Annotated in this window: 48 protein-coding genes and 9 pseudogenes; 36 read left to right on the forward strand and 21 right to left on the reverse strand. The window is 69.7% G+C overall.

What is annotated here, in order from left to right:
• Positions 1–207 precede the first annotated feature (207 nt).
• The gene (locus tag ACJ6WD_RS30240) at positions 208–519 is read right to left on the reverse strand and encodes an SDR family NAD(P)-dependent oxidoreductase (RefSeq protein ID WP_407616965.1); all 312 of its coding nucleotides are present in this window, start codon (positions 517–519) and stop codon (positions 208–210) included.
• Positions 516–704, reverse strand: a pseudogene (locus tag ACJ6WD_RS30245) (LysR family transcriptional regulator); the annotation flags it as partial. The gene ACJ6WD_RS30240 and the pseudogene ACJ6WD_RS30245, both read right to left, overlap by 4 nt.
• Positions 705–773: 69 nt before the next feature.
• Here ACJ6WD_RS30245 and ACJ6WD_RS30250 point away from each other — a divergent pair.
• The 7 genes from ACJ6WD_RS30250 (at position 774) to ACJ6WD_RS30280 (ending at position 8,229) form a co-directional block, all read left to right on the forward strand.
• Positions 774–857, forward strand: a complete 84-nt coding sequence (locus tag ACJ6WD_RS30250; RefSeq protein WP_374206831.1) for a putative leader peptide — start codon at positions 774–776, stop codon at positions 855–857.
• 264 nt (positions 858–1,121) lie between these two features.
• The gene (sfnG, locus tag ACJ6WD_RS30255; RefSeq protein ID WP_407616941.1) at positions 1,122–2,240 is read left to right on the forward strand and encodes a dimethylsulfone monooxygenase SfnG; all 1,119 of its coding nucleotides are present in this window, start codon (positions 1,122–1,124) and stop codon (positions 2,238–2,240) included.
• Between the two features lie 128 nt (positions 2,241–2,368).
• Complete coding sequence (locus tag ACJ6WD_RS30260; protein WP_331248071.1) at positions 2,369–3,586, forward strand: acyl-CoA dehydrogenase family protein; 1,218 nt, start codon at positions 2,369–2,371, stop codon at positions 3,584–3,586.
• A 57-nt stretch (positions 3,587–3,643) separates the two neighbouring features.
• A complete protein-coding gene (ssuE, locus tag ACJ6WD_RS30265; protein ID WP_016577174.1) occupies positions 3,644–4,198 on the forward strand; it encodes an NADPH-dependent FMN reductase in 555 nt (184 codons plus the stop codon).
• Positions 4,199–4,201: 3 nt separating this feature from the next.
• Positions 4,202–5,386, forward strand: a complete 1,185-nt coding sequence (locus ACJ6WD_RS30270; RefSeq protein WP_376440600.1) for an SfnB family sulfur acquisition oxidoreductase — start codon at positions 4,202–4,204, stop codon at positions 5,384–5,386.
• Between the two features lie 62 nt (positions 5,387–5,448).
• Positions 5,449–6,591 (forward strand): LLM class flavin-dependent oxidoreductase, encoded by a 1,143-nt coding sequence (locus ACJ6WD_RS30275; protein ID WP_331248069.1) that lies wholly within the window; start codon positions 5,449–5,451, stop codon positions 6,589–6,591.
• Positions 6,592–6,882: 291 nt separating this feature from the next.
• The gene (locus ACJ6WD_RS30280; RefSeq protein WP_407616942.1) at positions 6,883–8,229 is read left to right on the forward strand and encodes a phospholipase D-like domain-containing protein; all 1,347 of its coding nucleotides are present in this window, start codon (positions 6,883–6,885) and stop codon (positions 8,227–8,229) included.
• A gap of 401 nt (positions 8,230–8,630) precedes the next feature.
• Here the strand turns inward: ACJ6WD_RS30280 and ACJ6WD_RS30285 are convergent, their stop codons facing one another.
• From ACJ6WD_RS30285 to ACJ6WD_RS30300, 4 genes are all read right to left on the reverse strand, one after another.
• Positions 8,631–9,596 carry an alpha/beta hydrolase gene (locus tag ACJ6WD_RS30285; protein WP_407616966.1) on the reverse strand — a complete coding sequence of 322 codons (966 nt, stop codon included), beginning with the start codon at positions 9,594–9,596 and terminating at the stop codon, positions 8,631–8,633.
• A 335-nt stretch (positions 9,597–9,931) separates the two neighbouring features.
• Positions 9,932–11,149: a cytochrome P450 gene (locus tag ACJ6WD_RS30290; protein WP_376554264.1), complete on the reverse strand. Its 1,218-nt coding sequence runs from the start codon at positions 11,147–11,149 to the stop codon at positions 9,932–9,934.
• Between the two features lie 672 nt (positions 11,150–11,821).
• Positions 11,822–13,231: a hypothetical protein gene (locus ACJ6WD_RS30295; protein ID WP_407616943.1), complete on the reverse strand. Its 1,410-nt coding sequence runs from the start codon at positions 13,229–13,231 to the stop codon at positions 11,822–11,824.
• Positions 13,232–13,237: 6 nt separating this feature from the next.
• Positions 13,238–13,540, reverse strand: a complete 303-nt coding sequence (locus tag ACJ6WD_RS30300; RefSeq protein ID WP_407616944.1) for a hypothetical protein — start codon at positions 13,538–13,540, stop codon at positions 13,238–13,240.
• A 38-nt stretch (positions 13,541–13,578) separates the two neighbouring features.
• Between ACJ6WD_RS30300 and ACJ6WD_RS30305 the strand changes: the two genes are divergently transcribed.
• Positions 13,579–14,076, forward strand: coding sequence for a GNAT family N-acetyltransferase (locus tag ACJ6WD_RS30305; RefSeq protein ID WP_233659204.1), 498 nt, complete (start codon positions 13,579–13,581; stop codon positions 14,074–14,076).
• A 362-nt stretch (positions 14,077–14,438) separates the two neighbouring features.
• Here ACJ6WD_RS30305 and ACJ6WD_RS30310 read toward each other — a convergent pair whose 3' ends face one another.
• The gene (locus tag ACJ6WD_RS30310) at positions 14,439–15,893 is read right to left on the reverse strand and encodes an FAD-dependent oxidoreductase (RefSeq protein WP_407616945.1); all 1,455 of its coding nucleotides are present in this window, start codon (positions 15,891–15,893) and stop codon (positions 14,439–14,441) included.
• Between the two features lie 257 nt (positions 15,894–16,150).
• Between ACJ6WD_RS30310 and ACJ6WD_RS30315 the strand changes: the two genes are divergently transcribed.
• The gene (locus tag ACJ6WD_RS30315) at positions 16,151–16,300 is read left to right on the forward strand and encodes a hypothetical protein (protein ID WP_331248062.1); all 150 of its coding nucleotides are present in this window, start codon (positions 16,151–16,153) and stop codon (positions 16,298–16,300) included.
• Positions 16,301–16,373: 73 nt separating this feature from the next.
• Here the strand turns inward: ACJ6WD_RS30315 and ACJ6WD_RS30320 are convergent, their stop codons facing one another.
• Complete coding sequence (locus ACJ6WD_RS30320; RefSeq protein WP_407616946.1) at positions 16,374–16,679, reverse strand: TetR family transcriptional regulator C-terminal domain-containing protein; 306 nt, start codon at positions 16,677–16,679, stop codon at positions 16,374–16,376.
• 125 nt (positions 16,680–16,804) lie between these two features.
• Between ACJ6WD_RS30320 and ACJ6WD_RS30325 the strand changes: the two genes are divergently transcribed.
• Entirely contained in the window at positions 16,805–17,317 is a 513-nt protein-coding gene (locus tag ACJ6WD_RS30325; protein WP_376554250.1) for an NUDIX domain-containing protein, read from the forward strand.
• On the opposite strand, the gene ACJ6WD_RS30330 is transcribed toward ACJ6WD_RS30325, so the two are convergent.
• Positions 17,290–17,667 carry a hypothetical protein gene (locus tag ACJ6WD_RS30330; protein WP_407616947.1) on the reverse strand — a complete coding sequence of 126 codons (378 nt, stop codon included), beginning with the start codon at positions 17,665–17,667 and terminating at the stop codon, positions 17,290–17,292. The two genes, ACJ6WD_RS30325 and ACJ6WD_RS30330, sit on opposite strands and share 28 nt — an antisense overlap.
• Before the next feature lie 155 nt (positions 17,668–17,822).
• Here ACJ6WD_RS30330 and ACJ6WD_RS30335 point away from each other — a divergent pair, with 155 nt between their 5' ends.
• Both ACJ6WD_RS30335 and ACJ6WD_RS30340 read left to right on the forward strand, forming a co-directional pair.
• Entirely contained in the window at positions 17,823–19,916 is a 2,094-nt protein-coding gene (locus ACJ6WD_RS30335) for a WD40 repeat domain-containing protein (protein WP_407616948.1), read from the forward strand.
• Positions 19,917–20,003: 87 nt separating this feature from the next.
• Positions 20,004–20,639 (forward strand): hypothetical protein, encoded by a 636-nt coding sequence (locus ACJ6WD_RS30340; protein ID WP_331248057.1) that lies wholly within the window; start codon positions 20,004–20,006, stop codon positions 20,637–20,639.
• Between the two features lie 250 nt (positions 20,640–20,889).
• Here ACJ6WD_RS30340 and ACJ6WD_RS30345 read toward each other — a convergent pair whose 3' ends face one another.
• Positions 20,890–21,300: a RidA family protein gene (locus tag ACJ6WD_RS30345; RefSeq protein WP_407616967.1), complete on the reverse strand. Its 411-nt coding sequence runs from the start codon at positions 21,298–21,300 to the stop codon at positions 20,890–20,892.
• A gap of 612 nt (positions 21,301–21,912) precedes the next feature.
• Between ACJ6WD_RS30345 and ACJ6WD_RS30350 the strand changes: the two are divergent.
• A pseudogene (locus tag ACJ6WD_RS30350) lies at positions 21,913–22,839 on the forward strand (IS481 family transposase); the annotation flags it as partial.
• A gap of 21 nt (positions 22,840–22,860) precedes the next feature.
• Positions 22,861–23,190, forward strand: a pseudogene (locus tag ACJ6WD_RS30355) (site-specific integrase); the annotation flags it as partial.
• 98 nt (positions 23,191–23,288) lie between these two features.
• On the opposite strand, the gene ACJ6WD_RS30360 reads toward ACJ6WD_RS30355, so the two are convergent.
• Positions 23,289–23,849, reverse strand: coding sequence for a TetR/AcrR family transcriptional regulator (locus ACJ6WD_RS30360; RefSeq protein ID WP_331248056.1), 561 nt, complete (start codon positions 23,847–23,849; stop codon positions 23,289–23,291).
• 243 nt (positions 23,850–24,092) lie between these two features.
• On the opposite strand from ACJ6WD_RS30360, the gene ACJ6WD_RS30365 reads away from it, so the two are divergent.
• The 3 genes from ACJ6WD_RS30365 (at position 24,093) to ACJ6WD_RS30375 (ending at position 27,323) form a co-directional block, all read left to right on the forward strand.
• Entirely contained in the window at positions 24,093–24,791 is a 699-nt protein-coding gene (locus tag ACJ6WD_RS30365; protein ID WP_374206827.1) for a CatB-related O-acetyltransferase, read from the forward strand.
• On the forward strand, positions 24,788–25,687 hold the full coding sequence (locus ACJ6WD_RS30370; RefSeq protein WP_407616949.1) for a virginiamycin B lyase: 900 nt from the start codon (positions 24,788–24,790) through the stop codon (positions 25,685–25,687). The genes ACJ6WD_RS30365 and ACJ6WD_RS30370 overlap by 4 nt, the downstream gene beginning before the upstream one ends.
• Before the next feature lie 79 nt (positions 25,688–25,766).
• Positions 25,767–27,323, forward strand: a complete 1,557-nt coding sequence (locus ACJ6WD_RS30375; protein ID WP_407616950.1) for an FAD-dependent oxidoreductase — start codon at positions 25,767–25,769, stop codon at positions 27,321–27,323.
• 267 nt (positions 27,324–27,590) lie between these two features.
• Here the strand turns inward: ACJ6WD_RS30375 and ACJ6WD_RS30380 are convergent.
• Both ACJ6WD_RS30380 and ACJ6WD_RS30385 read right to left on the reverse strand, forming a co-directional pair.
• Positions 27,591–28,130: pseudogene (locus tag ACJ6WD_RS30380) on the reverse strand (Tn3 family transposase); the annotation flags it as partial.
• A 54-nt stretch (positions 28,131–28,184) separates the two neighbouring features.
• Positions 28,185–28,388: pseudogene (locus tag ACJ6WD_RS30385) on the reverse strand (DUF4158 domain-containing protein); the annotation flags it as partial.
• On the opposite strand from ACJ6WD_RS30385, the gene ACJ6WD_RS30390 reads away from it, so the two are divergent.
• Positions 28,387–28,806: a DUF6262 family protein gene (locus ACJ6WD_RS30390; protein ID WP_407616951.1), complete on the forward strand. Its 420-nt coding sequence runs from the start codon at positions 28,387–28,389 to the stop codon at positions 28,804–28,806. The pseudogene ACJ6WD_RS30385 and the gene ACJ6WD_RS30390 overlap by 2 nt on opposite strands.
• Positions 28,807–29,053: 247 nt before the next feature.
• On the opposite strand, the gene ACJ6WD_RS30395 is transcribed toward ACJ6WD_RS30390, so the two are convergent.
• Positions 29,054–30,544: a carboxylesterase/lipase family protein gene (locus ACJ6WD_RS30395; RefSeq protein ID WP_407616952.1), complete on the reverse strand. Its 1,491-nt coding sequence runs from the start codon at positions 30,542–30,544 to the stop codon at positions 29,054–29,056.
• Positions 30,545–30,966: 422 nt separating this feature from the next.
• On the opposite strand from ACJ6WD_RS30395, the gene ACJ6WD_RS30400 reads away from it, so the two are divergent.
• The 5 genes and pseudogenes from ACJ6WD_RS30400 (at position 30,967) to ACJ6WD_RS30420 (ending at position 33,683) form a co-directional block, all read left to right on the forward strand.
• Positions 30,967–31,242: a hypothetical protein gene (locus tag ACJ6WD_RS30400; protein WP_407616953.1), complete on the forward strand. Its 276-nt coding sequence runs from the start codon at positions 30,967–30,969 to the stop codon at positions 31,240–31,242.
• 36 nt (positions 31,243–31,278) lie between these two features.
• A pseudogene (locus tag ACJ6WD_RS30405) lies at positions 31,279–31,494 on the forward strand (ATP-binding protein); the annotation flags it as partial.
• Between the two features lie 691 nt (positions 31,495–32,185).
• Positions 32,186–32,932: a hypothetical protein gene (locus tag ACJ6WD_RS30410; protein WP_233659224.1), complete on the forward strand. Its 747-nt coding sequence runs from the start codon at positions 32,186–32,188 to the stop codon at positions 32,930–32,932.
• Positions 32,929–33,369 (forward strand): hypothetical protein, encoded by a 441-nt coding sequence (locus ACJ6WD_RS30415; protein WP_407616954.1) that lies wholly within the window; start codon positions 32,929–32,931, stop codon positions 33,367–33,369. The genes ACJ6WD_RS30410 and ACJ6WD_RS30415 overlap by 4 nt, the downstream gene beginning before the upstream one ends.
• Before the next feature lie 8 nt (positions 33,370–33,377).
• Complete coding sequence (locus tag ACJ6WD_RS30420) at positions 33,378–33,683, forward strand: hypothetical protein (protein ID WP_233659226.1); 306 nt, start codon at positions 33,378–33,380, stop codon at positions 33,681–33,683.
• Positions 33,684–33,937: 254 nt separating this feature from the next.
• On the opposite strand, the pseudogene ACJ6WD_RS30425 reads toward ACJ6WD_RS30420, so the two are convergent.
• From ACJ6WD_RS30425 to ACJ6WD_RS30435, 3 genes and pseudogenes are all read right to left on the reverse strand, one after another.
• Positions 33,938–34,153, reverse strand: a pseudogene (locus ACJ6WD_RS30425) (IS481 family transposase); the annotation flags it as partial.
• A gap of 61 nt (positions 34,154–34,214) precedes the next feature.
• Positions 34,215–34,682: a hypothetical protein gene (locus tag ACJ6WD_RS30430; RefSeq protein ID WP_407616955.1), complete on the reverse strand. Its 468-nt coding sequence runs from the start codon at positions 34,680–34,682 to the stop codon at positions 34,215–34,217.
• 76 nt (positions 34,683–34,758) lie between these two features.
• Entirely contained in the window at positions 34,759–34,956 is a 198-nt protein-coding gene (locus ACJ6WD_RS30435; protein ID WP_407616956.1) for a hypothetical protein, read from the reverse strand.
• 173 nt (positions 34,957–35,129) lie between these two features.
• Here ACJ6WD_RS30435 and ACJ6WD_RS30440 point away from each other — a divergent pair.
• Positions 35,130–35,363 (forward strand): annotated as a pseudogene (locus ACJ6WD_RS30440) (Rid family hydrolase); the annotation flags it as partial.
• Between the two features lie 1,197 nt (positions 35,364–36,560).
• Here the strand turns inward: ACJ6WD_RS30440 and ACJ6WD_RS30445 are convergent.
• Positions 36,561–37,541: a GlxA family transcriptional regulator gene (locus ACJ6WD_RS30445; protein WP_407616957.1), complete on the reverse strand. Its 981-nt coding sequence runs from the start codon at positions 37,539–37,541 to the stop codon at positions 36,561–36,563.
• Positions 37,542–37,612: 71 nt separating this feature from the next.
• On the opposite strand from ACJ6WD_RS30445, the gene ACJ6WD_RS30450 reads away from it, so the two are divergent.
• From ACJ6WD_RS30450 to ACJ6WD_RS30460, 3 genes are all read left to right on the forward strand, one after another.
• Positions 37,613–38,287 (forward strand): HD domain-containing protein, encoded by a 675-nt coding sequence (locus ACJ6WD_RS30450; protein ID WP_233659233.1) that lies wholly within the window; start codon positions 37,613–37,615, stop codon positions 38,285–38,287.
• Between the two features lie 72 nt (positions 38,288–38,359).
• The gene (locus ACJ6WD_RS30455) at positions 38,360–38,782 is read left to right on the forward strand and encodes a Rid family hydrolase (protein WP_331248040.1); all 423 of its coding nucleotides are present in this window, start codon (positions 38,360–38,362) and stop codon (positions 38,780–38,782) included.
• Positions 38,783–38,901: 119 nt separating this feature from the next.
• Positions 38,902–39,150: a hypothetical protein gene (locus ACJ6WD_RS30460; RefSeq protein ID WP_407616958.1), complete on the forward strand. Its 249-nt coding sequence runs from the start codon at positions 38,902–38,904 to the stop codon at positions 39,148–39,150.
• Positions 39,151–39,967: 817 nt separating this feature from the next.
• Here ACJ6WD_RS30460 and ACJ6WD_RS30465 read toward each other — a convergent pair.
• Both ACJ6WD_RS30465 and ACJ6WD_RS30470 read right to left on the reverse strand, forming a co-directional pair.
• Positions 39,968–40,342 (reverse strand): hypothetical protein, encoded by a 375-nt coding sequence (locus ACJ6WD_RS30465; protein ID WP_233659238.1) that lies wholly within the window; start codon positions 40,340–40,342, stop codon positions 39,968–39,970.
• A 102-nt stretch (positions 40,343–40,444) separates the two neighbouring features.
• A complete protein-coding gene (locus ACJ6WD_RS30470; protein ID WP_407616959.1) occupies positions 40,445–41,272 on the reverse strand; it encodes an SPASM domain-containing protein in 828 nt (275 codons plus the stop codon).
• Between the two features lie 323 nt (positions 41,273–41,595).
• On the opposite strand from ACJ6WD_RS30470, the gene ACJ6WD_RS30475 reads away from it, so the two are divergent.
• From ACJ6WD_RS30475 to ACJ6WD_RS30500, 6 genes are all read left to right on the forward strand, one after another.
• On the forward strand, positions 41,596–42,084 hold the full coding sequence (locus ACJ6WD_RS30475) for a hypothetical protein (protein ID WP_407616960.1): 489 nt from the start codon (positions 41,596–41,598) through the stop codon (positions 42,082–42,084).
• A gap of 138 nt (positions 42,085–42,222) precedes the next feature.
• A complete protein-coding gene (locus ACJ6WD_RS30480; protein ID WP_233659241.1) occupies positions 42,223–42,441 on the forward strand; it encodes a ferredoxin in 219 nt (72 codons plus the stop codon).
• On the forward strand, positions 42,438–43,841 hold the full coding sequence (locus ACJ6WD_RS30485; protein ID WP_376554205.1) for an NAD(P)/FAD-dependent oxidoreductase: 1,404 nt from the start codon (positions 42,438–42,440) through the stop codon (positions 43,839–43,841). The genes ACJ6WD_RS30480 and ACJ6WD_RS30485 overlap by 4 nt, the downstream gene beginning before the upstream one ends.
• A gap of 61 nt (positions 43,842–43,902) precedes the next feature.
• Positions 43,903–45,171, forward strand: a complete 1,269-nt coding sequence (locus ACJ6WD_RS30490; RefSeq protein WP_407616961.1) for a cytochrome P450 — start codon at positions 43,903–43,905, stop codon at positions 45,169–45,171.
• Positions 45,172–45,194: 23 nt separating this feature from the next.
• On the forward strand, positions 45,195–45,413 hold the full coding sequence (locus tag ACJ6WD_RS30495; protein WP_331248036.1) for an alcohol dehydrogenase catalytic domain-containing protein: 219 nt from the start codon (positions 45,195–45,197) through the stop codon (positions 45,411–45,413).
• 167 nt (positions 45,414–45,580) lie between these two features.
• Positions 45,581–46,573 carry a diacylglycerol kinase family protein gene (locus ACJ6WD_RS30500; RefSeq protein ID WP_331248035.1) on the forward strand — a complete coding sequence of 331 codons (993 nt, stop codon included), beginning with the start codon at positions 45,581–45,583 and terminating at the stop codon, positions 46,571–46,573.
• Positions 46,574–46,757: 184 nt separating this feature from the next.
• Here ACJ6WD_RS30500 and ACJ6WD_RS30505 read toward each other — a convergent pair.
• Positions 46,758–47,424 (reverse strand): annotated as a pseudogene (locus ACJ6WD_RS30505) (IS3 family transposase); the annotation flags it as partial.
• A gap of 390 nt (positions 47,425–47,814) precedes the next feature.
• On the opposite strand from ACJ6WD_RS30505, the gene ACJ6WD_RS30510 reads away from it, so the two are divergent.
• The 3 genes from ACJ6WD_RS30510 to ACJ6WD_RS30520 all read left to right on the forward strand — a co-directional run bounded on the left by ACJ6WD_RS30510 (position 47,815) and on the right by ACJ6WD_RS30520 (position 49,924).
• Positions 47,815–48,147 carry a PadR family transcriptional regulator gene (locus ACJ6WD_RS30510; protein WP_331248034.1) on the forward strand — a complete coding sequence of 111 codons (333 nt, stop codon included), beginning with the start codon at positions 47,815–47,817 and terminating at the stop codon, positions 48,145–48,147.
• 2 nt (positions 48,148–48,149) lie between these two features.
• Entirely contained in the window at positions 48,150–48,539 is a 390-nt protein-coding gene (locus ACJ6WD_RS30515) for a DUF1048 domain-containing protein (protein ID WP_331248033.1), read from the forward strand.
• 149 nt (positions 48,540–48,688) lie between these two features.
• Positions 48,689–49,924 carry a serine hydrolase domain-containing protein gene (locus tag ACJ6WD_RS30520; protein WP_407616968.1) on the forward strand — a complete coding sequence of 412 codons (1,236 nt, stop codon included), beginning with the start codon at positions 48,689–48,691 and terminating at the stop codon, positions 49,922–49,924.
• The last annotated feature ends 1,185 nt before the right edge of the window (positions 49,925–51,109 follow it).

Genomic DNA, 51,109 nt, shown 5'->3' on the forward strand with positions numbered 1-51,109 from the left:
GGCGCGTGCCGGATCGCCGGGCTGGTGGCCGTAGGTGGCCAGGGTGCTGGCGCGTCGGGTTCCCGCGGTGGGGGCGTAGTCGTCGATGGTTGTGGCGGACTGGCGCATGGAGGGTCCGGACCGGTTGGTGCGGAATGCGGCGGGTTCGACGATCGTCACGTTGATGCCCAGCGGGGCGACCTCGGCGGCGAGGGACTCGGAGAGGCCCTACACGGCGAATCTGGTGGCGTGGTAGTAGCCGGTGGCGCCGAAACCGACGAGGCCGCCGAGGGAGGAGATGTTCACGATGTGGCCGGAGCGACGGGCTCGCATGCCGGGCAGGACTGCCTTGGTGGTGTTGACCAGACCGAAGACGTTGGCGTCGAACAAGGCGCGAACCTCGCCGTCCTCGCCCTCTTCGACGGCCGCGAGATACCCGTAGCCGGCGTTGTTGACCAGTACGTCGATCCGTCCGAAGACTGCCCGTGCCCGGGCGACCGCCTTCGCGATCTGCTCGGCGTCGGTGACGTCCAGCGTCAGGCGGCGCCGTTCAGTTCCCGGGCCCGGCGGACGAACACCTCGTGCAGGTCCTGCGCGGCCTGCGGCACGGAGTCCGCCTTGCGGCGCTGGAGCATGAGCAGGACCCGGGGGACGTCACCGGCGAGCGGTCGGTACGTGAGGGCGCCGAGCCGCTGCAAGGGGTCGCCGACGACGCTGAAGTCCGGTGGTCAGCGCGCTGGAATGAGTTGGGTTTCCCTTGACGGCCCGCGCGGCGGACTGCCACCATCGACGACATGAAGACGGGACCGGAACTCACGCGGCGACGCCACGTCGACCTCGCACGCGTCTCCAGCGCCTCCTGTCGCGCCGCGGCCTGATCTGCGATCCGCCGCCTTCTTTCCCGCGTCCGCACCGTCTGACCGGCTCACACCCCTCTGAGTGGACGGGCCCGCGCACCTCTGAACGACCGGCCCGGCGCACGGTGCGGCGCGTCGGCACAGGCTGCCCGGGTTCCTGCTCCTCGCCGTTGCCGTCCCGCCCGTGAGTAACAGCGGTAAGTGCGCCGAACCCGTGCCATAAACCTGCCCCGCACCCCACGCACAGCACCCGTGCATTCTCATGTTCCGCAACAGGAGTTCCGCATGCCCGCGCCCGTCAAATTCGCCTACTGGGTCCCCAATGTCAGCGGCGGTCTGGTCACCAGCACCATTGAACAGCGCACCGACTGGGGATACGCATACAACCGCGAACTCGCCGTGCTCGCCGAGAACAACGGCTTCGAGTACGCCCTCAGCCAGGTCCGGTACATGGCCAGCTACGGTGCCGAGTACCAGCACGAGTCGACCAGCTTCAGCCTGGCGCTGCTGCTCGCCACCGAGCGGCTGAAGGTCATCGCCGCCGTGCACCCCGGTCTGTGGCACCCCGGCGTCCTCGCCAAGCTCGGCGCCACCGCCGACCACCTCTCTCAGGGCCGCTTCGCCGTGAACGTCGTGAGCGGCTGGTTCAAGGGGGAGTTCACGGCGCTCGGCGAGCCGTGGCTGGAGCACGACGAGCGCTACCGGCGCGCCGAGGAGTTCATCCGCGCCCTGCGCCAGATCTGGACGGAGGACCACATCGAGCTGGCCGGCGACTTCTACCGGCTGCGCGACTTCTCCCTCAAACCCAAGCCGCTCAACACCCCCGAGCGTCCCCACCCCGAGATCTTCCAGGGCGGCAACTCCACCGCGGCACGCGCCATGGCCGGACGGGTCTCCGACTGGTACTTCTCCAACGGCAGGGACTTCGACGGTGTCGTCGAGCAGCTCGCCGACGTCCGTGCCGCCGCCCGCCAAGCCGGGCGCAGCGCACCGAGGTTCGGCCTCAACGGCTTCCTCATCGCCCGGGACACCGAGGCCGAGGCCCGCGACACGCTGCGCGAGATCGTCGCCAAAGCCGACCGGGAGGCCGTGGAGGGCTTCGGGGCCGCGGTCAAGCAGGCCGGGCGGTCCACCGCGGACGGCAAGGGCATGTGGGAGAACTCCACCTTCGAGGACCTCGTCCAGTACAACGACGGTTTCCGCACCGGCCTGATCGGCACCCCCGAGCAGATCGCCGAGCGGATCGTCGCCTACCGCAAGCTCGGCGTCGACCTGCTGCTACTCGGCTTCCTCCACTACCACGAGGAGGTCGCCTACTTCGGGAAGCGGGTCCTGCCGCTGGTGCGCGAGCTGGAGGCGCAGCTCGGCGACGACGAACCGGCGTCCGCGGCCGTCCCCACCTGACCACCCCTTGCCGGTACCGCAGTCCCGCCCACCCACGGGCCGTACCAACGAGCCATACCAACGCGTCACGTCGATCAGTCACGTCGATCGGTCACGTCCATGAGAGCACCACGAAAGGGGTCACCCACATGAGTACCTCCGCCCTCCCCGACTGGCAGACCCGTCCGGACCCGCGGACCGCCGAGGAATGGATCGCCCGCGGCGCAGAGGTCGCCTCGGTCCTCGCCACCGACGCCGCCGCCCGCGACCGGGCCGGTGCCACCCCGTACGCCGAAGTCCAGTTGCTGAAGGACTCCGGCCTGGTCACCCTGCTGGGCCCGGTCGAACACGGAGGGGCGGGAGAGAACTGGGTCACCGCCTACCGGGTGGTCCGCGAGGTCGCCAAGGCCGACGGCTCCATCGGCCAGCTCCTGGGCTACCACTACCTGTGGAACTGGGCGGCACGGCTGGTCGGCACGCGTGAGCAGTGGGAGCACGTCGAGGCCGAGGCCGCCCGCAACCGCTGGTTCTTCGGTGGAGCCGTCAACCCGCGCGACACGGACGTCGTCGTGACCGAGGACGGCGACGAGCTGGTGTTCACCGGCCGCAAGTCGTTCTCCACGGGCAGCAAGGTGTCCGACGTCACCGTCCTGGAAGGCGTCTTCGAAGGCACCGACCGGCACGTCTTCGCGATCGTGCCCTCCGACAGCGCGGGCCTGACCTTCCACGACGACTGGGACAACATCGGCCAGCGGCTCACCGAGAGCGGCGGCGTCACCCTCGACGGGGTCCGCGCCCCCTGGTCGTCGGCGGCCGGCTACGTCAACCGCGAGTTCAGCCCCCGCGTCTACAACACCCTCAACGTCCCCACCATCCAACTGGTCTTCGTCAGCTTCTACCTCGGCATCGCGGGCGGCGCCCTGCAGACCGCGGCCACCTACACCCGCGAGAAGTCCCGGTCCTGGCTGCACGGCGGCCACGACCGCGCCGTCGACGAGCCGCACGTCATCGACACCTACGGCGACCTCACCGCGAAACTGTGGGCCGTGGAGGCCCTCGCCGACGCCGTTGCCGTCGAGGGACAGCGCCTGCACGACGACCCCGACGCGGTCACCGAGCAGGCACGCGGCGCATTCGAGGTCCGGGTGGCCGCGGTCAAGGCCCGTGCCACCGACGTCGCCCTGGAGATCTCCAGCCGGATATTCGAGGTCACCGGCGCCCGCGCCACGACCACCGCCGAGGGCCTGGACCGGTTCTGGCGCAACGTCCGCACGCACACCCTGCACGACCCCGTCGCCTACAAGCGGCACGAGGTCGGCCGCTGGGTCCTCGAAGGCACGCTGCCCGAACCCACCTGGTACTCCTGACCGCCGCGGGGCGCCGTCACCGGATGGCGGCGCCCCGCCCCCCCGAATCGAGAGCCCATGGCCACCGTCCTGTCCGTCTCCGGCAGCCCCTCCGCCACCTCCCGCACCAACCGCCTGCTGCGCCATCTCGACCTACGGCTGACCGCCCAGGGCCACGAGGTGATCCCGCTCGACGTCCGTACGATCCCCGGTGAGGCCCTGCTCGGCACGGACTTCGGCCATCCCGCGATCGTCGAGGCCACCCGGCTGTTCGCGGCGGCGGACGGGGTCGTGGTCGGCACCCCCGTCTACAAGGCTTCCTACTCCGGCGTGCTGAAGGCGCTCCTGGACCTGCTCCCGCAGTACGCGCTGGCCGACAAGACCGTGCTGCCGCTGGCGACCGGCGGGTCCACGGCGCACGTCCTCGCCGTCGACTACGCGCTGCGGCCGGTGCTCAGCTCCATGGGCGCCGCGCACATCGTGCAGGGCTGGTTCACCCTCGACACGGACATCACCGTGGACGGGGACGGCTCCGTGACCGTTGCCCCCGCCGGCGCGGCGGCGCTGAATCGGGTCGTCGACCAGTTCTCCGCGGCCCTGCACCGCACGCCCCTGCTGGCTTCGGTGGGCTGAGCGATGACCGCACACGTCATCGCGGACGACGCCGAAGCCCTCAAGGTCGCCGCGGCACTGGCCGAAGAGTTCCGGGCCGGTGCCGCCGAGCGCGACGCCGCGCGCCGGCTGCCGCGCGCCGAACTCGACCAGCTCTCCCGGTCCGGTCTGCTCGCCGTCACCGTCCCCGCCGAGCACGGCGGCGCCGACGTCTCCACCGCCACCCTCGCCGAGGTCTTCCGGCTGCTGGCCACCGCCGACGCCAGCATCGCGCAGATCCCGCAGAGCCACTTCGCCTACGTCAACGTCATCCGCCGTCAGGGCACCGCCGAGCAGCAGGCGTTCTTCTCCGCCGAACTGCTCGCCGGACGGCGGCTGGGCAACGCCCAGTCGGAGGCGGGCACCCGGCACGTCCAGGACCTCCGTACCCGCCTGACCCCGCGACCGGACGGCTCCTTCCTCCTGAACGGCGTCAAGAACTACTGCACCGGCGCTCTCTTCGCCGACTGGATACCCGTCCTGGCCCGCGCCGAGGACGACCGGCTGCACGTGGCCTACGTGCCGAGCGGCGCGCCGGGCGTCACGGTCGTGGACGACTGGGACGGTCTGGGCCAGCGGACGACCGCCAGCGGCACCGTCCGACTGGTGGACGTGGTCGTGCCGACCGACCGGATTCTGCCCCACCACCTCACCTTCGAGGGACCGCAACTGCACGGCGCCGTCGCCCAGTTGCTGCACGCCGCGATCGACACCGGCATCGCCGAGGGGGCACTCGCCGAGGCGGCCGGCTTCGTCCGCACGAAGAGCCGCCCCTGGTTCGAGAGCGGCCTGGAGACGGCCGCCGAGGACCCGCTGCTGATCCAGCGCTTCGGCGAACTCGCCGTGCAGGCGAAGGCGGCACAGGCGCTGCTGCGGGAGGCCGCGCGGACCGTGGACACCGCCCGCGCCGACCTGACCGACGACACGGCGGCAGCGGCGTCGATCGCCGTGGCCGCCGCCAAGGTCCAGGCCGCGCAGTCCGCGGTGGAGGTCGCGAACGCCCTCTTCGAGGTCTCCGGCACCCGCTCCGCGCTCGCCTCCCTCAACCTGCACCGCCACTGGCGCGACGCCCGAACCCACACCCTGCACGACCCGGTGCGCTGGAAGATCCAGCACATCGGACGTCACGTCCTCAGCGGCACCCGGCCGCCCCGCCACGGCCTGCTGTGACCCCTCCGCCCGACGCGTGCCTGCAACGACACGCCCCGCACCCCCCCGCACGGAGACCCAACGTGTCCCTGACCTTCCACTGGTTCCTGCCCACCAACGGCGACAGCCGCGACGTCGTCGGCGGCGGCCACGGCACACCGGCCAGGTCCCTGGGCCGGAGCCGGCCGCCGACGGTCGCCTATCTCAGCCAGATCGCCCGCGCCGCCGAGGACCTGGGCTTCGAGGGCGCGCTCACCCCGACCGGCGCCTGGTGCGAGGACGCGTGGCTGACCACCGCGATGGTCGCCCAGCACAGCGAGCGGCTCAAGTTCCTGGTCGCCTTCCGCCCCGGCCTCACCGCCCCCACGCTCGCCGCGCAGATGGCCGCCACCTTCCAGCAGCAGACGGGCGGCCGGCTCCTGCTCAACGTCGTCACCGGCGGCGAAAGCCACGAACAGCGCGCCTACGGCGACTTCCTCGGCAAGGACGACCGCTACCGCCGCACCGGGGAGTTCCTGGAGATCGTCCGGGCACTGTGGGAGGGCAAGACCGTCGACAGACACGGCGAACACCTGCGGGTCCAGGACGCGAAGTTGGCCAGACTGCCCGACCCGGTGCCCGAGGTGTACTTCGGCGGTTCCTCACCGATCGCGGGCGACATCGCGGCCCGACACAGCGACGTGTACCTCACCTGGGGCGAGCCGCCGGCCCAGGTCGCCGAGAAGATCGCCTGGGTGCGCGGACTCGCGGCGGCCCAGGGACGCACCGTACGTTTCGGCATCCGCCTGCACGTCATCACCAGGGACACCTCCGAACAGGCGTGGACCGAGGCCCGCCGCCTGCTGGCCGGATTCGACGAGGCCACCGTACGGGCCGTGCAGACGGGACTGGCCCGCAGCGAGTCCGAGGGCCAGAAGCGCATGCTGGCCCTGCACGGCGGCAGCCCCGACCGGCTGGAGATCCACCCCAACCTGTGGGCCGGGATCGGCCTGGTGCGGGGCGGAGCGGGCACGTCCCTGGTCGGCAGCCACGAGGAGGTCACCGAGCGGATCAAGGAGTACGCCGACCTGGGCATCGAGGAGTTCGTGCTCTCCGGCTACCCGCACCTGGAAGAGGCGTACTGGTTCGGCGAGGGCGTCCTGCCCCGACTGGCGACGGCGGGCCTGTGGACGCCCCCGCACGGCACGCCCACCACCGACGCCGCACGCGTGCCGTTCGCCGGCTGACCAACCCGAACACAGCCGCGCCCGCAGGATGCCACCCTTCCCCGAGCGCCGCCGCCCACCCGTGCCACCGGCTGCCCGGCCCCTGCCTGTGCCAGGCCCGGGCAGCCCGCGGAGAACGCCTTGGAAAGCCCTGCACCACATCGGGAGCCCCGGGAGGCCAGTCATGGCGCCCGGGGCTCCGGCCGTAGTGGCCGCCATTGACGTGCCTGTAGGAAGACACCTCGGTCAAGTCCGCCCACCCATAGGGCCGTTGTCGATACTGTCTGAACTTTGGATTCAGGGAGGGACCCCATGCCACTGCCCATATCCCCGGCCCCGCGTCTGCGCCGCATGCCGGTCCGCGCGGCTGGCGCGCTCACGTGGTGCGTCGCGGCGGCGCTCCTGCCACCGGCCTCCGGAGCGCGGGCCGCCGCGGCCCCGGATCCCGCGCAGACCGCCGCGGCCGGTGCGTCGGCCGTGTTCAGCAGTCCGGCCGCGCCGGCCGGGATCAAGAACCGCCTGCTCGACCTCATCGGCCGCGCCGCGCCCGGCGCCGACATCCGGGTGGCGATGTACATCTTCAACGACACCGACATCTCCACCGCCCTGAACGCCGCCGCCGACCGCGGGGCGCACGTCAAGGTGGTCGTCGACTCGATCTCGGGGCAGAGCTCCACGCACTACGCAACTTTCGCCGCTCTCAAGTCCCGTCTGGGCAGCTCGACTTCGGCCAGCTCCTATGCCGTCTCCTGCCCCGCCAAGCGTGGTTGCATCGGGAACGCCACGAACGGCGCCTCGATCAACCACAACAAGTTCTTCCTCTTCTCCAAGCTCACCGACGGCACCACCGACGTCGTCCTCCAGTCCTCGGAGAACCTCGACGCCCGGCCGTCCGTCGGCGGGTACGGCGCGTGGAACAGCGCGACCCAGATCAACGCGAACTCCGGTCTGTACGACGGCTATGCGTCGTACCACTCCGACCTCGCCGCGATGAAAGCGAACAACAACTACTACCGCACGGCCGAGTCGGCGAACGCCAAGGCGTACTTCTTCCCCGAGGCATCGCAGAATCCGGACTGGCCGTCCGAGCCGACCACCGATGCCGTGATCAACCGCCTCAACGGCGTGGTCTGCACGGGCAACACGCCCGGCTGGGGCACGGAGGACGGCCGGACCGTCGTACGCGTCGGCATGAACCTCTTCAGCCGCTACGAGATCGCCAAGAAGCTCCAGTCCCTCGACCAAGAGGGCTGCTGGGTCGAGGTGCTCCACCAACTCCCCAAGGGATACGCCTCCGAGGGCCCCACCGGCTCGACCCGCAAGACCCAGGCGGCCCTCACCGCCCCGTTCAACGCGTACAACGGCCCGGTCGTCCACACCTTCCCCGAGTCGGCGAACGATGCCACGCCCTTCCATTCCAAGTTCCTCCTGGTCAAGGGAGGTTACGACGACGGCTCGGCGAAGGTGAAGGACCGCAAGATCCTCTGGACCGGCAGCCACAACTACACCTTCAACTCCCTGCGCTACAGCGACGAGGCATTCGTGAAGCTGGAGGACAGCACGGTGTACGACGCGTACGAGACCTTCTTCAAGTCGGCACTCCCGAACGCCACCTGCACCTGGGTCCAAGGCACCTGGACCCCGAGCAACTGCTCCTGAGGAATCGTCCCGGGGCGCCGGCTACCGGGCCTGCAAGCGGCGCAACCCCGACGCCGGCCCGGGATCGCCGGAACGGAACCTGCGAGCCGACGTCGTGGGCCGGGCCATGAGTCTGATCGCCGACGGCGTCTGCGACCGCGACGGTGTGGCCGGACTGGCCGCCCAATTCGGCTACACCACACGGCACTTGCACCGTACGCAACGCGGCTCGCAGCCCGCTGTGGAAGCACGGCCTCAAGCCAATGATCGCCCGGCGCGATCTGAACCAGGGCAGCCTGTCGACCTGTACCTTCACCTGCCTCCGCCGACTGCGAACCTCGTTCCGAAATGCTCGATTGTTCGGCGAGCACCAGACCTCACGGGGCCGGTCGGGGAGCGGGTCGTGGGGGAGCGGTGTCGGTTCACCGGTTGAGGATGCGGCGTAGCCAGCGGACGCGGGCCTGGCGGGCGTCGCGGGCGACGGCGGTGTCGGGTGCGATCTGGTCGAAGCCATGGAATCCGCCCGACCAGACGTGGAGTTCGGCATCGCCTCCGGCCTGCCAGATGCGGGTGGCGTAGGCGATGCCCTCGTCGCGGTAGGTCTCGGCGGCGCCGGCGTCGATGTAGGCCGGCGGCAGGCCGGACAGGTCGGTGGCGCGGGCGGGTGCCGCATAGGGCGGGACCCGGTCGGTGCCGCGGGCCTCGCCGAGCAGCGACGTCCAGCCGGCTTCGTTGGCGCGCCGGTCCCACACGCCGTGGCCGGCCATCTGCCGGGCGGAGGGGGTGTTGTTGCGGTCGTCGAGCATGGGGCACATGGCCAGCTGGCCGGCGAGGCGTGGTCCGCCCCGGTCGCGCGCCATGAGCGCGACGGCCGCGGTCAGCCCGCCGCCCGCGCTGCCGCCCGCCATCACGATCCGTTCCGGGGTGCCGCCGATCCCCGCGGCATGTCGTGCCACCCACACCAGTCCTGCGTAGCAGTCCTCGACGCCCGCCGGGTACGGGTGCTCGGGAGCCAGGCGGTAGTCGGCGGAGACCACGACGAGCCCGAGGGGTGCGGCCCACTCGCGCAGGATGCCGGCCACGCCGGTGCGACTGGTCCCGCCGATCATGCCGCCGCCGTGCAGGTGGTAGATGACGGGTGCGCCGTCGGACAGGCCCGCCGGGCGAGCGATCAGCAGCGGGACGTCCGGCGCTCCGTCGGGTCCCGGTACCGCACGCTCCACCACCTCGAAGCTCCCGCCGTCGCGAAGTTCCTCCAGTGTGGGATCGGGAGCGGTCCCGGTGAGGTGCGCGCGCCACCGCGGCACGTCCGCGGGCGACGACGGCTCGGCGCCGCGCAGGTCGCCCAGCCCGTCCAGGACGATTGCTGCTTCCGGGTCGAACGGCACGGGAGCGAGCCGGCCTTCCTGATCCGCCTGATCCGCCTGATTCACCGGAGCCGCGGATGCCTCGGGAGCCGCGGGGGTCTCGGGAGCGGTGGCGGCAGCCGGATCGGTCGGGGGTGTTGGGCCGTCGATCCGTGGGGGAGTTGTGGGGTTCTGTTGTGGGTCGTTGTCCGGCAGGCGACGGGTGTTCATGGATTCCTCTCTCTGGACGGGGGACGGGCTGTGCGTCGGAACGTTCCGAGTGCGCGGGCAGCCGAGCCGAGCGGAGCCGGCGAGGAGCACGCAGGCGGCCAGGGGCGCGCAGGTTGCAGGAACACTCCGGCGGCGGGGCGTTCCAGTCACCAGGTGACGGGCAGCTCGTGCACGCCGTAGGCGATCATGTCGTGTTTGAAGCGGATGTCCTCGTCCGGGAGCGTGGTGCGCAGTCCGGGGAAGCGGCGCAACAGGGCCGGGTAGGCGAGTTGGAGTTCCTTGCGGGCCAGGTTCTGTCCCAGGCACTGGTGGGTGCCGTAGCCGAACGCGAGGTGTCCGCGTACGTCCGGCCTGCCGACGTCGAACCGGTCGGGGTCGCGGAAGGCGGCAGCGTCGCGGTTGCCTGAGGCGTTCGGCACGATCACACCCTCGCCCGCGCGGACGAGCTGGCCTGCGATCTCGACGTCTTCCGTGGCGACCCGGGACAGCCCGTTCTGGGTGATGGACAGGTAGCGCAGCAGTTCTTCGACGGCCGACGCCACCCGGGCGGGATCGTCGCTGTCCCGGACGACGGCGAGCTGGTCGGGGTTGCGCAGCAGCACCAGTGTCCCGAGGGCGAGCTGGTTGGTGGTGGTCTCGTGCCCCGCGACCAGCAGCGTCATCGCGGTCTCGACGAGGAGCGCGGGTGTGAGTTCGCCGGTGCGCATGCGGGTGACGACCAGGGAGCTGAGCAGGTCGTCACCCGGATCGTCGTCCTTGCGCCGGATCAGGTCGCCGAGGAAGTCGGCGAGTTCGGTGCGGGCGGCGGTGAACTCCTGCACGGTGCTCTCCCGGGAGATCAGCGTGCCGGCCGTGCGTTGGAAGAGGGCATGGTCCTGTCGGGGGACGCCGAGCAGTTCGCTGATGACCAGGGAGGGCATGGGCAGCGCGAAGGCTGCGACCAGGTCGGTCGGCGGCCCGGCGGCCTCCATCCGGTCCAACAGGTCGTCGATGATCTGTACCAGTCGCGGAGTCATCGCGGTGACCTGTCTGACCGTGAAGCGTCCGATGAGCATGCGGCGTTGACGCGCATGCTCCGGATCGTCCTGCATGCTCAGGGCCTGCACCTCCTCGCGGCCCTGGGCTTTGAAGCCCTCGGTCGGTGCGGGAAATCCGGGCCTGCTCGGGTCTGCGCTGAAGCGCGGATCGGCCAGCACGGCGCGCTGGTCCTCGTGACGGGTGACGAGCCAGGGCGTCTGCCCGTCCCAGATCCGAACCCGGACGAGCGGGGCCTGCGCGCGTAACGCGGCGAAGTGCGGCGGCGGGTCGAAAGGGCAACCGGGCGCGCGGTCGAGGGGGAAGTCGGGAATCGTGGTGTGCGGCACTGGTGTCTCTCCTCATGATCAAAGCGTGATGGGGGAAGCGGCCGGCTGCGGGGCCAGCGCCGGTCCCCTTGGGACTCGTGGTGGACCGCAGCAGGCGGGCAGGCACGATCACCTCCGGCAGCCGAAGCCGACCGGGGCTGGCCCGCACGGAGAACAACAGGTTCGAAGGCCGACGACGACGCCCCACGGCACCACGCGACGTGACAGCCCGTCATATTCCATGAGGAGACCGATATCGCGCGGCGCGCCGGTGACCCGGTCCCGCCCGGCGCGATGCCGCCGCTACCCGCGCGCGCCCTTCGTTGCTCCTCACCGGGCACGAAGAGGATCAGTGCACACGGTCCGGAAGGAAAGGAAGGGAACGGCTTCCACGAGAGGACCGGTGACCACACTCACGGCCCAGAGGGAGGACGACAGCACACACGCAAGCGGCCCCGCGTCAAGACGCGCGGTACAACACGCTCACCACACATGGTGAACATGCACCCGGGAACGCCGCCTTCGAAGCGGCTACAGTCTGTCGACCTCGATGATCACGCGGGCATGCTAGCACTGCCCGCACGGCACCGTCCTGGTGCCGGCGATGAAGGCCGAGGCCGGCACAGCAAGGGGGATCTCAGAAATGGATCACCGCTCGCGGCCTCACCCTGGCGGTTCGGCGGCTTGGTGGTATCAGCTGGGGATGCCCAGTCCTCGGCGCAGGAGCAGTGCCGCCTGGTGGCCGAGCGCGGGTTCATGGCGGTCGATGAGGGCGGCCAGTTCCCGGTCGCCGAGCGCTGTGGTCGGTGACGGCGTCCAGCGACGTACGACTTGTTCGGCACGGAAGCGCAGCTTCGGGTTGCGGTCGGTCAACAGCATGAGCGCGGACCGTAGTTCGACTGTTCCGCCCTGGGCACACAGCAGTCGAAAGGCCGCGGTGCGAGTGTGTGCGGGCCGCTCCGGTGCCAGTCTCGTCTCCAACCATTGCGGGGCCAGCTTGTCGGCGTCCGGTATCAGGGCGCCAGTCACCTCGCGGGCGACGGCCGGTGCGGGGTCGTCCACCAGCGGACGCAACCGCGCCGCATCGGTCAGATCCAGCACCCGCAGGCCCGCGACGGCACGGGCACGCACCGCGGCGACGGGATGGCCGACCAGCGGCCACAGCAGCTCCGCGTCCGCGCGGCTGCCGCACTCGGCCAGGCCCAGCGCGGCACCGGGCGGGAGGTCTTCGTCCGTCGGATCCGCGCACAGGGCACGGTAGAGCGGCAGCGGATCGGTGCCGTTCTGCCGCAGGACCCAGCGTGCGCAGGCCCGTACGACGCCGGCCCGGTCGGAGAGGAACGGCTCGGCCTGTGCGAAGCGCCCCGTCCGCCGCAGCGCGGTGACGCCTGCGGCACGTACCTGCGGCTGCCGCGATCCGAGCAGGGGTTCCAGCACCTCGCCATGTACGCCCTCCCGCACCGCCGCCAACGCGGCCTCGGCGCACAGGCCCTGGATGACCACATCGTCATCGGATGCGGCGATCCGGGCCAGCTGGAGGGGAGTGAGCAGACGCCTTTCGACGGCGATCCGATGGCCGAAACGACGCGCGGCACGGTCGCCACCGGTGAGCAGCGCAGTGATGGCTTCGGGTGGCCCTTCCATGAGGCTCTGCTTCAACAGTGCCGGTGCGAAGTCACCGTGCTGACGACGGGCCATGCGCAACACGAGAGCGGCGAACGGCGCCATCGCCTGGCGTGCCACGCCGGGCAGCAGATCCGCCAGCAGCTCTCGCGCCTCCTCACGCACCGCGGCCACCCAGTCCGCAGAACGGATCACCACCAGCGGCAGCAGGGCCGGGACGGCCGGGGCCCACTCCAGAGCGGCCTCGCGGACCCGGCCGTCGGGATGACACAGGGCGACGGCCAGCTGCGACTCGCTGAGCGCCCCACGAGCATGAGCGCGCAGCCCGGCCAGCGAGCGCAGCGCCTCCCGTCGCACATACGGCAGTGACCGCACCGCGAGATCGAAATCCACCCATGCCTGGGGATCCGCCGCGTCCAGGGACTTCCGGAGCGGTGCGCCGCTCAGCAGGCGGAAGACGGATTCGTGCGACGTACTCATCGTCCCTCAGACATCGGTGCCGATCGCGCGTGGTGCCGATCGTATGGACGATCGATCGTAGGCGTTACCGGCCGGCACTGACGAACGACTTGTGGCGGCGACGTCGCACCCCCGCCGGCTGCGGAGCAGATGGAGATCGAGGACGTCGACGACGACCAGCAGCTGTTCCGCAGGAACCTGACCCGCGAGCAGGTCCTGGACTGGCGCAAACGCGCCGCCGCCGACAACCAGAACGTCCACGACCACATCGAACACCACAGGCAGCCGGCACAACACCTTTTCACCCGGGCGTTCCTCGCCGCCATGCACGTCTATCCGGCCTCGCGCACTGCGGATAGATTGATGGGATGTTCACGATTCGTCGCGCCTGCCAGTACGACGGGGACATCCTCGGCGAGATCCACGCCACGGCCTGGGAGGCGGCCTATGCACCCTTCTTCGCTACGGAGTTCGCCGCACGTGAGGTCCAGAGCAGACGAACACGGTGGCACGAAAGGCTCGCACAGGGACCACGGACGATCCTGCTGGCCGAACACGACAGCCAGCCGCTGGCAATGTCCGTCTCCGGCCCCTCCACGACCCGGCCGGGACTTGCCGAGATTTTCACCTTCTTCAGTCACCCCGACAGCTGGGGCAGCGGCATCGCCACCGCGCTGATGACCGGGACACTGGACCACCTGCGCAACGTCGGTTTCGCCCAGGTACACCTGTGGACACTGCGCGACACCCCACAATCCCGTCGCTTCTACACCAAGTGCGGCTTCACCGAGTGCGGCACCGCACGCACCCACGACTTTGGCGATGGCAACCCCCTCGACCAAGTCGAATACGAGCGCCCGTGCTGACACGCGCAGCGGGCCCCTCGACCTACGCAGCAGGCGGGCGGCGCGACGCCAACGTCCGGACGCAACGGCAGGCGGAGCAGCCTCGCCAATCCGGTCGGTGCGAGCTGGCCGGCCAGGCGCCGCCGCCTGGCCGGCGCGCGGAACTGGACGCTGCTGCTGTTCGGTTGTCTGGGTGCCGGCGGCCGGTCCGTGGTTGCGGAGGTTGTCGTCCGGGGCCCGTCCGGGGCCCGGCTTGAGGTCATGGACGAGCGCGCCGCACACGTCGCGGAGCAGCGAACGGCCGTGTGGCTGCGACCTGTCCGGCAACGGAAGCCCGCGGTGTGGGTGGGCCGTGACCCGTTGTGGCCCACCCACACCCACGGTCAGCGGTTCAGCGCCGCACGCCGGCCCGCCCTGCGGCCGAAGAAGCTGCCGTCACCGAGCGACGCGCCGCTCGCATACCCCCAGGCGGCGATACCGGCCGTCGCCCGGCCCGCCGCGAACAGTCCGGGGATCGGCTCGCCGTCCACATGCAGCACTTCGGCGTCCGCGCCGGTGGTCAGTCCGCCGAGGGCGAAGCCCGACGTCATGCCCCGCAGGTCCACGGCGCCCAGCGGGCCGCGCAGGGGCCGCAGCCAGCGGGCGGTCTTGTGCAGCAGAGGGTCGCGGCCCTCCGCGGCGTGCCGGTTGTACACCTCCAGCGTCGCCTCCAGGGCGCCGGCTGGCAGCCCCATCTCGGCGGCCAGTTCGGCCGCTGTCTCGCACACCCACGACGGTCGCAGCTGAAGCATCTCCGGCGCGGAGGAGACCCGGCGGGCCTCCTCGAAACCCTCCTCGTCGAGGACGAGGAACGTCTGGTTGGCCTGTTGGAAGAGGGCGGCCTGGCCGATCCGTCCGGGATAGGTGTCCTCGTTGATGAACCGCTGCCCCCGACCGTTGACCATGATCCCGCGGATCAGGTACTGCGGGTCCATGTGCAGAGCGACCTCGCAGGCGTCCATGTGCGCGATCCCCGCGCCCAGCGCCTGGGCCAGCCGCACGGCGAGACCGTCGTGCTCCTCGACCGCCGAGCCCGGACGGTCCAGGAGCAGCGGGGCGTGAGCCGCCAGCATCTCCTCGTTGTAGGTGAAGCTGCCGGTCGCGAGCACGACCCCGCGCCGGGCCCGTACGGTGACCCGTTCCCCGTAACTGCGGGCGACCACGCCGCACACGGTGCCGTCCCGCTCGGTCACCAACCCCTCGATCCGCATGCCGTAATGGGCCTTGGCGCCGAGTCGCCCGGCGGTCTCCACCAGCGGCTTCATGAGCATGTAGCCGCCGCCGCGCTCACCGGTGCGCTTGTTCTCCATCTGCGGCAGGTGGCCGCGCGGGGCGGGCCGGACGAGTTCGGCGAACGGGTGGGCGTTCTCGCCGCCGGAATACATCAGGCCCTCGTCGCCGGCCGGTTCCCAGGCGGGCTCGCCGTAGAAGACGGGCTTGAAGGGCACACCGCACTCGACCAACCAGTCGAAGTGCGCGACGCTGCCCTCGCTGTACGCGGAGATCTTCGCGGCGTCGGCCCCCGGTCCCATCGCTGCCGTGAGAAACGTGGCCATCTCCTCCGGCGAGTCGTCGAACCCGCAGGCGCGCTGGAGTCCGGTGCCTCCGCCGAGGTAGATGAAGCCGCCGGCCAGGGCCGCGGCCCCGCCCCAGCCGCCGGCCCGTTCCAGTACCAGGACATCGGCGCCGGCCCGCGCGGCCTCCACGGCGGCCGCGGCGCCGGCCACTCCGTACCCGGCGATCACCACGTCCGCAGTGTGGTCCCAGGTGCCGATCTCCGCTGCTGCGTACGGTCTCATGTCGTTCTCCCCTCGCCTCGCGGAATGAGGCAGGAGCGTAGGGGGCCGCAGCGAGCGGCACACGGCCCAGCTCCCAGTGACCGGGAAAGGGCCCGCGGGCAAGACCGAATCGTGCGGCCGCGGCCCCGCCCGGCGACTGGCTCCCACTCAACGGGAGCAGCGGATGGCGCTCGGGAACGGCACGTCGTACGTTCCACCCACTGCCGCGACCACGATCGGAACGTCCGCGACCACGATCCGAACTGCACCTCGGTTGCATGCTGCGCGACCTGTATCTCGGCGCGTTCTACCGCTGGTGCCAGCCGCAGGGTGCGAACGCCGCCATCGACTCCCTCGCTGAGGACTTGCAGGCCAGTCTTCGCGTCCTGGCGCGAGGCATCGAGGCGCAGCCGCGGACGCTGTCCTGACCGCGTCCGGCAACACCGCCGTCTCCGGCCGGCATCGGAGACCTGCTACGGACCTTCGGCCGTAGGCTCAGGCTCAGTCGGCCAGGGACGCCGGTGCTGCCTGTGCGGAGTCCTCGCGCGGCGAGGCGAGCGCGAGCAGTTGGGCTATGCCGCGTCCGGCCTGCCGAAAGGGCTCCTGCGAGCCTCTGAGGCGTGCGAGCACGTGCGTACCCTGACGGATCGCGAGGATGGAGACGGCCAGGCTGTCGATGCCGACGTCCGGGGAGAGTTCGCCGCAGGCGACGCCCTCGGTGAGCACCCGGACGATTTCCGCCTGGATCCGCCCGGGCCGCCGGCTGCGGCGCCGTTCGTCGAGGTCCGGTCGTCCTGCGTCCGCCACCGGCGCTCGTCCGCCGCTCGCGGCCGTCGCGTTCGACGCCGGGGCCTGTTGCGAAAGTCGATCTGCGGGTGGGGGAGAGCTAGAGTCCTCGCCAGGTGGCTTTGATCTGGGGAGGGACGAGCACCATGGACGCTCACGTGCAGACGCGTGTATCGGCATACGCCATCGCGGTGGAGGACGAGCGGTTGCTTTTGGCCCGGTTGTCGGACGCATCGCCAACCTTTGCCCCTGGGCTGTGGCACCTGCCGGGCGGCGGAATCGACCCAGGCGAGCAGCCTGTGGAGGCTCTGACGCGTGAGCTTCTGGAGGAGACCGGTCTCGAACTGGCCGCTGCCCAACTGCTCGACGCGCGGACATACGCGGTTCGGCGAGGCGGAGTCAATTGGAGCGTCACCGCACTGTTCTACGCCGTTGACCTCAAGCCCGGGACACCGGCGGTGGTCGAGATCGACGGTTCCACCGATGCTGTCGTGTGGACCCCCCTGGCGGACCTGCGCGACTCCGTGCTGTCGCCGGCGGCTTCCGATGCGCTTCGGATGGTGCAGGGCAGGGGGCAGAGTGTGGAAGGGGGTACGCGGACGCCGCCACGCCCCAGCACCGCCGGTGCGTCTCATGGGCGGAAGGCGCGGGAGGGATAGACGGTGGTGGGCCGCTCGTACTCGGGGTCGTAGGCGTCCGAGTCGATCGGCAGTGCAGCGTTGCGCTGCGCGCGGCGATCGAGGACGTGCCGCAGCGCGGCCGCGGCCATCCAGGCAGGGAGGGTGCCGAGGTCGTCAGGACCCCGCCCCGTCGCGGCCTCCAACCTGCGGTCCGGGCCGTTCGCCTCATCGAAGGCCTCGCGGATGGCCGCCATCCCCATGTACGTGCGGACCTCGTCGATGACGCTGCGGACCGAGACGAATCCGCGGCCCGTGGGAGACGACTGCGCCTCGTACAGGCCGGGAATGAGGGCGCGGCGTGCGCCGATCAGCAGGACCGGCTCCACCATGTCCACGTACCTGTGCCAGGCCCGGCGGCGGCGCCACTCGCGGTACGCCCGTCCCAAGAATCCCAACACAGCCTGCCCTCCGGGACGTTGATGCCAACCAGGGTCGAATCCGGTCAGGGTAGCCTCGCCCGTGCGAGATCGTGAAGGGAGCTTTGATGCCGTACCGGAAGCTCTGGGAGGCGGGCCCGCGCCGCGACGAGGTGACCGTGTTCGACAGCGGGGCGGAGGCGGTGGGGGCGGTGTGCGCGCTGCCGTCGGCCGAGGGGTTGCGGGTGGCCGCCGCGTCGAGCGACGGCCGGGTCCAGGTCTGGGATCCGCTCACCGGCGAGCGGTGTCTCGTCCTCGGAGGGGAGCGCGCCGCGGTCTTCGCGCTGTGTGCGGTCTCCGTCGGCGGCGAGACGTTCCTCGCGAGCGGCGGCGCGGACGCGACCGTGCATCTGTGGGACCCCCGCACCGGGGCGTCGGTGCGCACCCTGGCCGGTCACGAAGGCCGACTGGTCCACGGGCTGTGCGCGGTGCCGTTCGGCGGTCGCGTGCTGGTGGCGAGCGGCGGGGACGACGGCACGGTCCGACTGTGGGATCCCGCGACGGGCCGGCCGCACCTGGTCCTCGACGCCGGCACCGAACCATATGACGGCACCCACCCGCGGCGCGGACTGTGCGCGTTCGAGCTCGACGGCCGGGACGTCCTCGCCACCGGCGGGGACGACGGGACGGTACGTCTGTGGGACGTGGCCAGCGGCGGACTGATCCGGCAGTTCAACGGCGAGCCCGATCGCAACCGCGGGACGACCTGCGTGCGGTACCGCTCCGACTATGTCCACGTCGAACCGATGGGCCACACGGGGCCGGTGTACTCCCTGTGCGCGTTCCGGTTGGGGGAACGCACCGTGGTGGCCAGCGGTGCGGCGGACCGCAAGGTCCGGCTGTGGGATGCCGCCACCGGCGAGCTGCTGCACAAGCTGGACTGCGCCAGTCAGAGCTTCGGGGTGTGCGCCGTGCAGGTGGCCGGACGGGCGCTGGTGGCCACCGTCGGCGGCGGCAACGACGACCTGCGACTGTGGGACGCGGTGAGCGGTGAGCTCCTGCACACCTTGCAGGGGCACAGTGGTCCGGTCTGGGGCGGAGTGTGCGCACTGCCCCGGCCCGAGGGCCCGCTGCTCGCCAGCGGAGGCGGCAAGTTCGACGGGACGGTGCGCCTGTGGGACCCGGCCGCGCGGCCGGGCTCGGACCCGGGACTGCGCGAGCTGAGCGACACGCTGTGCACTGTTCCGGCGCGGGACCGGATGCTGGTGGCGAGCGGGAGTCACAACGGGGCGGTGCGACTGTGGGACGCCGAGGACGGTACCCGTACGGACGTGATCGACTGCAAGGACGGGAAGTTCAACGGCAATTGGGTGGGCGACGTGTGTGCGCTGCCCGCCGAGGGCCGCACCCTCCTCGCGGTCGCGAGCCACAACCGCACGATCCGCCTTCACGACCCCGCCGCGGGCGAGGAGGTCCGCCTCATCGGCTACTACTGGGATCCCGCCGACCCTGATCGGCCCGGGGTGGGCACCAGCCCCCGCACCGCCGAAGGGAGGCCGGCCACCGGCGAGTTCACCGCGGCGTGCACCGTACCGGCGGACGGGCGGTACCTGCTGGCGACCTGCGGGCAGCAGTCCAGCGGGGCGACCACGTGGGAGTTGCTGGCATCACGCCCGGTCACGTACGTACGGCTCTGGGACCCGGACAGCGGTGAGCACGTGCGGACCGTCGGCGAGCACGAAGGACGCCTCGACACGATGTGTGCGCTCCCGCTGCCGGACCGCACCCTGTTGGCCTGCGCCGGCCAGAATTCCACGATCCGTCTGTGGGACGTCGCGGCCCCCTCCCGCCCCCGTGAACTGCACACCACCCACGGCCGGGTCAACGCGCTGTGTGCCGTGCCGGTCGAAGGGCGGACCGTGCTGGCGAGCGCCGGGCACGACGGCACGGTGGGGCTCCTGGACCCCGAGAGCGACGTGCCCGTGCGAACGCTGCGAGGCCACCGGGAGTGGGTCCAGGCCCTGTGCGTGCTGCCGGTCGGCGATCGCACTCTGCTGGCCAGCGGCAGTAAGGACCGTACGGTGCGGTTGTGGGACGTGGATGCGTTCGCGTGCGTGGCGGAGATTCCCGTGCATGCGCCGGTGACCGCGCTCGCCGCATCGCGGGAGCGGCTCTACGTCGCCACGTACGCCGGGATGATCGGCCTGGCCGTCGAAGGCTGACGACCAGGCGGCAAACGCCTTCGCTCCGGGCTCAGTTGTGTGGTGCCATGGACGATGCGGTGAGGTGAGCGAAGGAGGCGCGGGCCGATGGTGACACCTGAGCGGGAGGACACAGGCAGTGAGTGGCCAGGCGCGTCGGACGTCCTGGCCGTGCTGGAGTCGATGCCCGGTGGCCCCGTCCTGCCCGGGAGGATCCTCCAACGACTGGTCACCGAACGTTTCGAAGAGCCGCCCTCCCAGAAGGAGATGGCACGTCTCGCGGCACACATTCTCGACAGGCTGCGGGACTTGGCACGCGACGAGCGTGTCATGGGGCTCGACCGGCACCACTGGCGGCGCATGGACGTGTGGACCGAGCGGGTCGACTACCTGGTCCTCGACCGGCTCAACGACGAGCAGCGCACACGCAAGGCCCGCAGGCACAGCAAGCGCTGGGCCGCTCTGGGCCTCGACGCGACGCTACCGGCCGACGTGACCAAGTTGTGGTGGCCGATCGACAAGTGGCGCGCGGCACAGACCGCCCTGCAGAGGGGGCGGGCCTCCGCGGAGCGGGATCGCAGGAACCAGGCATTCAGGGCCCGATACCCGTCGCCGCAGAAGGACTCCGCTCGGGACGAGCCCGTGGGCAACCCCAACCCGACACGCGAGGCGGTGGACCGGGTTCTGGCGGAGCGGGAGCGGTACTACAAGGACCGCTTCCGCCGAGGCGAGTTCTGGTGGTGACGCAGGGCAGCGCACCGGGCTCCGACCGCCGGCCTGCCACCGAGAGCCGTGAAGCCACGACATCGGCAGATCGGTGACCTGGAGCGTTGTGGACAGGCGGAGGGGCAGCCCTCCGTCGTCCACGTGATCAACCGCGCCTCACCCAGCACCTGCCCGTCCTGGCCATCACCTGGATCGGTGACCCCGCACCGGCTGCGGCGCCCTCGGCGTTGCGGCGGCAGGCTCGGTCGCCGCGGTGTGTCGGCAGCCCTCAGGCGTCGAGTACGGCGGCGACGGCCTCGATCTCGACGAGCTGGTCCTGGTAGCCGAGCACCGTCACGCCCATCAAGGTGCTGGGAACGTCGTGGTCATCGAACGAGTCCCGAACCACCTGCCAGGCAGTCACCAGATCCTCGCGCCGGCCCGATGCGACGAGAACCCTTGTGCTGATGACGTCTTGGAGCGAAGCGCCGGCGGCCGTGAGAGCCGTCCGCATGTTCTCGACGGCTTTCAGCGCCTGACCCGCGTAGTCCCCGATCGCTGCCGTCGTGCCGTCGTCGTTCAGGGGACAGGCACCGGCGAGGAAGATCAGACGGGAGCCGGCGGGCGCGGTGGCCGCGTAGGCGTACTCGGCGACGTCGGAGAGGGCGGCGGAGCGGATGAGAGTGATGGCACGAGCCACGATCGTCGGGTCCTTTCCCATCGAGTGCTGAGCGCCGACATCCTGCCAATGCCCGGCGGCCCCCGCCTCCTCTTTTCTCGCCGCCCCGACGACAACGCCGTCAGTTCTGGCCGACACGGGTGGACCGGGTGAGCACCAACTGATGCCGGAACCCGCCGAGAAACGCTGCTCCTGGAGAACAGCGAATCCTCCCAACTCAGTCCCGAGGAGCACGACATCACGGACGAGGACGTCGCCCGCCGCCCTCCGCTCAAGCCCCTGCGCGCGAGCATTGTGGCCCAGCACCGCGCCGAACATGTGCTGATGCAGCCGCCAGCCGCCAGCCGCCAGCCGCCAGCCGCCAGCCGCCAGCCGCCAGCCGCCAGCTGTCGGCGCCGGGGGCCGGGGGCCGGGGGCCGGCATCATCGGATCGATGCCGTCGGCCCCTACCTGACCAAGCGCTGGTCCACTCTCCAAGTGATCGCGAGGCTCCGCAGGCCAGGTTGGACTGCCTGCCCGTCAGAAGGCTGCCGCCCGCGCAACGAATCTCCGGTTGGGCTCTCCGCCCGCCCCAACTGCCAGTGCACCCAGCCTGCGCGGTGAATGCCACCGGGCCCCGAAGGAAGGGGCAGGATGGAGCCGCAGGAGTTGGTGGAGCATCGTTGCCGGGCGGTCCTGGAGGTGCTGGACGGAGCGCCGGTCGTTGAGGTTGCTCTGCGCTATGGGGTGTCCCGGCAGTCTGTGCACACGTGGCGCAACCGGTACCAGGAGCACGGCGTCGAGGGGCTGAAGGGCCGATCACGTCGGCCCCGGACGAGTCCGACCCGCCTGCCGGCCGACATGGAGGCACTGATCTGCGAGCTGCGGCAGCAGCATCCGCGATGGGGTGCCCGGCGCGTCGCCTACGAGCTGGGGCGGCGCAACGTCGTCCCGCTGCCGTCGCGTGCGACCGTGCACCGGGTGCTGGCGCGCAACGGTCTGGTGGACCACCAGCAGCAGGAGCACAAGCGCAAGTACCGGCGGTGGCAGCGCGAAGCACCCACGCAGTTGTGGCAGATGGACATCGTGTCGGGCGTCCCGCTGGCCGACGGCCGCGAGTGCAAGCTCGTCACCGGCATCGACGACCACTCACGCTACGTCGTCGTCGCCGAAGTCGTGGTCCGGCCGACCGACCGTGACGTGTGCTCGGTGTTCGTGGCGGCGATGCAGCAGTACGGAGTGCCGACCGAGATACTGACCGACAACGGCAAACGGTTCACCGGCCGTTTCACCAAGCCCCGGCCGGCCGAGGTGCTGTTCGAGCGCATCTGCCGGGAGAACGGCATCGTGCAGCGGCTCACCAAACGCCGGTCACCGACCACGACGGGCAAGGTCGAACGCTTTCACGGAACTCTGCGCCGCGAGTTCCTGGACCATGTGGCCCCGTTCGCGTCCGTCGCCGACGCTCAGGAAGCGATCAACGCCTGGGTCCACAGCTGCAACCACGCGCGACCGCACCAGTCCCTCGGCATGGCGGCCTCCCTGCTGACCGCCGAACCCACGGCCTCGGCCGTGCTTCCCCAATGGACGGCTACCTGCTGAAGACCATCGCCTCGCGTCCGGTCCGCCTCCGAGGCACTGCCTCCCAGCGGTCCGATCGGGCTCGTCACCGTTCAACGACTCGTCAACGGCAACGGCCGCGCCCTGCTCGACGAGCACACCGCCGTGCGCGGGCCGGGAACCGGCTGGGACCTGCACGAGTACCGCCACTCCACCCTCACCCACCTCGGCGAGCAAGGCGCCTCGCTGTTGATGCTGATGGCAAAGTCCCGCCACAAGAAACCGGAGAACGTCCGCCGCTACTTCAAGCCCTCCCCCGAGGCGATCGCCGAGCTCACGAACCTGCTCGCGCCCGGCGTGAGCAACCGCTGAGTCGCGTTCCTTGATCCTTCTCGGTGGCAACGGCGGAGGCGGACAGAAGCGTCGCAGCGGCGAGGCTGCCCCAGATGATCGCGGGAACCGGGTCGAGGTCACAGCAATCGGTCGACCAGCCCGTCGACGTAGTCCGGGGCGAGCGGGACCATGCCGAACAAGACGCGGATATACATCGGAGCCAGGATGTGGTCCAACACGTCGAACGCGTCGGGTGCGTGCTCGCCGCGTTCGCGGGCGCGATCGAGCATGGACTGCAATTGCCGCATGCGTTCGGCGCGGAGGTCGTCACCAGCCTGCAACTGACCGCTGCTTGACAGGGCGACGGCTAGGTGCAGCACCGCCGGGCCGTCGGGTCCGGTGATCTCTCGGGCCACTTGGGCCGCGTAGGTGCGCAGGTCGCCGGCCAGGCTCCCGGTGTCGGGCATCGGCGACTGCGCGTTGAGGCGGGCGAGCGCCACGTCGGTGAGCAGGGTTTCCAGGCTGCCCCACCGACGGTAGATGCTGCTGTCGGCTACGCCCGCGCGGGCTGCGACATCGCCGACGGTGAAGTTGCCGTAGCCGCGCTCGCTGATCAGGTCGGTGACGGCCTGGTGCACCTGCGCGCCGACGCGGGCGCTGCGCCCGCCGGGCCGCCGGGCTCGCTGTCGTTCGTTCATGCCCCCACCTTAACGCAGTCAGGACTTGCGTTTGTGGGGCGATCCTCCTTATAGTCACCTAACGCAGCCAATGGCTGCTTTAGAGCGCTCGGGCGTATCGCCACTCGCGTCGACCGTGGCCGGGCGCACCTACCGATTGAGGGGGATCCGCATGGCTGCATCGCATGCGGTCGTAGGCAGCGGAGCGGCGCTGCCCGAATGGGTCACCCTGTCCGGCCCCGAGAGCGCCTGACAGCCCAACGCATGAAGGCACATCCGAGTCCTGCCCCAGCAAAGGAACGCACCTTGTCGCCTGATCCGACCACCGTCCACCCGCTGCCCGCACACGAGCGCGTGGTGTTCCTCAAACCACTGGTCATTTCGCCGAACATCGACGTGGGCGATTACACGTATTACGACGATCCGGACGGCGCCACGGACTTCGAGCGCCGCAACGTCCTCTACGCCTACGGGCCGGAGCGTCTCGTCATCGGCAAGTACTGCGCGATCGCCTCGGGAACCACCTTCCTGATGGCCGGTGCCGAGCATCCGGCGATGGGGGTGTCCACGTACCCGTTCACCATGTTCGGCGGCCGGTGGGCCGAGCAGACCCTGGACATCGTCACGGCCATGCCCAGCCGCGGTGACACGGTCGTCGGCAACGACGTCTGGTTCGGCTACCGGGCGACCGTCATGCCCGGCGTGCGGATCGGCGACGGCGCCATCATCGCGGCCGGCGCGCTGGTCACCGCCGACGTCCCGCCTTACACGATCGTCGGCGGCAACCCGGCCAGACCGATCCGGCAGCGCTTCACCGACGCCGACATCGAGCGACTGCTGCGCGCCTCGTGGTGGGACTGGCCCGCCGACCTGGTCACCGAGCACGCCCGCACCATCATGGCCGGAACCCCGGCCGACATCGAACGCATCGCCGCCGAGCACGGCCTGGGGAGGCCCCTGTGACCCACGTGACCGTCGAAGAGCACACGGTGGCCGACAGCGCGGCCGGACCCTACGCCCTCACCACGGGACCGGACGGCGCGCTGTGGTTCACCCTCGTGCAGAGCGGCCGGATCGGCCGGCTCGTCCCCGGCGAAGAACCGGAGAGCCACCGCCTCGACCCCGACTGCGGACCGACCGTCATCACGCCCGGCCCGGATGGCGCGCTGTGGTTCACCGAGTACCGGGCCGACCGGATCGGGCGGATCACCACCGACGGCGACATCGACGAATTCGACGTACCCACACCCGGCTGCGGGCCGTTCGGCATCGCGGCGGGGCCCGACGGTGCGCTGTGGTTCACCGAGACCGCCGCCGACCGCATCGGCCGCATCACCGTCGACGGCGACGTCACCGAGTTCCCGCTCCCCGTCACGGGCGCGTTCCCGTCCGCGATCACCGCCGGCGGCGACGGCGGGATGTGGTTCACCCTCAACCAGGCCACCGCCATCGGCCGGATCGACATGAACGGCGCGGTCACCCTCCACTCCCTGCCGACGAAGGAAGCGGCGCCGGTGGGGATCGCCGCGGGCCGCGACGGTGCTCTGTGGTTCACCGAGATCGCCGCCGGCCAGATCGGCCGGATCACTCCCGACGGGCAGATCACCGAGTTCCCGCTGCCCGACCGCGCCGCACGGCCGCACGCCGTCACCGTCGACGAACAGGGCATCGCCTGGTTCACCGAATGGGGAGGCAACCGCGTCGGCACGATCACCCCCGACGGCTCGGTCACCGTCCACGACCTGCCCACTCCCCGCTCCGAACCGCACGGCATCACCGTCGGTCCCGACGGCGCCCTGTGGACCGCGCTTGAGATCGGCGCGCTCGCCCGCATCGCTCCGGTGGGCAGCGCCACCTGAACAGACCCGCCCCCCTTTCATCTACCGTCAACAGCGGTCGCCTGCACGGCGGCCGGAGAGGAAGTTCCTAGTGGGCGCCATGGACTATGACGTAGTGGTGGCCGGAGGCGGCCCGGTCGGACTGATGCTGGCCTGCGAGCTCCGGCTCGGAGGCGCGCGGGTGGCCGTCCTGGAGCGCCTCACCGAAGTGAACCCGACGATCAAGGGCGGGGCGATCACCACGCCCAGCGCCGAGGCGCTGTACCGCCGGGGTTTGCTGCCCGCGCTGGCCAAGGTGCACCAGCAGGCAATAGACCGCTTCCAGGCATTCATACGCGAGCGGAACGGCGGGGACGCAGGCGGGGCCGCGGGCCAAGGGCTCGGGATCGTCGGGCACTTCGCCGGAATCATGCTGCGCGCCGACCTCGTCGACCGTACGGAGCCGGGCCTCGGCGACGCCGGACCCGCCGCCGAGATCGCTTTCGTGACGCAGCAGGACATCGAGCGGCTGCTCGGCGAGCGGGCGGACGAACTCGGCGTCGACGTGCGTCGGGGAGTGGAGCTGACCGGCTTCGACGCGGACGACGGGGCCGTCACCGTGCGAACCAGCCACGGGGCCATGCGCGCCGGCTGGCTCGTGGGCTGCGACGGCGGCCGCAGCACGGTCCGCAAGCTCGCGGGGTTCGAATTTCCCGGTACGGACCCGGAGATCACCTGTCACCAGGCGGTCGTGGAGATGACCGGCGCCGAGGACCTGAAGGTCGGCTGGACCGCCACGGACACCGGGGTATACGCCCACGGGCCGATGCCAGGCCGCATCGTCACCGTGGAGTTCGACGGCCCGCCGGCCGACCGGGACTCGCCGGTCACCACCGAGGACCTCCAAGCGCGGCTGCGTCACGTATCCGGCGTGGACGTCACGATCACCGGGGTGCGGACCGCGACCCGCTTCACCGACCACGCCCGTCAGGTCACCGAGTACCGCAAGGGCCGGGTGCTGCTGGCGGGCGACGCCGCGCACGTGCACTCCGCGTTCGGGAGCCAGGGGCTGAGCCTGGGTATCGGGGACGCGATGAACCTCGGGTGGAAGCTCGCCGCGGTGATCGGCGGCCGGGCGCCGGAAGGGCTGCTGGACACGTACACCTCCGAGCGGCATCCGGTGGGCGCGTGGGTCCTGGACTGGACCCGTTCCCAGGTCGCGGCCATGCGCCCGGACCCGCAGTCCCGGGCCCTGCGCGAGATCGTGAGCGACCTGGCGGAGACGGTCGCGGGCACCACGTACCTCACCGCGCGGGGCAACGGTGGCGGGGTGCGGTACAAGATGCCGGGCGAGCACCCGCTGACCGGCCGCAGCACCCCGGACCTCGAACTCACCGACGGTGGCCGCCTCGCGGACCACCTGCACGGCGGCCGGGCGCTCCTGCTCGACCTCACCGACAACCCGGATCTCCGGGCCCTCGCCGCGGGGTATGCCGGCCGCGTCGACATCCTGACGGCCGGCTGTCCGTCCCGCCCGGAACTGGCGGCGGTCCTCGTCCGTCCGGACGGCTTCACGGCCTGGGCAGCCGACGCGGGGGCGCAGGCGCCGACATCGACGGCCGGGCTGGCGGAGGCGCTGGAGGAGTGGTTCGGAGTGCCAGACGGTACGGTGCGGTGACGCCGGGCTGATCCGCCGCTCTGCTGACTGACTCGAACCACGAGCCAATCCCCCCACAGCCGCCGCCACCCGGTGTGGTGGACGCCCGCACCCCAGTCCCGGCCCAGCAGCAGCCCGGAGCTCTCACCGACCGCCTACCGCACCCGCCGCCACGCATAGCCGCCACACCCTCCGCCGGTGTTACGGCTCCCGACCCCCTGCGAGCCGGTGACCAGTGCAAGCGTCACCGCTGGGACAGCCCCGGCGGTCACGGTCACCGCACCTGGGTCACGCCTCTTCGGCCGCGTCCGGGCCGCGCAGCGGGCGCAGACCGCCCGGCAGTTCGGGCAGCTGGAACGAGTACCGGCCCAGCATGTTGACGTGGTGCCTTACGAACGGGGAGAGGCGGGCCACGTCCTCGTCGCGGACGTCGAAGCCGTCCGCGCGCAGCTGGTTCACCGCGCCGTCCATGTACCGGGTGTTGAACAGGACACGGGCGTTCAGGACGTACCCCAATGCCCCGATCTGGTCCTCCATGCTGTCCTGGTAACGCTGGTAGAGCTGCTCGTGCCTGCCGTGGAAGATGTTCCGTGCCAGGGAGTGGCGGCCCTCCTGGAGGTTGGCCTGGCTCTTGGTCTGCCGCCGATAGCCGGGCTCGTCCGCGATGCGCAGAACGTGCAAGGTCTTGGAGATCCGCCCGTAGTGGGCGATCGCGTCGCCGAGCGGCGTCGGACGCCCGTCCCGCGACAGCATCCGGATCACGTCGTACGCGCGCACGGCGCCGGTGTGGATGGAGCCGATGATCCGCAGGATGTCCTCCCAATCGCGCAGCCACCCGCCCGCCGCGTCGAACAGCGACTTCGGCCCGTCGCCGGTCGTCCAGGCCCGCGCGTCCAACCACTCGCTCAGCTCGTCCCGCACCTCGGCGAAGTCACGCCAGCCCCCGGCCTCCTGGATCTCACCAGCGTGCGTTCGGGCCGTCCCGTCACGCTCCCCGTACTCCTTCAGGCATGACGCATCGGCGATCCCCAACTGCTCGGCCAAGTACTCGGCGACCTCCGCCGGCACCTGCCGCGGGTCCGGCATGAACCGTAAACGAGCGCGGGTACTCAAGACCCTCAACGAGATGACCGTGACGGGAGAGAAGATCACCTTCCTCAGACTCGCTTGCACAGCGCGGGTCTCGAACTGGCTGGTATACGCCGAGGGACTGCGCGAACACATCGAGGAAGCGATCAAGAAGCAGAGCGGTGCTGCACAACGGGAGGCAGAGGCGGGCTCGGACGTCTCGACCGAGTCGCTGGCGGCCGACCTGGAACTGGCCACGGCAGAGCTCAGAATCTTGCGCGCGGAGCGGGACCAGCTCAAGGCGGCCATGTCGCGGCTGCGGGAGACCGAGGCCGAGCGTGATCAGTTGCGTGAGTTACTGAAGGAGACCGAGGAGAAACTGAAGCCCACGCTCGAAGAGAGCCGCTCGCCTTCAAGTCACCGCGCGGGGAAGTGATACCAAAACCGGACATTCGCTGGCCCGCACGGCGGTAGCGTCGGTTCCATGATCGTATGGCTCAACGGAACCCACGGCGCAGGCAATCCGTGACCTGGGCCCTCTCCCGGCTCTTGATGTAGTCCGTCACCCTCGGGTGGGATCTGATGCCAAGCGGGCCGGGTGTTGCCTGGCTGTACGCCAATTCGCGCTGTCCCCGATGGCAGGTGAGAGGCGGCGCCGCAGTCGTAGGAGCCGACCCGGACAATTACGAGAGATCGAAGGGGGCGGGGGAGTGGCCTTCCCAGATCTGGCGGGATGTCTGTTCGGGGTAGGGCAGAGTCTTCGACTCGGTGTCCAGGACGCGGGTGAGGTGGCCGCCGGGCCGGTGGGCGGACCAGCCCGCGTCGCCGGTGGTGACGAAGCGGACCCATGCCTCCTGGAGTTCGCGGGAGAGCGCGACGGCCTCGGGAGTGGGCTCCTCGCCGATGAGTTGGGTGCCGACGGGGCTGTCCAGCGTGCCGAACGCCAGGGGAACGTCGAGGCTGTGGCAGGCGCCCAGGATGCCGCCGAGGGCCGGGGCAGCCCAGCACAGTTCGAACAGGTACGAGGTGCCGCCGGCTGCGGCGTTCGCCTCGGCCAGCTTCTGTGACGGCATGCGGAAGAGGGCGTCGGAGTACACCGTCTCCACCAGTTCCTCCGGGCCTGCCTGTGGGAACGCGGCACGGTAGGCCCGCGCGCCGTCCGGCTGCGGGGCGAGCAGTTCCAGGGCCGCGTGGGCGTCCTCCTCGGTGAAGGTGCCGTACCGTCCGCTCATGACGCTGAAGTACCGGAATTCGTCCCGGGTGTGGCCGACGAGCAGTTCGGTCCCGCTCGCGCGCGCTCCGGTCAGCGCGAGCCAGGGCGTTTCCGGGAGGACCTCGCCGTCGACGACGGGGCACAGCGCGGTGCCGGTCTCCGTGAGGCGTCCCCAGCTCTCCCGGTGCGCGTGGAGGCCGGCGTTGAAGGAGGTGAGCTCGGCGGCGAGGTGCCATGGGTCGATGTCGCGCAGGGCCTCGGCGGTGGGGGCCGCCGCGCCGAGCCGGTCCGCGAACGCGGCGGTGACCTGCCGTGGCAGCGCGGGGGTGCTGTGCAGCCCCGGCACCGAATGGGCGATGGCCCGCCGGAACAGGCCGCGCGCGGACTTCATCGTCAGCAGGGCGGCGACCGAGCCCGCCCCGGCGGACACCCCGGCCACGGTGACCCGGGCGGGGTCGCCACCGAAGGCGGCGATGTTGCGCTGCACCCACTCCAGCGCCGCGATCTGGTCGAGGAATCCGCGGTTGGGCGGCGCGTCGTCGAGGAGCGCGAAACCCTCCGCGCCCACGCGGCAGTTGACGGTCACCACGACGACTCCCGCCTCGGCCAGCGCTGCCGGGTCGAACATCGGGTCGCTCGATGCTGCCGAGAGGTAGCCGCCCACGGGGATCCACACCAGCACCGGCAGTCCCGCCGCGCCGGGATCCGGAGTGCCGACGTTGAGCGTCAGCCAGTCGGTGCCCTGCGGGGACACGTCGATCGGCAGCGACAGCGGCACCACGGGGCCGAACTCGACCGCCTGCCTCGTCCCCTCCCAGCGGTGCGGCGGTGCGGGCGCGGCGAAGCGGAGCGCTCCGACCGGGGGCTGGGCATAGGGGATGCCGCGGAACACCGCGTGCCCCTGCCGCCGACGCCCCTGCACCACGCCTTCTGTGGTCCGTACCTTTGGCTGTTCGGACATGACGATCCCTCCCCTCGAGTGGACCTCAGGATTACGGGTCAGGTGTATTATGTCAACCGTATTGAAACAGGCCCGGGGCGCGAGGGAGGGGCCGGCGACGCCGAAACAGGTGGATCACCGCGGACGCCGCGAAGCGATCGCCCGCGCACTGTGGCGGGTGGTGGAGCAGTGCGGCGTCACACAGCTGACGATGCGCGTGGTGGCGCAGGAGGCGGGCATGTCACTCGGGCAGCTGCGGCACTACTTCGCCTCCCGGACCACCATGCTCTCCTTCGCCATGGACTTCGCGTCCGAGCAGACCTCGGTGCGCGTCGACCAGGGGCTCGAAAAGCTCGGTGACCGTCCGCATCCCCGTGACGTGCTGCGACTGACGCTCGCGGAAATGCTCCCCCCTGCATGCCGACGCCCGCGCGACCAGCCGGATGAGCGCCGTCTACGTCCTGGAGGCGCTGCACGACGAGGCCGTGCACGAGCGGGCGCGCCGCGGCCTCGTCCAAGGGCGGGCCCTCGTTGAGCGGTTGGTCCGCCAGGCGATCGCCGACGGGCACATCGACTCCGGCCGTGACCCGGCGACCGAGACCAACCTGCTCCTCGCCCTCACCGGCTTCACCTCCCTGATCGAACTCGACGTGATCGACCCCCAGGGCGCGCTCGCCGCGATCGACGTGCATCTGGACCGGCTGTTCAGGAGTACGTGACCTGCCCCCGGACACGGGGGCAGGTGGAGGCAAGGTCGGCTCTACGTCCTCCACGCCGACCAGGACACCCTCCGTGAGCGCATCGCGGGCGACACTGTTCTTGGCCCCAACTCCTCATTCCGTCTCAAATACCTTGAGCCCTATGCCGAGGCGGCCCGCACATGGCTACACGGTGAGGCCGAGGTCATCGACACCACCCACCTCACGCCCGCACAGGCGGCCCTGCAGATCGCAGAGGCCGTCAAGAGTTGAGGCCCGCCCGCCATGCGAAACAGGCCCGGCGAGGATTGGACGCGGTCCTGCGGAACGCGTTCGGAGACACGAGCATGGGATGCCGAAACCTCGCAGGTCACGGCGAAGCCGTTGGACACCGAAACACGGAACCTGTATGAACGGCTCCCACCGGGTTCGGGCGGAGCTCGGCCTCGCCGCACGTCAGCCGGCACCGCGGGTGTGCTGCAGCATCCACATCTGCGATCTATCCCCTATTCAGCGCATTTCGACTCGACCACCCCACCCCGAACCACGCCCTACGGTCACCTGACGGGCTGCCAGCGACGCGGAGGTCGCGTCCTACCGGGAGGTTCGAATTCAGGCTCCCTAGGGGGCATTCTGTCGGTCGGCTTTCGGCGCACCCCTCGGATTTTTGAGGATTCGGCTTGGGAAGGCATCCCGCAGCCGCTCCGGCGGCCCCGTCGAGAGGGGGTGTGTCAGCCACAGTGCGCGTCGCAACGGAGTCTCCGTTGTTCCGAGTATTCACACCCTCGAACGTTCAGGCCGGTAGCATCTGGCCGGAGATCTGACGGATCACAGGGGGCTGCGGATGTCGGGCGACTGGGACAACATTCGTTCCCGGTGGGAGAGTGTTCGCCAGGCCGTGGACAGTTCATATCCTGCGCCCAGGAACGGATCGGCGTTCGGGAAGGGGCGGTTCGGTCTGGCCGTGAACCCGGTGGCCATCACGGGTGAGGCTGGTGCCGGGAAGAGCGTCCTGTACGACGCGTTGACTCAGACGATCAAGACCGGCGACCCGAACGGCACTCGAAGCCCGGACCGGGAGAGGCGCCGTGCGGTCTTCCGCACCGGCTCCCGGCGGGCGCAGGCGTCAGTCGTGGTGATCCCGGGGCAGGCGTCCGAGGAGAGGGAACGTGCTCTGACCGCCACCATGGGTGGGACAGCATCGCCGCACGGCATCATCCACGTCGTGTGCTGGGGACACAACAGGACCTGGCAGCGCCGTGAACAACGGGCCATCGAAGAGACCTTGCGCGCCGCAAACCCGGCGTTCGACAGGGATTCGGTGCGTGACTGGCACCTCCGCAAGGAGGCCGAGGACTTCCGGGACCTGTGCGAACGAATCACCGAACAGCGTGCCGCCAAGCGCCTGCGGTGGATGATCATCGCCGTCTCGAAGTGCGATCTGTACTGGGATCGCATCGACGAAGCGCGTGACTACTACATCCCCGGCGCGGGCCCCGATTCGGAGTTTCACACTCCGCTGCGCTACCTGGTAGACGAGACATCCATCAAGCTCGCCGTACTTCCCATGAGCTCGCGGCTTATCCGGCATCAGTTCGTGCCTCAGCTGCAGCCGCAGCTCTTCCAACTGGATGACGAACAACTCGGCGTCCTTCGAGATCACTTCGGAAGCGCCCTTCGTGGATTCCTCACTGCCGGAGACGGGGCATGACGGCCATTGACGACGGCGACGCTTTTGACCAAATCCTCACCAAAGCCGAATCCCGACTGATCCTCGTTCGCAGGGCGCGCGCTCAAACAGGCGTGGCCCGAGGTGTCCAGCTAGGGGGTGGCGCCGTGGCGCTTGTGGCGGTTGCCGTGGCGCTGCTGAGCACTGACCGGCCCGGAGACGAGAGAAGCACGTGGGTCGTGGTCTCACTGTTCATCGCCGCCGTCGGTTTCGCAGCCATTCTTGTGACCCAGGCCGCGGTCGTCCTCCCGTTGCGTCGGAAGCTGGCGTTGGAGGAACGCGTCATGCTGAACGAGGTCAATCGGCTGCGTGAACTGTTCGTTCATGTCGCGCGCAGCGAGCAGTGGAGCAGGGAGCGAGTCCGCGCGGCCAGGCAACGTCTTTCCCAGTTCCCCATCGAAGGCGGGGCGTTCCGTTGATTCAGCGATTGATCAAGTTCTCTGGTGTCGCCGCGCTCGTCGCCTGCGTCCTCACGCCTATCGGGTATCTGCTTGCTACGCGACAGGCCGGCCCGTTCCAGAACGCATTTCAGGACCACTGGGAGATTGTCGCCGCGGGGCTCGTGCTCGTTGTGCTCGGACTACTGGAGATGGCCAACGGGCTCGGCCTCTGCTTCATCGTGGACGGTGCGTTTGAGGAAAGCAACCTGGCCCGAGGCGTGGGGAGTCTGGTGGTTGGTTTAGCGATCGGCGTGTTGGGGGCGGCAGTCCTCTACAACGTGCTGTTCAACTGAGCGGGGTGGATGCAACTGGAGCGCCGACGGGTTCGTTCCAGCGGTCCGTGCCGGAGTTGCGGCTGTTCATGCAGGTCAGAGCCGAGCGTAAGCGGTTCACTCGATCGCGTGGAGATCTGACGATTACTCGCAAATTCCAGGAGTCCCTTCCGTAATTTGCTCGCTTGTGACAGAGTCCAGGGCTCGCCGCTTCTCTCTCATCACCGGTGGCGACGTCGGCCTGAAGGACCGGCCTGGCGAGCAGGGACAGCCGGAGCCGGGCCCGGCCGACGTGCTGACACTCCAGCGGCAGACCTCAGCGACCGCGTCGGCGGAGGACGAGCGGGCGTTCTTCCAGGACTCCCTTGCCGAGTACGTGTGGGAACCTGGAAGCGTTCGGCGGCCCGACGAAGAGTCCAGCCGTCCTCGAAGACGCAGCGGGCCAGGCGCAGGCGTCCGGTCTCGGTCAGGGGTGCATTACGGTGAGGCATGAGGGCCTTTCTGTTGGTGTAGACGTCGCAATCCACACCGAACCGGAAGGCCCTCACCCGTTCAAGATCCAGCCGCCGAGACCTGGCTCACCCGTCCACAACCTCCCCGGACAGAACACCTAGGGCGCTTCTTCTGGAGCATCCTGCTGACCAGATAAAAGTTGGCTGCGACGTGGAAGTGCCCCGAGCCACGGGCGTCCTTGCCATGGCGGACGTGGAGCTTGCCGAAGCGCCCCAGGTTCCACTTGATGTCGGCCAGGTCCAGCTTGCACGCCTCGCTGACCCGCAGACCGACCTGCGACATCGGCTTCGCCGCGGTGTAGTTCCGGGCGGTCGGAGCGAACTTGCGGCAGGTCGCCAGCTCACGGCCCCAGCCGGTGAACAGCGTCCCGACCTCCGGATCGGTCGGAGGAATCCTCAGCTGGGTGTCCTTGGCCCCGCGCGGCCGATTCATCTCGTCGATCGGACACTCGATGGCCCGGCCGGTCATCCGGTGGAGTTCGACCTTGTGCCGCAGCTCCAGGAACATGAAGAACGTAGTCAGAGCCGCGACCGGGCCAGCCGGGTGCCGCTCGGCGAGTTCCGCAGCACCCTCGCTCCATGTCTCACAGCGGTCGGCCGAACCAGGTTCTGATCTGCTCCAGGTGCCCGACGTCCCCGAGGATGGTGCCGCCCTCCAGGCCCGCCGAGGCCCGCGCGAGAACGAACCCGGACAGCACGTCGGTCTCGAACCGCTCCAGCTCCTCCGCCGACGCAGGCGCCCAGTACTCACGCAGGTCTCGTACGACTGCCAGCGCCGCCAACCCGAGCCTCCTCACCTTCGGCCCGACTGCGGATCGGTCGGACGAGGTGAGAACGCTTCAAGAATCCCGAAGCTACGTCACAGAACCACAGAGCACACGAAGGAGGAAGAACCCCCTTGCCACGGGGTTGGGGACTCAGCGGGGCTCAGAGGAACTCACGGGATGTCGCACACTACGCCAACACGGACAAGGTCCTGAACCACTACGGAGTCACCCGGAAACAGGTCGTCTCGCAGGTTCTGTACGTGGTGGACCTGCGGCAGAACGCCGCGGCGACGGCGGTGGGCAACCTGGCGTACTTCGGAGACCACCGCCCGACCAGCACCGTCCTCGGTGTCACTGAACTGACCTTCCCCGGCCAGGTCATTGAGATCAGCTTCGTCGTCGACGCGAAGCTTCCCGCCTGAGCTTGTCCACACCGCGCGGCGCGTCCAGGCCCGCCCGGAGGATCGCCACCACATGCCACGACCGTTGATCACCAACCGACATCGGGGCGTGACTCACCACCTCACCGTCAGGATCTCCGCAAGACCGACTGCGCCGTGGCCGAGGGCGCGCATTCCGTGCGGGAGTTGATGGCCCATCAGGCAACTGCTCACCCGCTCGCCGGCTTGGCTGCGAGGCCGTGGGCCGGTTGCAGTTGTTGGTGGCTGCGTGCATGACGCCGCCGACGGTGGCCCGTTCTGCTGGGCCCGCGCGGTCCTCGATGTCGCCGCGGCCGGGCTCACGCCGCCGAGTTGCGGAAGTGGCTGCGGATCGCCGTCGCGCAGACCGCGCCCGCCGCGCAACATCTGCTCTTCGACATCTACCCGGACGGGGCCCGTTTCCACGGCCCGACCGTCGCTCGTCGGACGAGGCCGTGCTGCTGGCCGAGCTCGGCCGAGCGCAACTGCTGGATGGGGCCGGGCCGGCGGGCTGCACCCGTGGCCCTCAGCTGATGCCTGGACGCCGGTTGGGCCGAAGCCACCCCCGTGCAGACCGGGGAGGCTGCCGTCTTCCAGTGCTGGCGGCCCCGTCGCCAGGACTCTACGCGGTGGCTCTGACATCCCGGCCGGACCCTGGAGACCAAGCTGAGAATCGTGGGGTTCATCGTCGGGCCGAAGGTGGGGCCGGAGGTGGGACGCGTTCGCAGCGCGAGCTGGCTGTCAGCGCAGTTCAGGGCTGATAGGCAGGCCGTGAGCACGTGCCGGCATCTCTTCTGTTGCGGTGGCCGACGAAGCGGACGTGCTGCGCGACTGGTGGCGCGCAGGAGCCGACGGGCGCCCTCGGCGCCGGCTTGGCGAGTGCAGTGGGACCAGGGGTTCCGCCGCGCTCCCTCCGAACCCCCCGGCGTCTAGCACCCCGCATCTGCCGGTCCACTTCTCGCGACTCTTCGTCAGAACGCCTGGCGCGGAAGGTTCATTGGGCCAGACGGTCCCTGCCGGAGCCGACATCCTGCTGACCGGTGAGGCCCTCTCGCCTCACCCGTCGAGCGGGGTGACGAACGACGCCTGACCCGAGAGGAAACGGTCCATGAGCGCCGCCGTCCGCGCCCTGCCGCTCTGCTCGGCGGCTTGGGCGGCAGCGACCCGTCTGCGAAACCCTTCAGGTCGTGGTGGCCGTTCTCAGTCCGTGCGCGGGGTTGCTGGTGACGAGTCCGGACCGCGCGGTGTCGAGTGTGTGAAGGTGCGGCGGTAGGCGGTGGGGGTGGTGTCCAGCGTGCGCCGGAAGTGCAGCCGCAGGTTGGCTGCCGTGCCCAGCCCGCAGTCCCGCGCCACCTGATCCACCGAGAGGTCCGTGGTTTCCAGCAGTTCCCGCGCCCTGCCGAGCCGGGCGTTGAGGACCCACTGCAACGGGGTTGTGCCCGTCTCCTCGGTGAACCGGCGCATGAAGGTGCGTTGCGAGAGGCCCGCGTGCCGGGCCAGCACGCGTAGCGTGAGCGGTTCGCCGAGCCGGTGCAGGGCCCATCCACGGGTGCCGGACAGCGACGCCTCACCGGCCACCGCGACGGGAGCCGGCACGTACTGGGCCTGTCCGCCGTCTCGGTGCGGGGCGGCGACCAGGCCGCGGGCGATCTGGTTGGCCACCTCCGCGCCCAGGTCGCGGCGCACGATGTGCAGGCACAGGTCGATGCCGCAGCACACCCCGGCCGAGGTGAGCACGTCGCCCTCGTCGACGTAGAGCACGTCGCGGTCGACCGTGACGGCCGGGAAGTCCCGCTCGAACGCGTCGATGTGCTTCCAGTGGGTCGTGGCGTGCAGCCCGTCCAGTACGCCCGCCGCGGCCAACGCGAAGGCGCCGGTGCAGATCGACACCACACGCCTGCCGCGGTCGTGGGCTTCGGCCAGTGTGTCGAGCACGGCGTTCGGCAACGGGAGGATCGGTTCGAAGCCCGGCACGATCACGGTGTCGGCGGTGCGCACCTGCTCCAGGCATCCGTCGGCGATCAGTGCGAAACCCGCGGTGGTGGCCACCTTCGGGCCGAGCGCGCACAGGGTCATCTCGTAGGGGGTTTCCGGCCGGGTGGTGAAGATCTGCGTCGGGATCGCCAGGTCGAGCGGGGTGACCCCGTCCAACGCCAGGACTGCGACTCGATGAGCTGCCATGGCAAGATTCTAACGAAGTAAGGAAATATTGCCTCTCGCCAGGTCAGGGTGGTCGCGGCCAGGCTGAGGACATGACTCGACCTACCCGCGAGGCGACCGCCGACCCGATCGCGCTGCCCAACACACCACTTGCCGACACCGTCATAAACCTCATCCGACCGGTGGAGACGCCGTCCGTCTTCAACCACAGCATCCGCAGCTATCTGTTCGCCAGGCTGGTCGCCGGCCACCTCGGCCTGGCCGCCGGCCACGACTACCAGGACGACCTGCTGTTCGCCGCGTGCGCGATGCACGACGTCGGGCTGGCGTCGGACGGCTCGCACCGGCAGCGATTCGAGGTCGAGGGCGCCGACCGAGCCGCCGAACTCCTCATCCAACAGGGCGTGTCCACGGCCGACGCCGACCAGGTCTGGCAGGCCATCGCCCTGCACACCTCCCCGGGCATCGCGGAACGCCGCGGCACGCTGTGCGTGCTCGTCCGCGAAGGCGTCGCCCTCGACTTCGGCGGCCCGGTGGGCACCGACCACCTCGACGCAATCACCGACGAGCAGGCCGACGCCCTGCACACCGCCTATCCACGGCTGGACATGATCCGCTCACTCACCGACGCGATCGTCGCGCAAGCCGCGAAGGACTCGAAGAACGCTCCCCGGTACACGACCCCCGGCGAACTCCTGCGCGAGCGCCAGACCTTCGGCCGGACCCGCCTGGAGCACGCCTACCGTACGTCCCGCTGGGGCGACTGACTCCACGGACTCCACCACCACGCGCCAACAAAAAAGCCAACAGAGATTCAACAAAGAACAGGAAGCACCGCAATGACCATCCACACCGTCGAAGTCCCAGAGAACAACGCGGTCTTCGGAGAGACCACCAGCGCCTTCGCAGGCTTCGGCTACTCCGCCGCGGTGCGTGCGCACGGCCTCTTGTTCATCGCCGGAACGATCGGTCGCCGCGCCGACGGAACCATCCCGGACACCATCGAGGAGCAGACCGAGATCGCCATCCGGAAGATCGAGGAGATCCTCCGGCTGGAAAACCTCGACATGTCCGCCCTCGTCGACGTCACCAGCTACCACGTCGACATCCGCCAGCACCTGCCCGGCTTCATCCAGGCCAAGCAGCGCCTCGTCGAAGCGCCCTACCCGACCTGGACGATCATCGGGGTCAGCGGCCTCGCCAGCGCGGGGCTCCTCGTCGAGATCCGCGCGACCGCCGCGTATCCCGACGCATCCCGGTAGACCGCCGCTCCCGGGCCCGCTCCTGGGCCCGGGAGCCCGTCACGGCGGACGTGGAGCCGGTCATGAAGACCGCTCGGAGCCCCGGACCGCCCGGCCTTACGCCGCCGGCATGGACGGCCATGTCGTTCCTGAAGAAGGCGAAGGAGCAGCCGGAGGCGCTCGGGCCCGCCGAGCGAAGGATGACCAAGACCCTGATCGGCAACTACCGGTTCACCAAGCGGTGCTCGGCATCCCCCGGCACCGCAACCGGAGAGAGCCGGATTCTTGTCCGATCGTTGCGCTTGTCAATCACTCTGACGTTGTCGGGCGTGCCAGCGGCCACGCTCGGTGATGAGATCGGCCGTTGCGTTTCGGGTGGCGGGCAGTGACTTCTTCTCAAAGCTGTGTGGTCACGGCAGCGCCCCCAGAATTCGCCGTCGCCGGCTCGAGTCGTCCCCACACGTGCAGGGGGTGGTCCCTGGTGCCGCGCTGCCAGCCGCACGATCGGCAGGAACGTCTTCGCCTCGGCGGCGCCGAATGCCGTGGGGACCCCGCCGGCCTGCGGGAGCCGAGCCGTTCGATCGGGCGCTGTGGAGTCATACGCCGGTACGCCTCGTCTACCGAGTGCGCACGCCACTCGGTCAACCAGCTAACCCTGGAGAAGCGTTCATTCTCGCTGTCGTTTCGGCGCAGCGCTCGGCGGCGTACTCCCGCGGCAGATCGTGCCGCTGGTACCGCTCTGGCCCCGCCCTTTCAGTAGGAGGTTGCCCTCGGCGAGGTCGAGCAGCCCCACGGCATCGGCGAGCGTCAGCAACTGATGCGGCAAACCACCGACGTTGCGGCGGCGGCATCTGGCCCGGAACGCGCAAGGCCCCCGATCCAAAGATCGGGGGCTCTGATGCTGGGGTGAGTAACGGGACTCGAACCAGTTTTCTGACCCTATTGTGACCTGCGAGAACTCTGAAAATCGGGCGAAACCAGCGCAGTTCGATGTCGTTCGTTGACGCTCATTTACCCTGATTGCGGTCCCGTTTGGCCGCGGCCAAACGGTTCGGCCACACAGCGCCGGGCCCGCAGGCGGTGAGTAGAAAACCGCCTAACCGTGATCTCCGAACGCCTGCGGCACCACCAACGACGACGCCCCCGCCCTTGCCCTTGGAGGGCAGTGACGGGGGCGTCGCGCACCGGGAGGTGCTCGGGGAGGTGTCAGTCCTGCTCTGCTTCCGGTGTGCTGCCGAGGGTCTCTGTGAGGCAGGCGCGGGCGGCATCCACGAACACTTCCCGGGCCTTCTTGAACGCCACCCAGTCCTGTTCTTCCGTGTCGGCTCGGCCGAGCAGTCGGATCTGCTCGATGACCGCGTGGGCTTCCTTGTGCGGCCCGACCGGCTCGACCACGATCCGGTTGAACGCGTCCCGGGTGGCCGCGTACGCCGTGTCCTGCGCCTGCCGCGTCGTGTCCGTGCTCGGGTACTGGCCGTCGGCCTTCCGCCAGCACACGGCCGATTCGTCGTCGGCGGCAGTGAGGAACGCGGCGTACGCGTCCCGGCGGGAGAGGTAGAGGTCGGTCGAGGTGGCGCTCATGAGCATCTCCGTAGGGCGGGGGCGAGAGCGGTGTCACGCTACTCGCACGCGTTGCCGCACTCACCCCCGCGCCCGCAGGTTCCCCCGTTGGTGGGCCCGGAGTCAGCAGTCCGTACCGGCGATCCGCGGATTGTCGTACCGCACCGACCGGTGCGGGGACATGATCGGCGCGCGGTCGTCGGAACTGTTGTCCGTCGGTGCGCATGCGGCGTCCGGAGCGCAGGCGATCTGCGGGGCGCACGAGTCGTACGACGGGTTGCAGTCCGGTAGGCAACTCGGGGCACCGGCGGTGGGCAGCTTGTCGGGGAACGCATGGCCGAGTTCGGCACGGGCACCCTGCATCGCGGCACCGTTGTAGATGGCGGCGAGGCTCTGCTCGCGCACGTGGCCGGCAGTCATCCAGCGGGCGAACACGCACGGCCACACATAGCCGTTGGGTGCGATGGCGAACTTGTTGCGCCCGCAGCGTCCACACAGCTTGGTGATGTCCGGGCCGGCGCCGTTGGCGCCTCGGCCGAACGGCCTGATCTTGTCTGTGCGGACATCGCGGAGTCCGATGTCGAGCAGGTCCCGGCGGGCCTCGGTCGCGCGCTGGCCCTGGAGGACGTTGATCACGCTGCCCCGCAGGGTGATCCCGAGGGCCTTGGCCTTCTCGACGTTGGCGCGGGTGCGGGCATGGGATCCGCGGTTCTCGGTCACGTCGCCGTCGTCGGAGTAGTAGCTGAACGCCAGCCGGACACTGGGGAGTTGCAGCGCGGTCCACATCTCATCGGTGATGTGGGTGAGGTTGCTGAACACCTCGATGCGCATCTGGTGCTTGCGGGCGTGGGCGATGTAGGCGGGCAGGGACGCAGCGCCCCGTGCACGTTGCCGGCACTCCTCGCCCGAGCCCCCGGTGAGGCCCCTGGGGACAGCGACGACGCCTGACACCGCGGTGCCCTGCCGACGCGACGGATGGCCCAGGCCGTCCCCGTCCCGTTGGAGACAGGCTCCGAGATGCTTATGCCGCCGGGTGTCCAGTTCGGTTCGGCCGACGGCCTACCGAAGCCGGCATGGAGTTGCCCGAACCGGGAGTGCGCGACGGGCATGTGGATCTCGGGAAGACCTGCACCTTCCCGAACATCAGCGGCAGGACGATCACCCCGTAGTCCCGGGGACGAAGAGGAGGAATTCCCGCGTTCTGCGCGACCCATGTCTGGGCTTCCTTCGGGGCCGAGGCAGGCACTGCGACCGCTGCCGGCTACACGACGACGATGGGCGAGCAGCACGACCAGACGTGGCTCCTCGCCCGCGTATTCGTCGACGACCGGGCCGCCGTGCTCCTGGTCGTCGGGGCCGCCGCCGACACCCCCGCTGACCCGCTGACGGCGCTGGGTGTCGCTGCCGTCGCAGTCTGCGACGGCCAATCCTCTGCGCCGCAGCAGGCGCCGAGACCGTCAGCGCGGCGCCAGCCGACAACCGTGCCCCCAGGGCAACTTCTGCGACCGGGTCCGCTGCCGCCCGTACCCTGGACCACGCCGGCCACCGTTGCGTCGACCTGGAAGTGCTCCGCCGCGATGGAGCTGGCGGATGCCGGCGGCGACAGCCCCGAGCTCAACCGGCTACGGAGGCAGCCGTCCGGGGTGAAGGGCAACGCATTTGCGGTCGTCGGCAGACGGGGCGAGCATTTTGGTAGGGCAAAACGGCCGGGGCGAACCTTGCTGCCGTCTCCATCGGATGTTGCCGTGGCCTCCGGACCGTGATGCACACCGGCGGTAGGCGTCACCGCGCAGGTACCGCCGTGTCGGAGAAGATCGAACATACGGGTGCTCAGCCGGTGGCGTCGGCGGGGGCGACGGGTGGGTTGTCCAGCTGGGCGGCAGGTCGGAAGGAGTCTGCCCATGCGGATCGCCGTGGACCTGAATCGGTGTCAGGGATACGCGCAATGCGTGTATCTGGCGCACGAGGTCTTCAGATTGACTGGCCAGGAGGCCCTCACCTACGAGCCGAACCCCGATGACGGGCGGCGCCTGCAGGTTGAGCGCGCCGCTGCGGCGTGCCCGGTGCAGGCGATCGTGATCGACCGCGTGAACGGGGCGGAGCGGGGCGCGACGTCATGACCTTGCCGGCAACGGTCGCAGAGCTGGTGCGCGAGTTCAGAGCCAGCGGTCGGATCGTCATCGTCGGTGCCTCCCTAGCCGGACTGCGGGCCGCGGAAGCCCTGCGTGAGGAGGGTTTCACCGGTTCTCTGACCATCATCGGGGACGAGCCGTACGAGCCTTACGACCGTCCTCCGCTGTCCAAGCAGGTGCTCAAAGGCTGGGTGCCGGCCGACCACACCAAGCTGCCCCGCCTGCGAGAAGTGAATGCGGAGTGGCGGCTCGGGGTGGCCGCCAGCGGGCTGGACCGGGCCGCCAAGCAGGTGCGCCTGGCCGACGGCGAGCAGATCCCGTACGACCGGTTGCTGATCGCCACGGGCACCCGGGCGCGACAGTGGCCGAACCCGGACGAGGCGGCCCTGGACGGGGTCCACACGCTGCGCACGTGTGATGATGCCGCACAGCTGCAAAAGGCGCTGGCCGCGCCAGCGTCGCGGGTCATGGTCATCGGGGCCGGGTTCATCGGCTCGGAGGTGGCCTCCGTCTGCCGAGAACTCGATCTCCCGGTGACCGTAGTCGAGCGGGGCTCGGCGCCGCTGGTCGGCGCGCTCGGCGGGGTGATCGGTGAGATCGCCGCGGAGATGCAGCGAGACCACGGCGTGGACCTGCGCTGCGGGCTGGGCGTGTCGTCACTGGAGGGCGACTCGGGCGGACACGTGCGGCGTGCTCATCTCTCGGACGGAACCACCATCGACGCCGACGTGGTGGTGGCCTCGCTGGGGTCGATCCGCAACGTGGAATGGCTGGAGGGCGCCGGGCTGGCGTCCGGTTTCTGGGGCGTCGGTTGCGACGCCGGCGGTCGCGCCTTCGACGTCAACGGCGTGATCACCGACAGCATCTACGTGGCAGGGGACGTGGCGCGCGCGCCCCACGTGCTGTACGAGTACCAGTTCCTCGCGATGGAGCACTGGGACAATGCCGTTCTCGGCGCCGAGGTCGCGGCGCACAACATGGTGAACCTCGAGCCCCACTATCGCCCGCATCTGTTGCTGCCCGGCTTCTGGTCCGGTCAGTTCGGCGTCAACATCAAGTCCGTCGGCGTGCCGCCTTTCGGCGACGAGATCGTCTTCACACAGGGATCCGTCACGGAACGCCACTTCGCCGCCGCCTACGGTCGCCGGGGCCGCATCGTCGCCGCCGTCACCTTCGACCACGGCAAGTGGCTGGAGTACTACGGGAAGCTGATCGAGCAGTCGGGTCCGTTCCCGCCTCCGCCGCCGGGTTGGGACCAGCCGGGCGACATGAAACCGATCCCGGCCGAGTTCCCGCAACCCGGCGTCCCGACGGCGATCCCCGACGTCGTCCTGACCGGCCACGACCCGAACGAGCGGAGGGCCGAGTTCCGCTCTCGCCCCCGTTGACGCGCTCGCCGGGCCGGGCGTGCAAGCGGACAGCACCGACAGGAAGAAGGAGGGGAGGCTCGTGGTCGAGGAAACCCCCTGGCAGCAGGCCCTCCGCTACGCCAACCGCGCCAATCCATACCCGTTCTACGAGCAACTGCGCAGGACCCCGGTGGCGCGGCAACCGGACGGCACCTACGTCGTCAGTACCTACCAAGAGATCGTCGCGCTGCTGCACGACCCCCGGGTCAGTTCGGATGTCAGGAAGCTCCCCGCCCCGGTTGCGACCCCAGCCGAGGACTCGGCGGAGGCCGAGCCGATCACGGAGGCCGTCATCGCTTTGGAGCCGAACATCATCACCCAGGATCCACCCGAGCACGATCGAGATCGCCGGACGATGACGCCGCATTTCGTCGGCCCGCCCCATTCCCCGCACCTGATCTCCGACCTGGAACCCGAGATCCGCCGCATCGTGGACGGCCTCCTGAACACCATGCAGGGAAAGTCCCGGATCGATGCCGTCGACGAGTTCGCCTACCCCCTCCCGGTGACCGTGATCTGCAAGGTCCTGGGCGTACCCCTCGAAGACGAGCCACGCTTCCACAACTGGATCGAGACGGCCCTGGACGCTTTGGACTTCGGCCCCGAGGCCGCCTCGGAGGAGATGCAGAGCCGACTGGCCGGGGGGCGCCAAGCCGTGCAGGAGTTCGGGCAGTTCGCAGCCGAGCTGCTCGACCGGTACGCCCGGCAGCCCGGCCCCGGCATGCTCTCCGCGATGATGAACGAGGACGGCCCGTCGGGAGCGATGTCCAAGGGCGTGCTCGTGAGCAATGCCTTGCTCCTGATCTTCGCCGGGCATGAAACCACGGTCAATCTCATCGCCCACAGCGTGCTCACCCTGCTGCGGCACCCCGACGCACTCGAGAAGCTGCGCCGCCGGCCCGAGCTGATCGTGCCCGCGGTCGAGGAGTTGCTGCGCTTCGAGTCGTCGGTCCAGTTCTGGCACACCCGCTCCGCCGTGGAAGACATCGACATCGCAGGCACCACCATCCCGAAGGGCGCGCCGATCTTCCTGGCATACGGCTCGGCGAACCGGGACCCGAAGCGGTTCGCCAACCCCGACGAGCTCGACCTCGAACGCCGGGACAACCAGCACCTCGGGTTCAGCCAGGGCATCCACTTCTGCTTCGGCGCTCCGCTCGCGCGGCTCGAGGTCCAGGCCGCGGTCGGCGAGTTCGTCCGCCGGGTGGAAAACCCCCGGCTGGTAGACGACCCACCGCCGTACCGCCACAACCAGATCTTCCGCGGCCCGCGCCACCTCCTGGTCGACATCGACGGGATCCGCGACTGACTCGACATGCGTGAAGGATCGCTATGCGGGCTTTTCAGCTAGTCGGATGGCAGCAACCGCCCGAGCCGCGCGAGGTGCCGGTGCCCGACCCCGGGCCGGGGCAGGTCCGGGTGGAGAAGCGCGTCTACGGCCCCTGGGGCTGTGGAGTGTGCGCCAACTGCCGGGAGGGCCGGGAGAACTACTGCCAGAAGGTCAGTGGTCAGGGCGGCGGCTTGGGAGGCGGTGTCGGCCTGGTGCCGTAGGCCGTAACTGTTGGAGGAAACGTCATGGAGGCGGTGGCCGGTGCGATCGCTGGACCGGGCCGGTGGCGGATGGCGCAGTCAGCAGCGGGCGCGGTAACGGCAGCTGTGTCGGCGCCTGTGACTGTGACGGGCGCCGGGCTGATGAAAGCGACCTGTCGGTGCTTGCCATGACCGAGAACGCGTTCCAACCGGTGACCGCTGCGCGGCGGCCGTATCTGATCGTGAATCCCCGTTCGGGGGGAGGGAAGGCGAGCCGGTTCCGGATCGCGGAGAAGGCCCGTGCGTTGGGAGCTCAGGTTCTCCTGCTCGATCCTTCCCGGCCCCAGGACCTCGCGACCGTCGCCCGACGCGCGGTGGATGACGGTGCGGATCTGCTGGGGGTGGCCGGCGGAGACGGTACGCAGGCACTTGTCGCCGGGGTGGCTGCGAAGAACGGTCTTCCTTTCGTGGTCATTCCGGCTGGTACTCGCAACCACTTCGCGATGGACCTCGGCCTGGACCGTGAAGACCCTTCGGCAGCGCTGGAGGCTCTGACGGACGGCGTCGAACTGTGCGTGGATCTCGGGTTCGCAGGCGAGCGGGTGTTCGTCAACAACGTGTCCTTCGGTGCCTATGCCGCCCTGGTGCAGGACCCGGCCTATCGGGAGGACAAGATCCGCACTGTCGTGCGGATCCTCCCGGAATTCCTGGCCCGCCACGAGGGCCCGGAGCTGGTGGTACACGCCGGGCTGCTCACGGTGGACCTGCCGGATGCCGTGCTGGTGAGCAACAACCCCTACCGGGTCGATGACCCGGCCGGGCTCGGCAGGCGTGCGCAACTGGACTCCGGGCTACTGGGCGTACTGGCCGCCCGGGCGGAGACACCCGCCGACACGGCCGCCCGGCTGCGGGATGGGAAGACGCACGGCCTGACCAGTCTGGCCACCGCTGACGAGGTTGTCGTCGAAGCCGGCGTCCCGGTCGTCCCCGTCGGGCTGGACGGTGAAGCCGTCACCCTGCCGACTCCCGTGCGGTGCCGGATCAGTCCCCGAACGCTACGGGTACGGGTTCCCCGCCATCAGCCGGGCGCCACGCCCGGCGAGCGGCCGCCGGGCTGGGGCACCATCCGGCGAGTGGCCTCGGCTGTCGGGCGAGCTGTTCACGGCCGTCATACCGGCTGACCGAAGCCGGACCGCGGATCGGGCAGGGCGCAGGACTCCCCGGCTGCCACGCGTGCACCCAGCGCACGGCTCTAGAACGGGCAACGGCTCTTCGCTGTTCGCCGGTCGCCGACCGATCCCGCTCCGGTGATCAGCGCTGGGGGGGCGGGCGGTGGGGGCCTTGACCTCGAATCCTGGACACGGGTTATGCGGCTGGTGTCAGCGTAGTTGATGTCGTTTCGGACGTTGACTCGTAGGTGATCGGGCTGCGTTGCGAGGAGGGAGTGACGGCGTCGGGTGTTGTAGCGGTTGAGCCAGCGGAATGCGTCGAGGCGGGCCTCGCGTTCGCTGGACCAGTGCTTGCGGCCCTGAAGCGTCTCGCGTTTGAACGTTGCGTTGAAGGATTCGGCGAGCGCGTTGTCTGCTGAGCTGCCGATCGCGCTCATGGACTGGCGGACGCCGGCTCTGCGGCAGGCGTCAGCGAAGGCCCGGCTGGTGTACTGGGCCCCGTGGTCGGTATGCATGACCGCTCCGGCGAGGCTGCCGCGGGTCCATTCGGCGGCGGCCAGTGCGTCGGTGACGAGGTCAGCGCGCACGTGGTCCGCTATGGCCCAGCCGGCCAGGCGGCGTGAGGCGAGGTCGATAACGGTGGCCAGGTAGAGGAACTTCCCGCCGTCCAGCGGGAGATAGGTAATGTCGCCGACGTACATCGTGTTCGGTTTGCTTGCCGTGAAGTCGCGGCCGACGAGGTCCGGGGCCTTCGCCGCGGCCGGGTCCGCGACAGTGGTGCGGTGCCTGCGGCGCAAGCGCATGCCCGCCAGACTTGCGCCCCGCATCACACGCGCGGTCCGCTTGTGGTTGACGCGCTCGCCCCCACGAGCGGGTAGACGGCGACGGAACGGACCACCGAGGTCGCGCTGAGCCTGGGGCGCCGTCGCGTTGCCGTTCGCCGTGGGTGGCTGTCGCCTGTCGGCGGTGGCCGCGCTGCTGGCCTCGCCCGATCACCGCTGCCCGTCCGGTGGCCGTGGCATGGGCTGTTCAGCCCGCCGATGCTCTGGCGGGCCGTCACCGCGGCTGTCACCGCGGCCGGCGCTGCGGCCCCGGCGAGCAGTGCGGCCCGCCCGGGGTCCTGTCAGTGATGCTATGGAGCTGGGTGCTTGCTGTGCCGGCCCATCCACTATTCCGTCTTGCTAAGTACTGGTAGTCAGCGATACTGTGTACCAGTACTCAATAGCGCTGACTAGTGCAGGGGGAGGTGTTCCGTGACCAAGTTGGAGACGGAAATGCTCAAGGGCACGCTGGAGGGCATCATCCTGGCGTCCCTGTCCGGCCGGCCCGCCTACGGCTACGAGATCACGGCACGACTGCGAGAGCAGGGCTTCTCCGACATCGCCGAAGGGACCGTCTACGCGTTGCTCCTCAGGATGGAGAAGCGCGGCCTCGTCGACGTGGAGAAAGTCCCTTCCGAGAAGGGGCCGCCACGCAAGATGCACTCCCTCAACACACGGGGACGAAAGTACCTCGAAGAGTTCTGGAGGACCTGGAGCTTCCTCACGGAACGACTGGAACAGCTCCGCAAAGGGGAGGGCAAGTAACCATGTCCGAAGTCGAAAAGACCGGCTTCCTCTCGAAGGTGATCGGACCCAAAAAGCGCTGGCGGGCGTACAAGGCGCGCGTCAAGGAACTTCCCGAGAACCACCGCACGGCGGTCGAGGCGATCGAGCGGTACCTGATGCACTTCGTGCCGACCGACGGCGAAAGCAACGCGTCGATGTTCGAAGACCTCGCCGACCTATTCGAGCAGGCCGCGGTGGACGGAACTCCGATCCGCGAGATCGTCGGGGCGAACCCGGTGGAGTTCGTCGAGGCGTTCGCCCAGAACTACACCGAGGGCGGCTACGTCCCCGCCCGCGTACGCAAGCAGCTGACCGACGACATCGAGCACGCCACCGGTAGCGAGACCGACACAGAAGACAAGACGGTCTGATCGCACCTCAGCACATCACCCCCAGGGCTGAGCACCGCCTTCATCGCCTTTCTGCACAGCGCGGCCGGCCGGGCCATGCCCGGCCGGCGCCTCGCGCCGCATGCCCGCGGCGCCGTCGAGACCGACCACTGCGTGCAAGGAGATTCATGATGGGAAACGGCAACAACGGATTACCCGAAGCCGGGCTGCGCCGACTGCGCGAGGTACTGGAAGCACACGTCGAATCCAAGAAGATCCCCGGACTCGTCGCCCTGGTCGGCCGGGACGAGGAGACCCATGTCGAGGCGATCGGGACGATGCGCCATGACGGTGGCGCGCCGATGCGCCGGGACACCATCTTCCGGATGGCCTCGACGACCAAGCCGGTCGCGGTCGCCGCGACGATGGTCCTGCTGGACGAATGCCGACTGCGACTTGACGACCCGATAGACCAGTGGCTGCCGGAACTGGCTGACCGGAAGGTGCTGAAGAGTCCCGACAGCCCGCTGGACGACACCGTGTCCGCACGGCGTCCGATTACCGTGCGGGACCTGCTCACCTCCACCTGCGGGCTCGGGCTGGATATGACGGCGATGGGCTCCCCGATGATGAGGGCGTACTTCGAGCAGAGGGTCTACGGCGAGAACGGATGGATGCTGCCGGCCGTGGAGCCGGATGAGTGGATGCGCCGTCTGGGCGCGCTTCCGCTGATGTACCAGCCCGGAGAGCGGTGGCTGTACAACGTCAGCGACGACGTGCTCGGCGTGCTGGTGGCCAGGGTCACCGGCCAGTCGTTCGAGGCGTTCCTACGCGAGCGCATCTTCGACCCGCTGGGGATGAAGGACACCGGCTTCCACGTACCCGCCGACAAGATCGACCGACTGCCGCCCCTGTACGCCCCCGATCCACAGACCGGAGCGTTCACCGTGGAGGACGAGGCCGAAGGGGGACACCACAGCAAGCCTCCGGCGTTCCAGTCCGGCGGCGGCGGACTCGACTCAACCGTCGACGACTACCACGCCTACTTCCGGATGCTGCTCAACCACGGGATGCACGGTACCGAACGGATCCTGTCCCGGCCCGCCGTCGAGTTGATGACCACCAACCGCCTCACGCCCGAGCAGACATCCGACCTACAAGCCTGGGCCCGCAACGTCGTCCATCTGTCACACGGCCAGGGGCAGACCGGCGGCTGGGGCTTCGGCATGACGGTGCGCACCTACCGCGGTGACTACGCGCCGATTGGTCAGTTCGGCTGGGACGGGGGAGCCGGCACCACGACGTACGCCGACCCGGACAACCAGCTCGTCGGCATCCTGCTCACCCAGACCGGGATGTCCACCCCGGACTCGGCACGGGCCATGCAGGACTTCTGGACCACCCTCTACCAGGCAATCGACGACTGACCTGCCCACCTCACTCTGATGGGGACCAGCCACCACTTACCACGCTTGATGCTCACGTGCTGACAACGGGCCGCAGCTGACCACGTCACCGGTCGGGCCACTGATGAGTCACCGACCGCGCGGGCTGCCCGGCGTTGATGGAGCGCCGGTGTGCGCCGTCGGCGACGGTCAGACCTTGACTGCCGAGACCTCCGTGTGGCCGGTGCCCTCGGTCGGGCAGTCGGCTGTCGAGCCGGCCGGGCCGCTGGTGTCCGCTTTCGCCCGGCGAGGGGGTGCTGGCGAGAGTTGGCAGCGGAGCAGCTGCTGGTGGTGCCCGCCTCGGCCCGGCCGCTGCTGCGACCAGGACGGCGGGTGCGGCCCTGCGCGGAGGCTGACTTCCCGGTAGGACGTTCCCTAGCGCGGAGAGGCGCGTGCTTGCAAGGAGCAGGGGCGCCCGCCCATACCGGCCTCACGCCAGCGTCATCCGGCCGGCGGCGTCGAGGCGTAGACCCGGCGGAGCGCCCCGTCGAGTCGGCCCGGCCCGAAGTTGCAAAGTTTGGTTCAGACAGATCCGCCTGAACTAGCAGTGAGTCACTGTGAATTCACCGACAATCTTCGCCGTCTTTTCGTATTCGTTCTGTGTGTGGTCGGTGGTGAATTTCGGCGGCATCTTAGGGCGCCCACGTGGTACGCACCGGTTTGATCTCTGGCTGTTTAAGCGGGAATTACAGCTGGCCTGGATTGGAAAATGAAGGCAGGTCTTTTGGCTCGGGATGGTGACGCAGATTGCCAGTCTCTACCCCGAGCATCATCGGGATGTATCGCCGTGAGATTCTGGTGTTCTGTGAGGTGATGCGCTACGCGCACTCGCGAGCGGTTTCGTGAGAGCTCAAGAGTCCACCGGCCGGACGCCGGTGATCCGGTGTCACAGTCTCCGAGACCTGGTTCCCGGCCTCGGCCCGAGGCCGGCGTGCAGGCCAGCAGCCAAGTCCGCCCCCACCTCGTAGCTAGCCCCACTCCATCACTACCAGTGGTCCGACACACGCCAGACAAGGCACACTTCAAGAAACCTACGGAATTCCGAAGGAATTCCCCGCTATTCCGAAGGAATAGCAAGACCCGAAGGGTCTTATCAATTCCCCGGAGGGGAATCGCATTTGACGCCCCGTAGGGGCGTGCGTCGTTCCTCCGGAGGAGGACGCGCGC

The organism is Streptomyces sp. VTCC 41912, assembly GCF_045799175.1.
GTDB lineage: Bacteria > Actinomycetota > Actinomycetes > Streptomycetales > Streptomycetaceae > Streptomyces > Streptomyces albulus_C.

What these genes read in the sequence shown, in the direction of transcription:
- ACJ6WD_RS30390 (WP_407616951.1), top strand. Translation starts at nt 28,387, where the DNA reads ATGAACCGTAAACGAGCGCGGGTACTCAAGACCCTCAACGAGATGACC.
- ACJ6WD_RS30450 (WP_233659233.1), top strand. Translation starts at nt 37,613, where the DNA reads ATGACTCGACCTACCCGCGAGGCGACCGCCGACCCGATCGCGCTGCCC.
- ACJ6WD_RS30360 (WP_331248056.1), bottom strand. Translation starts at nt 23,849, where the DNA reads ATGAACGAACGACAGCGAGCCCGGCGGCCCGGCGGGCGCAGCGCCCGC.
- ACJ6WD_RS30330 (WP_407616947.1), bottom strand. Translation starts at nt 17,667, where the DNA reads ATGGTGGAGCCGGTCCTGCTGATCGGCGCACGCCGCGCCCTCATTCCC.
- ACJ6WD_RS30375 (WP_407616950.1), top strand. Translation starts at nt 25,767, where the DNA reads ATGGACTATGACGTAGTGGTGGCCGGAGGCGGCCCGGTCGGACTGATG.
- ACJ6WD_RS30415 (WP_407616954.1), top strand. Translation starts at nt 32,929, where the DNA reads ATGACGGCCATTGACGACGGCGACGCTTTTGACCAAATCCTCACCAAA.
- ACJ6WD_RS30295 (WP_407616943.1), bottom strand. Translation starts at nt 13,231, where the DNA reads ATGAGTACGTCGCACGAATCCGTCTTCCGCCTGCTGAGCGGCGCACCG.
- ACJ6WD_RS30305 (WP_233659204.1), top strand. Translation starts at nt 13,579, where the DNA reads ATGTTCACGATTCGTCGCGCCTGCCAGTACGACGGGGACATCCTCGGC.
- ACJ6WD_RS30310 (WP_407616945.1), bottom strand. Translation starts at nt 15,893, where the DNA reads ATGAGACCGTACGCAGCAGCGGAGATCGGCACCTGGGACCACACTGCG.
- ACJ6WD_RS30335 (WP_407616948.1), top strand. Translation starts at nt 17,823, where the DNA reads ATGCCGTACCGGAAGCTCTGGGAGGCGGGCCCGCGCCGCGACGAGGTG.
- ACJ6WD_RS30445 (WP_407616957.1), bottom strand. Translation starts at nt 37,541, where the DNA reads ATGGCAGCTCATCGAGTCGCAGTCCTGGCGTTGGACGGGGTCACCCCG.
- ACJ6WD_RS30400 (WP_407616953.1), top strand. Translation starts at nt 30,967, where the DNA reads ATGAGCGCCGTCTACGTCCTGGAGGCGCTGCACGACGAGGCCGTGCAC.
- ACJ6WD_RS30270 (WP_376440600.1), top strand. Translation starts at nt 4,202, where the DNA reads ATGACCGCACACGTCATCGCGGACGACGCCGAAGCCCTCAAGGTCGCC.
- ACJ6WD_RS30495 (WP_331248036.1), top strand. Translation starts at nt 45,195, where the DNA reads ATGCGGGCTTTTCAGCTAGTCGGATGGCAGCAACCGCCCGAGCCGCGC.
- ACJ6WD_RS30315 (WP_331248062.1), top strand. Translation starts at nt 16,151, where the DNA reads ATGCTGCGCGACCTGTATCTCGGCGCGTTCTACCGCTGGTGCCAGCCG.
- ACJ6WD_RS30515 (WP_331248033.1), top strand. Translation starts at nt 48,150, where the DNA reads ATGTCCGAAGTCGAAAAGACCGGCTTCCTCTCGAAGGTGATCGGACCC.
- ACJ6WD_RS30260 (WP_331248071.1), top strand. Translation starts at nt 2,369, where the DNA reads ATGAGTACCTCCGCCCTCCCCGACTGGCAGACCCGTCCGGACCCGCGG.
- ACJ6WD_RS30280 (WP_407616942.1), top strand. Translation starts at nt 6,883, where the DNA reads ATGCCACTGCCCATATCCCCGGCCCCGCGTCTGCGCCGCATGCCGGTC.
- ACJ6WD_RS30465 (WP_233659238.1), bottom strand. Translation starts at nt 40,342, where the DNA reads ATGAGCGCCACCTCGACCGACCTCTACCTCTCCCGCCGGGACGCGTAC.
- ACJ6WD_RS30365 (WP_374206827.1), top strand. Translation starts at nt 24,093, where the DNA reads ATGAAGGCACATCCGAGTCCTGCCCCAGCAAAGGAACGCACCTTGTCG.
- ACJ6WD_RS30325 (WP_376554250.1), top strand. Translation starts at nt 16,805, where the DNA reads ATGGACGCTCACGTGCAGACGCGTGTATCGGCATACGCCATCGCGGTG.
- ACJ6WD_RS30430 (WP_407616955.1), bottom strand. Translation starts at nt 34,682, where the DNA reads ATGTTCCTGGAGCTGCGGCACAAGGTCGAACTCCACCGGATGACCGGC.
- ACJ6WD_RS30250 (WP_374206831.1), top strand. Translation starts at nt 774, where the DNA reads ATGAAGACGGGACCGGAACTCACGCGGCGACGCCACGTCGACCTCGCA.
- ACJ6WD_RS30485 (WP_376554205.1), top strand. Translation starts at nt 42,438, where the DNA reads ATGACCTTGCCGGCAACGGTCGCAGAGCTGGTGCGCGAGTTCAGAGCC.
- ACJ6WD_RS30395 (WP_407616952.1), bottom strand. Translation starts at nt 30,544, where the DNA reads ATGTCCGAACAGCCAAAGGTACGGACCACAGAAGGCGTGGTGCAGGGG.
- ACJ6WD_RS30460 (WP_407616958.1), top strand. Translation starts at nt 38,902, where the DNA reads ATGTCGTTCCTGAAGAAGGCGAAGGAGCAGCCGGAGGCGCTCGGGCCC.
- ACJ6WD_RS30455 (WP_331248040.1), top strand. Translation starts at nt 38,360, where the DNA reads ATGACCATCCACACCGTCGAAGTCCCAGAGAACAACGCGGTCTTCGGA.
- ACJ6WD_RS30340 (WP_331248057.1), top strand. Translation starts at nt 20,004, where the DNA reads ATGGTGACACCTGAGCGGGAGGACACAGGCAGTGAGTGGCCAGGCGCG.
- ssuE (WP_016577174.1), top strand. Translation starts at nt 3,644, where the DNA reads ATGGCCACCGTCCTGTCCGTCTCCGGCAGCCCCTCCGCCACCTCCCGC.
- ACJ6WD_RS30520 (WP_407616968.1), top strand. Translation starts at nt 48,689, where the DNA reads ATGGGAAACGGCAACAACGGATTACCCGAAGCCGGGCTGCGCCGACTG.
- ACJ6WD_RS30475 (WP_407616960.1), top strand. Translation starts at nt 41,596, where the DNA reads ATGGGCGAGCAGCACGACCAGACGTGGCTCCTCGCCCGCGTATTCGTC.
- ACJ6WD_RS30480 (WP_233659241.1), top strand. Translation starts at nt 42,223, where the DNA reads ATGCGGATCGCCGTGGACCTGAATCGGTGTCAGGGATACGCGCAATGC.
- ACJ6WD_RS30500 (WP_331248035.1), top strand. Translation starts at nt 45,581, where the DNA reads ATGACCGAGAACGCGTTCCAACCGGTGACCGCTGCGCGGCGGCCGTAT.
- sfnG (WP_407616941.1), top strand. Translation starts at nt 1,122, where the DNA reads ATGCCCGCGCCCGTCAAATTCGCCTACTGGGTCCCCAATGTCAGCGGC.